The organism is Streptomyces sp. NPDC088762, from assembly GCF_044750905.1.
Taxonomy (GTDB): Bacteria; Actinomycetota; Actinomycetes; order Streptomycetales; family Streptomycetaceae; genus Streptomyces.
Window position 1 is genome coordinate 380024 of sequence record NZ_JBIVKT010000003.1, and the last position, 53468, is coordinate 433491.

Sequence of the window (53468 nt, forward strand, 5' to 3'; positions counted from 1 at the left end):
GGGTGACCAGCAGGAAGACCGCCGACTGCGCGGCCACGGCCCCGGCCAGGAACGCCGCCTCCCGCAGCCACCGGCCCCGCGAGAACCCCAGCATCGCGGCGACGGCGAGGACGGTGAGGGCGATGATGCTCTGGGTGCCGGCCAGCAGGGACAGCCACTGCGTGAACGGGATGACGGGGCCGCCGCGGTGGGCGGCCAGGGCGCGGTTCACGCCGTCTTCCGCCGCCGTCGGCCACCGGTCCGCGAGGGGACCGGTGACCATCAGCCCCATGCCGGCCATCAGGACCGCTTGTACCGGGAGCAGCAGCAGGACGGGGAAGCCGCCGGGTGCCGTGGCGGCGCCTCGTTCAGGTCTCATTGACGCCGTGTAACCCGCCAACGCCCGCTCATGCGTGCCTGGCGGTGATCGGTGGGCGTGCCCGCGTCGCCGGCCGGGCGGCCACGGCGGGCCCGGTCGCGTCAGGCGGTTCGGGGGCGGGCCGTTCGGCGCGACGACACCCTGGGCCGGCGTCCAGCGGGCCCGGGGGCGCCGCCGACAGTAGCGTGACCGCATGCGCACATGGACGGGCAAACCGTATCCCCTGGGAGCGACGTACGACGGCTCCGGGACCAACTTCGCACTGTTCTCCGAGGTCGCCGAGGGCGTGGACCTGGTTCTGCTCGACGACGCCGGGCACGAGACCCGCGTACCGATGACCGAGATCGACCGGTCCGCGTGGCACATCTACCTCCCGGACGTGGGCCCCGGTCAGCGGTACGGCTACCGCGTCAGCGGCCCCTTCGACCCGGCCGCCGGGCACCGCTGCAATCCGGCCAAGCTGCTGCTGGACCCGTACGCGACCGCCATCGACGGGCAGCTCGACCACCACGAGTCGCTCTACGGCCACCGCTTCGCGGGCGGCGCGGAGCCCAACTCCCTGGACAGCGCGGGCCACACCATGCTGTCCGTGGTCACCGACCGCAGCTTCGACTGGGGCGACGACAGGCCGCCGGGTTACGCGTACGGCGAGAGCGTCATCTACGAGGGCCACGTACGCGGCCTCACGCGCACCCATCCCGCCCTGCCCGAGGAGCTGCGCGGCACCTACGCGGGCATCGCCCACCCCGCCATCCTCGACCACCTCACGGGGCTCGGGGTGACCGCGCTGGAACTGATGCCGGTGCACCAGTTCGTCCAGGACGGCCACTTGGCCGAGAAGGGCCTGTCCAACTACTGGGGCTACAACACCATCGGCTTCTTCGCCCCGCACAACGCCTACGCGGCCACCGGCGGCCGCGGAGCCCAGGTCACCGAGTTCAAGCAGATGGTGAAGGCGCTGCACGCGGCGGGCATCGAGGTCATCCTGGACGTCGTCTACAACCACACCGCCGAGGGAAACGACAAGGGACCGGTCCTGGCGTTCAAGGGGATCGACAACGCCGCCTACTACCGGCTGGTGGACGAGGACCGCTCCCAGTACTACGACACCACGGGGACCGGCAACAGCCTGCTGATGCGCCACCCCAACGTACTGCAGCTCATCATGGACTCCCTGCGCTACTGGGTCCAGGAGATGCACGTCGACGGCTTCCGCTTCGACCTCGCCGCCACTTTGGCCCGCCAGTTCCACGAGGTCGACCGGCTCTCCGCCTTCTTCGACGTCATCCAGCAGGACCCGGTGATCAGCCGTGTCAAACTCATCGCCGAACCCTGGGACCTCGGTGAAGGCGGCTACCAGGTCGGCAACTTCCCACCCCTGTGGTCGGAGTGGAACGGGCGCTACCGCGACGCGGTCCGCGACTACTGGCGCGGCACCGACGGCACGCTCGGCGAATTCGCCTCCCGCATCACCGGCTCCGCCGACCTGTACGAACACGACCGGCGCCGGCCCCTCGCCAGCGTCAACTTCGTCACCGCCCACGACGGTTTCACCCTGCGGGACCTGGTCAGTTACGACCACAAGCACAACGAGGAGAACGGCGAGGACGGGCGGGACGGCGAGGACCACAACCGGTCCTGGAACTGCGGGGCGGAAGGCGAGACGGAGGACCCCGCGGTCCTGGCCCTGCGGGAGAGGCAGCAGCGCAATCTGATGACCACCCTGATCCTCTCCCAGGGCATCCCGATGATCAGCCACGGGGACGAGCTGGGCCGCACCCAGGGCGGCAACAACAACGCGTACTGCCAGGACAACCCGACGGCCTGGATCGACTGGGACCTCGACGAACGCGGCCGCCGGCTCCTCGAATTCACCTCCGGGCTCATCCGGCTGCGCCGCCGCCACCCCGTGCTGCGGCGCCGGCGCTTCTTCTCCGGGCGGGCCGCCGGACACTCGGGCCCGCTGCCCGCGGACGTCGAATGGCTGCGTCCGGACGCCTCGCCGATGGAGGACGAGGACTGGACGTGGCCGCAGGCCGGCGCGCTGACCATGTTCCTCAACGGCGAGGCGATCACCGAGCCGGACCGCTACGGCAACCGGGTCACCGACGACTCCTTCCTGCTGATGTTCAACAGCTCGGACACGGCCGTCGACTTCCGTCTGCCCGGCGACCGGTTCGCCGCCCGCTGGACGCTGCTGATCGACACCGCGGCCACCGACGACGACGCCCCGGACGAACGGGAAGTGAAGGCGGGCTGCAGGCTGCGGCTGGAGTCGCACAGCGCGGTGGTCCTGCGCAGCGCATAGGCGGCCCGGGAAGCGTACCGACGCCGGCAGGGTGACGATGGGAGGGTGGAAGAGGCCCACCGCGGTGATCTTGCGCGGTGGCTTCGGCCGGCCGGCGGTGGTCGTCATCGGCGGCGGGCCGGGTGGTGGACCGGGTGGTGGCAGGCCGGGTGGTGGTATGGCTGAGCAGACGCCGATCGAGGAGCTGATCAGCGGCGCCGCCCAGGATGCGGGTGGATGGCTCGGCGCGTTGCCGGTGGCCCAGCTGGCCACGGGCGCCGACGGCAAGATCGTTCGCTGGAACCACGCCGCCCAGGAGCTGCTGGGCTACCTGCCGCCGCAGGTGCTGGGGCGGCACATCGCGGACCTGCTGCACCCGGGAGCCGACCGCAGCCTGGGACGGGCCCTGTGGGAGAAGGCCGCCACCGGGCGCGGGGTCATGGGCACGGTGACGGCCTGGCACCGCGAGGGGCACCCCCTGGAGCTGGAGATCTGGGCCTGTCCGGTGCCCGACCGGCGGGGGGAAGGGGCGTCGGCGGTCCTCGTCTTCGCGGCCGACGCGCACTCCACGCGCCGCATCCGTGGGTCGTCGGCGGTGTGGGACGGGCTGTTCGCCCGCTCGCCGGTCGGGATTGCCGTCCTCGACACCCAGCTGCGCTTCCTGCGGGTCAACCCCGCCCTGGAGGCGATGAACGGTCTCGCGGAGTCCTCACACCTGGGCCGGCGCCTGTCCGAGCTGCTGCCGGAGGTGAACGCGAGCGACATGGAGGAGGCGATGCGGCAGGTCCTGGCGACGGGCGAGCCGATCCTCGATCGCCAGCGCAGGGGCCGCACTCCGGCGGACCTGGACCACGACCGGGCGTGGTCCTGCTCGTACGTGCGGATGGAAGACCCGGCGGGCCGGCCCATCGGTGTGATCGCCTCCCTGGTCGACGTCACCGAGCAGCAGCGTGACCACACCGAGGCGGAGGCGGGCAGGCGCCGGCTCGCCCTGCTGAGCGAGGCCAGTGCGCGCGTGGGAGCCAGTCTGGATCTGGAGCGCACCGCGCAGGAGCTGGCCGACCTCGCCGTGCCGACCCTTGCCGACGTGGTCACCGTCGACGTCCTGGAATCCCTGGCCCGCGGGGAGGAGCCGGGGCCGGGCCTGGCCGGCGGTGTCGAGCTCCGCCGTCTGGGCAAGTCTCCGCTGACCGGTGCGGCGCTGATCGACGTCCTCGCGCCCCTCGGCAGGACCCTCTCCTTCCCTAGGACCGCCCCGTACGCGCAGGCGCTGGCCTTTCGCCAGCCGTACCTCCTCGCCCACTTCGACAACCAGGCCGTCGGCCCCGGGGCCCGCAGGACGGACAGCCCGGAGCAGCTCCTGGAGGCGGGCGTGCACTCGTTCATGATGGTTCCGCTCATCGCCAGGGGCCTGGTCCTGGGGGCCGCCACCTTCTACCGCACCCACACGGTCGGCTCCTTCGGCTCCGACGACGTCGTCCTGGCCGGCGAACTCGCCGCCCGCGCCGCCGTGAGCATCGACAACGCCCGCCTCTACCAGCACGAGCACGAAACGGCGGTCCTGCTGCAGCGCAGCATGCTGCCCCAGCACATCACCCCGCCACCCGGCGTCGAGGTGGCCCACCGCTACCTGCCGGCCAGCGACATCAACGAAGTCGGGGGCGACTGGTACGACGTGCTCCAGCTGCCCGGCGGCCGGGCCGCGCTCCTCATGGGCGACGTCATGGGGCACGGCATCGCGGCTGCCGCGATCATGGGCCGCCTGTCCGCGAGCGTCCGGGTCCTGGCCCGCCTCGACCTGCCGCCCACCGACATGCTGCACCTCCTGGAAGCCGTCCTCGCCGACCTCACCGAGCCGATGCTCACCAGCTTCCTCTACATCGTCTGCGACCCCGTCACGGGAGAGTGCACGGTCACCCGAGCCGGGCACCCGCCGCCGGCCACGGTGGCCCCGGACGGCACCGTCCGTCTGCTGCACAGCCCGCCCGGCGTCCCGCTGGGCGTGGGCGGCATCGACTTCACCACCACGCGGATGACCCTGCCCCCCGGTTCTCTGCTGGTCCTGTACACCGACGGGCTGATCGAAGCCCGCGGTCGCGACATCGACGAACGGCTGACCGAACTGACCCGCCTGCTCACCGACCCCGGCCGCCCCCTGAGTCACCTCTGCGACACCCTGATCACCGGCCTGGTCCCCCAGTCCGCCGACGACGACGTCGCCCTTCTCATCGCCCGCATCGGCCCACCGCCGTAACGTGCCGGGGCGCGCCGTCAGCCTATTCTTCCGCCATGAACATGCTCGGTTTGCGGCTGCTGTTGGTGACCGTGCTCCTCGGGGGCGCACTGAGCGGGTGCTCCCTGCTCTCCCCCTTCACGACCTGCGAGGGCACGGCTTCCGCCGTGGCGAAGCTGAACGAGCTGCCGGCGCTGGCACTGCGCCCGGCGGGGGCCGTGCCCATCGACGAGGAGGCGGAGGCCCAGGCGTACTGCACCGAGGACAGCGGGGACGCCGGGCTGACCGCGCGTCGGCTGTACGCGTACGACGGGAGCCGTACGGAGGTACAGGAGTACTACGCGCGGGCAGCGCCGGCGGCGGGGTGGCATCCGGTGCACAGCCTCACCACGCAACCGGAGGCCGGGTTCTCCGTCTTCTGCTTCGAATCGGACCGGCACCCAAGCGTCACGCTCGCCTTCGAGTCCCCGGAAGAGCTCCGCGAGGTCTACGGAGTCGACCCGGGCCCGGAACCCGCCGGACCCGGCTCCCGGATATGGTTCCAGCTGTTCGCCGAGGCGGCGACCGACGGTTCGCGGATGGGCTGTTAGGGGTCGCGCTCGTGTGCCCCGGTCCGGGTCAGGCGGCGCGCTGTGGCTGGAGGAGCTGGGCCTGGCCGAAGAGGAGGGCCCAGCCGTCGGGCAGTCGGTCGAGGATGCGGGTGAGGAGTTCGGGGCCCGCGAGACGGGCGACGACGGTGAGGACGGCTCCGGTCTCCCAGCGGACGGTGGCGGGGGTGGCGCCGGTGCGGGTGGCGAGGTCCTTGACGAAGCCCCAGCCGGTGAGTTGCCTGGTGTCCGGGATCTGGCCGGTGAAGGTGAGCGCGGCCTCCAGGGGGAGGCGGGCCGCCAGGTCCACGCGTTCATCGCCGGTGAGCTGGCGGCCGAGGGCGGCCAGGATCTTGCGTACGGCTTCGTCGGCCCGCTCCCGGGTGGGGTAGGCGCCTTCGTACCTCACGGTCTCCAGCATCTGGTCGTATGTCATGTCCGGGGCCTGCTGCGGCAGTTCAGGCTTCTGGAGCACGGACACGGTGAGCCTTTCTTCTCGGGGGCGGATGGTCCGCCGTTCAGACGGGCTGGGGGCGGCCGAAGAGGAGGTCGTAGCCGGGCGGGAGCTGCAACAGGAGCCGGTGCGTGAGCTCTTCGCCCGCCGCGTCGGCGACCACGCTGAGTACGGCGCCGACGTCCCACGTCGCCGTGGCGTGGGAGCTGCCCTCGATCCAGGCCGCGGTGGCCCGCACGAACCGTTCCGCGGACAGCGGTTCAGCGGCCTGGAGGGGGTTGAGGAGGATCAGGGCGTAGGTCTCGGGCAGGAGCGCGGCGAGCTCGGCCCGCTCCGCGCCGACCAGGTGGGCGCCGAGCAGGGCGAGGACCACGCGCGCCGCACGGTCCGCTTCCTGCCTCGTGTCGTATTCACCGCGCTCCTGGACGTGTTCGAGGAACGCTTCCCATCGCATGGGCATCGTGCTACCCCCAGGATGTGGGGCGGAGGACGGGCGGCCGGAGGGAGAGCGAGCGGGCTGCCGTCCTCCGCCGGACGGCGTGGGTGCGGGCCGGGTCAGCCGGAGATCTGCTTGCGGTCGCCCGCGCCGCTGATGGCGATCTTGCGGGGCTTGGCGCGCTCGGCGATCGGGATGCGCAGGGTCAGGACACCTGCGTCGTAGTCGGCCTGGATGTTCTCGGTGTCGAGGGTGTCGGCCAGCACGATCTGGCGGGAGAAGACACCCAGGGGCCGCTCGGAGAGGTCCATCTGCACGCCGCCGGCCTCCGCGGACGGCCGGCGTTCGGCCTTGACGGTGAGCATGTGCCGCTCGACGTCGATGTCGATCGCGTCCACGGTGACGCCCGGGAGGTCGAAGGCGATCACGTAGTCGTCGCCGTCGCGGTAGGCGTCCATCGGCATCACGGACGGCTTCGACCACGTGCCGGTGGTCCCCATGAGCTGCTGGGCGACGCGGTCGAGCTCGCGGAACGGGTCAGTGCGCATCAACATCGCGAAACACCTCCGGTTGAGTGGGGCAGAAACTGCCAATGCGCTTCAACGTGCATCCGTTGTAACATGTCATCGAAACGATGACAAGCAACGGTGTCATCCTCAGGGTGACGTGAGTTGGAGGAGATCCGTGACTGCCGCAGAGAAGCCCGCCCCTCCCCCGCCCCCAGGCACCCCCACGGCCTACGGACCCGCTTCCTTCCTCGCCGCAGCGGCGGCGCTGGAGGCCATCGACAACGCCGTGCGCGAGGCCCAGAGCGCCGGGCCCGCGACGCCCCCGCCGGGCGAAGGCCCGGAGCAGGCCCTGGCCTCGCTGCTTCTGCTGCGCGAGGTACGGGAACAGCTCGCCGGGTGGGAGTCCGGCCTGATCGAAACCGCACGGCAAGCGGGGGCGAGCTGGGCCGATCTCGCCGGCCCTCTCGGGGTGGCCAGCCGCCAGGCCGCCGAACGTCGCTATCTGCGCCTGCGCCCCGGCCCGGCCGACACCACCGGGGAACAGCGGGTGCAGGCCGTCCGCGACCGGCGCGCCGCCGACCGCACCGTCACCGTCTGGGCTCGCGGCAACGCCGCCGACCTGCGCCGGCTGGCCGGTCAGATCACCGCTCTCACCGACCTCCCCGCCGCCGCCGAGACGAGCGTCCGTGAGCTGAACAGTGCCCTCGGCCGCGACGACGCGGCCCAGCTCGTCGGCCCGCTCACCGCCGCCCGGGACCATCTGGGCCCGGGGCACACCGAGCTCGCCGACCGCATCGACACCCTCGCCCGGCACACCCGCCGGCTGCGCCGCGACAGCGACCAGCAGCGCGGCGGCAGCTGACGGCCCGCACCGAGCCGGCCGCACCGCTGCGGACCGCCCCGGGCTCGCGCAGGGCGGTCCGGCGGGCGGTGCGCAGGCGCGTGCGGCAGGCGGGGGCCGGGTCAGGGTCCCGCCGGGTCAGGGTCCCGCCGGGGCGGGGCGCGTCAGCGGACCCAGGGCCGCCACACGTCCTCGTTCCGCTCGACCCACTTCTTCGCCGCCTGCTGCGGTGACAGCTTCTCCTCGGCGATCATCAGGGCGACCTCGTTCTGCTCCTCGACGTTCCAGCGGAACTTCTTCAGGAACGACGCGGCCTTCCCTCCCCCGTCGGCGAAGCGCGCGTTGAGGTACTTCCGGAGCGGGGTGTGGGGGTACGCGCAGGCCACCTTCTCGGGGTCGGCGTCGCACCCCTCCGTGTACTCGGGCAGCTTCACCTCCGTCATCGGAACCCGCTCGAAGAGCCACTGGGGCTTGTACCAGTAGGTCAGGAAGGGCTTCTTCTCCTTGGCGAACTGCTTGATCTGGGTGATCTGCGCCGCCTCGGAGCCGGCGAAGACGACCTCGAGGTCCAGGCCGAGGTTCTTCACGAGCGCCTTGTCGTTCGTGACGTACGAGGGTGAGCCGTCCATCAGCTGGCCCTTGCCGCGGCTCTCGGCCGTCCTCAGCTGGTCGGTGTACTTGCCGAGGTTCTTCCAGTCGGTGACGTCCGGGTGCGCCTCGGCGAAGTAGGACGGTACGAACCAGCCGATGTGGCCGGTCACCCCCAGTTCACCGCCGTCGACGATGGTCTTCTTGTCCTCCACGTAGCGCTTCTGCTGCTCCGGGTGGCCCCAGTCCTCCAGGATCGCGTCGACCCGGCCCTGGCTGAGCGCGTCCCACGCCGGCACCTCGTCGACCTGGACGGTGTCCACCCGGTAGCCGAGTTCGTGTTCCAGCAGGTAGCCCGCGACGGCGGTGTTCGCCTGCGCGCCCACCCAGGACTGCACGGAGAGCGTGACGGTCTCGGCGCCCTGCGCCGCCGCGTACGGGGAGGCCTGGCGGGTCATGTCGGCGGCTCCGCAGCCGGTGACGACGGCCAGGGCGGTCGCCACGGCGAACCCGGTGACGGCGGCGCGGCGCACCGCTCTCCCGGGCCGGGTGCGCTTGGTCGGTTCCATCGGCATCTCAGGCCTCCTTCGCGGGCTGGGTGATGCGGTCGAGCAGCAGGCCGAGGCAGACGATCGCCGCACCGGCCACGAGGCCGGTGGCCAGGTCGCCCTGGGCGAGGCCGAGGACCACGTCGTAGCCGAGGGCGCCGCCGCCGACCAGGCCGCCGATGATGACGACGGCGAGAACCAGCACCACGGCCTGGTTGACGGCCAGCAGCAGGGCGGGCCGGGCGAGCGGCAGTTGGACCTGGCGCAGCTGCTGTCCCCCGGTCGCCCCGAGCGAGCGGGCGGACTCCAGTGCGGCCGGATTCACCTCGCGCAGCCCCTGCGTGGTGATCCGTACGACGGCGGGCAGCGCGTACACGACGGCAGCGGCCGCCGCCGGGGCGCGGCCGACGCCGAACAGGGCGACGACCGGGATGAGGTAGACGAACTGCGGCATCGTCTGGCAGATGTCGAGCACCGGGCGCAGCAGCCGCTCGGCGCGGGCGCTGCGGGCGGCGCCGACGGAGATCGCGAAGCCGAGCACCAGGGTCACGGCGACGGCGGCGAGCACCTGCGAGAGCGTGTCCAGCGCGGGCTCCCACACCCCGAGCACGCCGATCGCGGCCAGCGCGAGCACGGCCGTCAGGGCGGTGCGCCAGGTGCCGACGAGCACGCCGATGGCGCCGACGAGCATCAGAAGGAGCCACCAGGGCGCCGCCTGGAGGCCCGTGCGCATCGGGTCCAGGACCCAGCCGGTGAAACGGGCGGCCCAGTCGGCGGTGCCGCCGATGACGGGAACGCCGGAGTAGAGGTGCTCGGTCATCCAGTCGACGGCCCGGTTGACGGGGTCGGCGAGGGACACCGTCCAGGAGCCGGGCCACTGGGTGGTGCCCGCCATCCGGCCGGCGACCGCCACGGCGACGGCCGCGAGGAGGCAGAGCAGGCGCCCGTACCAGCCCGCGAACACCCGCCGCAGGAAGGGCCGTTCGGACACGGGCGGCGGGGTGGCCCCGAGCCGGATGCCCGCCGCGCCCGCCATCCGGTCGAGGACGACCGCGAGCAGCACGATCGGGATGCCCGCGGCCAGCGCCGCCCCGACGTCGACGGAGGCCAGCGCCTGGTAGACGCGGTCGCCGAGACCGGCCGCGCCGATCACGGAGGCGATGACGGCCATGGAGAGGCCCATCATGATGGCCTGGTTGACGCCCAGCAGGATCTGCCGGCGGGCCAGCGGGAGCCGTGCGCTCAGCAGCCGCTGCCGCCCGGTCGCGCCGAGCGAGGCGGCGGCCTCCAGCACTCCGGCATCGGCCTCGCGCAGGCCCAGCGCGGTCAGGCGGGCCATGGGCGGGGCGGCGTAGACCACCGTGGCGAGGACGGCGGCGGGCACGCCGATCCCGAAGACCAGCACCATCGGCAGCAGGTACGCGAAGGCGGGCAGGATCTGCATCGTGTCCAGTACGGGGCGCAGCGCGCGCTCGGTCCGCGGCGACAGCCCGGCGGCGAGGCCGAGCAGCCCACCGACGACGACGGAGGCGGCGACGGCCACGACCATCAGGGCGAGCGTCTGCATGGTCGGCACCCACATGCCCAGCAGCCCGCAGACGGCGAAGGCGGCCATCGAGGTCAGCGCGAGCCGGACGCCCGCGAGCCGCCAGGCGACGAGCCCGGCCAGGGCGGTGACCCCGGCCCAGCCGGCGGCGAGGAGGAGCACGTACACGGCGCGCACCGACACGACGACGAGGTTGCTGACGTGCCCGAAGAAGTACAGGAACAGCGGGTGGCTGTCGCGGTGGTCGACGACCCAGTCACCGGCCCGGCCGAGCGGGTCCGACAGGTCGACGGCCAGGGCGCCCGGCCAGCTGCCCGCGCCGGGGAAGAGGAAGCCGAGCGTGCCGAGCACGACCGCGGCGACGGCGAGGGGCAGGACCCTGCGGCCGGCGTGGTGGGTCAACAGGGCTCTGCGGGGGCGCTCCGGCGGTCCGGCGGGGGGCGCGTCGGCGGGGCGGCGCGGCTGTCGGCCGGATTCGGGCGGGGCGGACAGACGCCCGGGGGCGGTGGCGAAGGTCATCGCGACCACCGCCGAGCACCGGCGGCCGGGCGGGCGGTCGACGCGCTCATGCGGCCACCTCCCCGGCCCTGGGGGCGGGTATCCCGGCCACGACGGCGAGCAGTGCCGCGTCGTCGACCACGCCCAGGCAGCGCCCCTGGTCGACGACCCGGGCGGGGCCGCCGCTGCGGGCGACCGCCTCGATGGCCTCGACGACGGTGGTGGCGGGGGCCAGGGCGGGGCCCTGCTCGGCTTCCGCGGGAGAGGCGGGGCGCATGGCGCTGCGTACGGTGAGGACCTGTTCGCGCGGCACGTCGCGCACGAAGTCCCGTACATACGCGTCGGCCGGGGAGCCGACGATCTCCTCGGGGGTGCCGAGCTGCACGATCCGGCCGTCGCGCATGAGGGCGATCCGGTCGCCGAGGCGAAGGGCCTCGGCCAGGTCGTGCGTGATGAAGACCATGGTGCGGCCCTCGTCGTGGTGCAGGCGGGCCACTTCCTCCTGCATCTCCCGGCGGATCAGCGGGTCGAGGGCGCTGAACGGTTCGTCGAACAGCAGGACCTCGGGGTCGGCCGCGAGGGCGCGGGCGAGCCCGACCCGCTGCTGCTGACCGCCCGAGAGCTGGCCGGGGCGGCGCTCCTCCAGGCCGTCGAGGCCTACCTTGGCGATCATCTCGGTGGCCTTGGCACGCCGTTCGGCGCGGCCCACGCCCTGGATCTCCAGGCCGTAGGCAACGTTGTCCAGGACGGTGCGGTGCGGCAGCAGGCCGAAGTGCTGGAAGACCATGGCGGCACGGTGGCGGCGCAGTTCCCGCAGCCGGCTCTGGTCCATGGCCAGGACGTCCTCGCTGTCGATGGCGAGGGAGCCCGCGGTCGGCTCGATGAGCCGGGTCAGGCAGCGTACGAGGGTGGACTTGCCGGAGCCGGACAGGCCCATCACCACGAAGACCTCGCCCTTGCGGACGTCGAAGCTGACGTCGCGGACGGCCGCGGTGCAGCCGGTGCGCTCGCGCAGCTCGGCGGCGGACAGGTCGGCGTCCGCGGAGCCGGGCACCTTGGCGGCCGCGGCGCGCGGGCCGAAGACCTTCCACAGGCCGTTCACCGAGAAGACCGGCGGCCGGGTGTCGGGCTCGCGGGCGGCGGCCGGCCCGTCGAGCGCGGCCGCGTTCTCGTGCGGGGACGGGGTGTCGTTCGTGGCCGGCGTGTTGCTCGTGGCCGGGGTGTTGTTCGTGTTCATCAGGCAGCGCCTCCCAGCAGCTCGGCGGCTTTCTCGCCGACCATGAGCACTCCGATCATCGGATTGACCGCGGGCATCGTCGGGAACACCGAGGCGTCCGCGATCCGGATCCCGTCCAGGCCCCGGACCTTCAGGTCCGGCCCGACGACGGCCCCGCTGTCGTCGGCGGCGCCCATCCGGCAGGTGCCCGCCGGGTGGTAGACGGTGTGCGCGACGGACCGGGCGTACGCGCTGAGTTCCTCGTCACTCGTGACGGCCGGGCCGGGACACACCTCGCGCTTGAGCCAGCCGGCCAGCGGCTGCGTCGCGGCGATCTCGCGGGCGAGGCGGATGCCGTCGACCAGGGTGCGGGCGTCGTAGTCCTCCTCGTCCGTGAAGTACCGGAAGTCGAGGGCGGGCTTCACCTCGGGGTCCGCACTGGTGAGGTACAGCCGGCCGCGGCTGCGGGGCTTGGGGATGTTCGGGGTCAACGACACCCCGTGGGCCGGACGTTCGTAGCCGAGGCGCTCCGGGTTGTCGGTGAAGGGGACCTGGTAGAAGTGGAACATCAGGTCCGGCCCCTGGGACCGGGGGTCGCGGCGGACGAACAGGCCGGCATCGCTGTCCATCGCCGAGTTCTCCGGGATGGGGCCGTCCGTCTCCCACACGATCACCGATTCCGGGTGGTCGAGGAGGTTCTCACCGACGCCGGGCAGGTCGTGCACCGGGGGTATGCCGAGGGCTTCCAGATCCGCGCGCGGGCCGATCCCGGAATGCAGCAGCAGACGCGGGGTGTCGACCGCCCCCGCGCACACGATCACTTCGCGGCGGGCGCCGATCAGCGACCGGGTGCCGTCCTCGGCCTTCACGTGCACCCCGCGCGCCCGCGTCCCGTCCAGCTCCAGGCGGTAGGCCCAGGTCTCCAGCAGCAGGGTGAGGTTCGGCCGCTCGTCCATGACCGGGTGGAGGTACGCCACCGAGGCGGAGGAGCGCTTGTTGGTCTCCGGGTGATAGGCCAGGTCGAAGAAGCCGACGCCCTCGTGGAAGGGCTTCTGGTTGAAGCCCTCGATCTCGGGGACGCCGAGCGCCCGCCCGGCCGCGTCCACGAAGTCGCGGGCGATGGCGTTCCGGTCTGCCTCGTCGACGGGGACGATGTTGTTCAGCAGCTTGTCGAAGTACGGGTCCATGGCCGCGGCGTGCCAGCCCTCGGCGCCCGCGGCCTCCCACTCGTCCCAGTCGGAGGGCAGCGGCTTGAAGGAGATGAGCGTGTTGTGCGAGGAGCAGCCGCCCAGGACGCGGGCGCGGCTGTGCCGGATGTGCGAGTTGCCGCGCGGCTGCTCGGTGGTGGGGTAGTCGTAGTCGAGTTCGCCGCCGAGCAGGCCCATCCAGCGCCGCAGGGTCAGCACGTCGGGCCGGTCGACATCGCTCGGGCCGCCCTCGATGACGGCCACCGTGACCTCGGGGTCCTCGGTCAGCCGGGAAGCGATCACCGATCCGGCGGTGCCGCCGCCCACGATCACGTAGTCGTATTCCCGCGCGAACCCCTCGGCGGCGCGCGCGTCGCGGTGCGTATTCGTCGTCATGACGATGTTTCCTTTCAGCCCGCGAACCAGCGCACGGGGCGCGGAGCGAGGTTCTGGTAGACGTGCTTGGCCTCGCGGTATTCGGCGAGACCCGACGGCCCGAGCTCGCGCCCGGTACCGGACTTCCCGAAACCACCCCACTCCGCCTGCGGCAGGTAGGTGTGGAAGTCGTTGATCCAGACGGTGCCGTGGCGGAGCCGGCCGGCCACGCGGCGGGCGCGGCCCTGGTCGGCCGTCCACACCGCGCCCGCGAGCCCGTACTCGGTGTCGTTGGCGAGCGCCACGGCCTCGTCCTCGGTACGGAACGTCTCGACGGTCAGGACCGGGCCGAAGACCTCCTCCCGCACGACGCGCATCCGGCGGTCGCAGCGGTCGAGGACCGTGGGCTGGTAGAAGAAGCCGGGGCCCTCGGGGCGTTCACCGCCGGCGCGCAGTACGGCGCCGTCGGAGAGGGCGGAGGCGACGTACGACTCGGTGCGCTCCCGCTGGGCGGCGGAGACCAGGGGGCCGCACTCGACGCCGGGGTCGGTGCCGCGGCCGAGGCGGATCCGCTCGGCGCGGCGGGCGAGCTCGGTGACGAACCGGCCGCGCACCGACTCTTCGATGATCAGCCGGGAGCCGGCGGAGCAGACCTGGCCGCTGTGCATGAAGGCCGCGTTGAGGGCCTGGTCGACGGCGGTGTCGAAGCCCGCCTGGGTGGCACAGGCATCCGCGAAGACGACGTTGGGGTTCTTGCCGCCGAGTTCGAGGGCCACCTTCTTGACGGTGTCGGCCGCCGCGTGCGCCACCTTCGTGCCGCTGGCGAGGCCGCCCGTGAAGGAGACGAGGTCCACGTCGGGATGGGCGGCCAGACGCGCGCCGACGGGATCGCCCGCGCCGGTCACCAGGTTCGCGACGCCGGACGGCAGCCCGGCCTCCACCAGCAGCTCGACGAGGACGACCGTGGACAGCGGGGTGATCTCACTCGGCTTGATCACGAAGGTGTTGCCCGCGGCCACCGCCGGGGCGACCTTCCAGCTCGCCTGCAGCAGCGGGTAGTTCCACGGGGTGATCAGGGCGCAGACCCCGACCGGCTCGTGGACGACCACGCTGTGGATGTCGGGGGAACCGGTGTCGACGACCCGGCCGGCGCTCTCGGCGCTGATGAGGTCGGCGAAGTAGTGGAAGGCGTCGCTGACGCAGTCCACGTCGATCCGGCCCTCTTGCAGCGTCTTGCCCGCGTCCAGGCTCTCCAGGAGGGCGATCCGCTCGCGGTCGCGCTGGAGCAGGGCGGCCGTACGGCGCAGCAGCGCGGCACGCTCGGCCACGGGCGTGCGCGGCCACGGCCCGCCGTCGAAGGCGGCACGGGCCGCGGCCACCGCAGCGTCCGCGTCGGCGGCGCCGCCCTCCGCGACCACCGCGAGCACGGTGCCGTCGGCGGGGTCCAGGATCTCCCTGGTGGCCCCCGTGGCGGCGGACCGCCACCTGCCGGCTGTGTGAATGCTCTGCTGCTCGGACACGACGCGCTGTACCTCCGGTTTCCGCACCGCGGCGGGCCCGCGGTTTGGCGCAATGAGGCGCCCTTGCCCGGACCACCGGAGGTCATGTCCCCAGCGTCACTCAAAGTGACCGGTGTCACTCGTGGCTCAGCCTCTGCCGATCTCCGGAGGGCGAAGGGGAATTGACTACAAATATGCACAATTTGGACATCTTCCCAATGGGCGGCCCCCGCGAGCCGTCACCCACGGTCCGGCGGGGGCGCCATGGGACGCGCCACGGAGGCCGGCGCCGACACCACGAACCCCAACTGCCCTCACCCCAAAGCGGAATGGCCCGTTTTTGACCGTTGAGCGGACATTGGAGTCCTCTCTCCGGACAACAGATGGTCAAATTCTTGTTGCATACCTGTCAATCACCCTCTCCTTCCTGGCAATCTCACAGCCGCCCCCACGGCATCGAAGGAGAACGAGTGACCCACCACATGTCCTCATCCCCCACCTCCAGCAGCCGGACCCGCGTGCTGCGCACGGCCGCCCTCGTCGCGTCCGCGGCGATGGTCGCGCTGGCCGTCCAGAGCGGTTCCGCGAACGCGGCGGCCGAGCGCGAGGACGGCGCCACCGCCGTCCAGCTGTCGACCGCCGCGCGCGCCCAGGCGATCGCCGGCGCGCAGGCCGAAGCGGCCGGCACCGCGCGCGCCATCGGCCTCGGTGGCGATGAGCGCCTCGTCGCCCGCGACGTGATCAAGGACGCCGACGGCACGGTCCACACGCGCTACGAGCGCACTTACCAGGGCCTGCCGGTCCTCGGCGGCGACCTGGTCGTCCACCAGAAGAAGGACGGCAGCCGCAAGACCACCAAGGGCACCGAGGCCCGCATAGCCCCGGGCGCCGCCCGCTCCCTGAAGGCCGCGCCCGCCGGCGCCCGCCAGGTGGTCTGGGCGGCGACCGGCAAGCCGGTCTTCGCCTACGAGGCCGTCGTCACCGGCACCCAGCACGACGGCACCCCCAGCGAGCGGCACGTCATCACCGACGCCGCCACCGGCGCCGAGCTGTACGCGTACGAGGCCATCGACACGGGCACCGGCACCAGCGGCTACTCCGGCACCGTCACGCTCGGCACCACCCTGAGCGGGTCGACGTACAGCCTGACCGACGCGGGCCGCGGCAGCCACAAGACGTACGACCTGAACGGCGGCACGACCGGCACCGGCAGCCTCTTCACCGACGCCGACGACAAGTGGGGCGACGGGACGGCCGCGAACCGGCAGACCGCCGCCGTGGACGCCCACTACGGCGCCGCCGTCACCTGGGACTTCTACCAGGCCGAGCTCGGCCGCAACGGCATCGCCGGCGACGGCAAGGCCGCGTACTCCCGCGTCCACTACGGCAACGCGTACGTCAACGCCTTCTGGTCCGACAGCTGCTTCTGCATGACCTACGGCGACGGCGCGAACAACCTCAAGCCGCTGACCTCCCTGGACGTCGCCGGCCACGAGATGAGCCACGGCCTGACCGCCTCCACGGCCAAGCTGAACTACAGCCGCGAGTCCGGCGGCCTCAACGAGGCCACCAGCGACATCCTGGGCACGTCGGTGGAGTTCTTCGCGAACAACTCCTCCGACATCGGCGACTACCTCATCGGCGAGAAGATCGACATCCGCGGCAACGGCACCCCGCTGCGCTACATGGACAAGCCGAGCAAGGACGGGGCCTCCGCCGACTACTGGTCGAAGACCGTGGGCCGGCTCGACGTCCACAACTCCTCGGGCGTCGCGAACCACTTCTTCTACCTGCTGTCCGAGGGCAGCGGCGCGAAGACGATCAACGGCGTCTCCTACAACTCCCCGACCTACGACGGCTCCACCGTCACGGGCATCGGGCGGGTCAAGGCCTACAAGATCTGGTACAAGGCGCTGTCCACCTACATGACCTCCACCACCAACTACGCGGGCGCACGCACCGCGACCCTCCAGGCGACGGCCGACCTGTACGGCACGTCGGGCACGGAGTACCAGCAGGTGGCGGCGGCCTGGAAGGCCGTCAACGTCAACTGACGCCCTCTCACCGACCTCCGAAACCGCGCCTCCCGGAACTCCGGGGGGCGCGGTTTCGCCGTGTCGGCATCCGGCACGGAAGCCAAGATCGATTGTCAGTGGTGGGTGAGAAGCTAGAAGCATCACGTCGGAACGAGGGGGAGCGGTCATGTCCGGAAACCAGAACTACATCAATCACGTTGCTCTTGTGCTGGATGCCAGTTCATCCATGTCGCACCTCAGTCGAAAGGTCGTCGAAGTCGCCGACCAGCAGATTGCATATCTGGCCCGCCGGTCGAAGGAACTGGACCAGGAAACCCGCGTCACGGTGTACGTCTTCGCCGACAAGGTGGAATGCGTCGTGTACGACAAGGACGTGCTGCGGATGCCGTCCCTGAAGCAGCTGTACCGGACCGGTGGAATGACGGCCCTGCTGGCGGCCACGCTGAAGTCGCAGCGGGAGCTGGCGCAGACGGCGCAACTCTACGGCGACCACAGCTTCCTGACGTTCGTCCTGACCGACGGGCAGGAGAACGCGAGTCATCGCTGCCCGGACGCCCCGGCCAGGGACCCGCGCGCGCTGGTCCAGGCGGTGGCCGAGATGATCGAGACGCAGCAGGACAACTGGACGCTGGCCGTCCTCGTGCCGGACCAGATGGGCAAGCGCGAGGCCATGCAGTGCGGTTTTCCGAAGGACAACATCGCCGTCTGGGACGCCACGAGCACACAGGGTCTGGAGGAGGCCGGACAGGTCATCCGGCAGGCGACGGAGAAATTCATGGCGGGCCGAGCCCAGGGAATCCGGGGTTCGCGGGCGGTGTTCTCCACGGGTGCGGACGCGGTCAACAAGGACACCATCAAGGCCGCCGGCCTCACCTCGGTTGATCCGTCTCAGTACCACCTGATTCCGGTGGCCCGGGAAGCGGCGATCCGGGAATGGGTCGTCGAATGCGGGCACACTTACCGCACCGGTGGTGCTTTCTATCAGCTGAGCAAGCCGGAGAAGATCCAGGCACGGAAGAAGATCGCCGTGCTGGAGAAGAAGACGGACCGGGTGTACACGGGGCCGGAGGCCCGAACCCTGCTCGGCCTGTCGGACGTGGAGGTGCGCGTCAAGCCGGACCACAACGACGACTTCACGATCTTCGTGCAGAGCACCAGCGTAAACCGGAAGCTGGTGGCGAACACGCGGCTCCTGCTGATGACCTGACACCTGGGAAGCCCCCGCCGGTCGGACCGGCGGGGGCTTCCTCGGGTCACACCGCGAGCTGAAGGGTGGAGCTGCCCGTAGGGCTCTGCACGACCGGCTTCTGCCGCGCCGCGCACTGCTCGGGGGTGTCCACACCGAGGCAGAGCTGCGATCCCTGCGGAACCGTGACCGAGTCGTCGCCCTTCGGCAGCGGCTTGCCGTCGACGCACACGATCGCACCGGTGGGCAGCAGTACGCCCCCCACCACCAGCGAGGTCGAGGCGGCGAACAGCACGAGGCGGAGGGAGCGGGACGTGACACGGCCCCGGCGACCATGAACGGGGCGGCCGTCAGCCCTGGGACCCTCCGTACCCGATCACTCACACCGCACGGCGCCGGCGTCCGATCACACCAGGACGGGGCAGCGGCGGTGACCTTGCGCGCGCCGGACGCCGGAACGACCGGTTGCCGCGATGCTGGACGGATGAGCGCGCTTCCCTCCGCACCTCGCCCCGCATCCGCCGACCAGGCGCCGACCATCGGCGTGGAGGAGGAGTACTTCCTCGTCGACGCGCACACGCGCTCTGTCGTGTACGCCGGGCCCCGGGTCGCCGCTCGCGCCGCGGGCGAAGTGGGCGATCTCGTGACCAAGGAATTCGACGAGTGCCAGGTCGAAGGGCGTACGCCCCCGTGCCGGTCGGCCGGCGAGCTGCGCGGGGAACTCGAGCGCGTCCGCGGGGCGCTGGTCACCGCGGCCCGCGCTGAGGGGCTGCGGCTGTGCGCCTCCGGCACGCCGGTGCTCCAGGATGCCGGTCCGGCCCATGTGGCCGACCATCCGCGCTACCGGGCCGGCCGTCGGCAGTACCGCACCATGATGGACGACTTCGCCATCAGCGCCCTGCACGTACACGTTCACCTGCCCGACCGTGAGCTGGCCGTGCTGACGGGCAACCACGTGCGGCCCTGGCTGCCCCTTCTCGTCGCGCTGAGCGCCAATTCGCCGTTCCACCGCGGGAGGGACACCGGCTACGCCAGCTGGCGCTCGGTCATCAGGAGCCGTTTTCCGTGCCTGGGACCGCCGCCGTACGCGGCGTCGTTGGAGGAACACGAGCGCCTGGCCGTCGTCATCGCCGATACCGAGGCCATGCTGGATCCGGGCATGCCGTACTGGGACCTGCGCCCCAATCCCCGGCTGCCCACGCTGGAGGTCCGTGCGATGGATGTGCTGCAGGACCTGGACGACACCGTCGCGGTGGCGACGCTCCTGCGCGCCCTGGTGGTCACCTGCGCCGACAAGGCACAGCGCGGTGATCCCGGCCCCCGCTGGGAGGGCGAGGTGCTGCGCGCCGCCTGCTGGCGGGCCGCCCGGGACGGCTGGAGCGGCAGCGGCTTCGACGCGCTGACCGGCCGGGCCAAACCGGTGGCGGCGGTCGCCGACGATCTGGTGGGTCTGGTGCGTCCGGCGCTGGAGGAGTTCGGAGACCTGGACGAGGTCACCGCGCTGTTCCAACGGCTGGCGACCCGCGGTGACGGGGCGGCGCGGCAGCGGGCCTGGGCCGAGGAGGCGGCGGGTCCGGCGGGAGCGGTGGACCGTCTCGTGCGCGCCACCGCCGACGGGGTGGGCCCGGAAGGCTGAGGTCAGCGCGCGGGGAGGGCGAAAGTGCCGGGCTCGCTGACGGTCTGCGCCTCGTCCAGACGGGCCGGCCGCGCCCCCGCAGGGCCGGGCGGGCCTGCTCCGAACGGGGCGACTGCACGGACGGCGGCGCCGCGCTGCGCCCGCTCCGGTGGCCTGTCCTGGTATCCACAGGTCCGAGACCCCATCGGTCCACGTCAAGATCCGTCCACGTCAAGGGGAGCACATGTACGCGAGCCGCCTCGTCACCGTCATCACCTCGACAGCCGTCGCAGCAGTGCTCGGCATCGCCGGCGCCCACGCGCAGGACGGACCGGTCCCGGGCACCAATCCCCCCACACCCGCCGCGGACACCGCACTCGCCGACAAGGGCAAGGCGGGCATCGCCGGCTACGAGGTCGTTTCCCGGCAGGGACCCGTGGTCCAGCCGAACCAGTTCGAGCAGGTCGCTGCCGAATGCCCCGCGGGGAAGAAGGTGATCGGGGGCGGGTTCTTCGGCAACGGTGCCAAGCTCCTCACGATCCGATCGTTCCCCGGCGCCGGAAACACTTCATGGATCGTCACTGTCCAGAACACCGACACGGTGCCCCTCGGCTTCAGCGCCTACGCCATCTGCGCGACGGTCCGGGAGTAGGACGCGTCCGGGCCATCTTCGATGGCCCGTGCGTGACGGAGGCTCCCTCCGCGGAGCAGACACCGCTCGGTTCAGCTGCCCGGCTTCAGGAGCGTCTTGATCATTCCGTCGTCCTTGGCCTGGAACATCCTGTAGGCGCGGGGAGCGTCCTCCAGCGGCATGACATGCGTGGCGAAGCCCTCCACCCCGAGCGGGTCCTCGTCGTTCAGCAGCGGGAGGAGCGTGTCGACCCACGCCCAGACGTTCGCCTGGCCCATGCGTATCCGCAGCTGTTTGTCGAACATGGTCAGCATCGGCAGCGGGTCGGCCGCACCGCCGTACACGCCCGAGATGGAGAGCGTGCCGCCGCGCCGCACCAGGTCGATCGCCGTGTACAGGGCCTGGAGCCGGTCGACGCCCGCCTTCTCCATGAGGGGTTTGGCCACGGCGTCGGGCAGCAGGGCGGTGAGACGCTGCGCGGCCGCGGCGACCGGCGCACCGTGCGCCTCCATGCCCACCGCCTCGATGACGGAGTCGGTGCCCCGCCCGTCGGTCAGGTCCCGTACGGCGTCCGCCACGCCGTCACCGAGCTCCTTCAGGTCCAGCGTGTGGACTCCGGCGGCGCGGGCGCGCTCCAGCCGGGCCGCCACCAGGTCGACGCCCACGACCAGGCCGGCGCCGCGGTGCAGGGCGATCCGTGCGGCCATCTGTCCGATGGGGCCGAGGCCCAGTACGGTGACCGATCCGCCCGGCGGGATGTGCGCGTACTCCACGGCCTGCCAAGCGGTGGGCAGGACGTCCGACAGGTAGACGAAGCGCTCGTCGGCCGGCCCTTCGGGCACTTTGATCGGCAAGGTGTCGCCGAACGGCACGCGCAGGTACTCCGCCTGCCCGCCCGGCATCTGCCCGTACAGCTTGGTGTAGCCGAAGAGCGAGGCACCCTTGCCGTGCTCGCGCACCTGCGTGGTCTCGCACTGTGAGTGCAGGCCCCGCTCGCACATGAAGCAGGTTCCGCAGGACACGTTGAACGGAACCACCACCCGGTCCCCCGGCCGCAGCGTGCGCACGTCCGGTCCGGCTTCCTCGACCACGCCCATGGGTTCGTGCCCCAGGATGTCACCGGGCTCGAGGAAAGGCCCCAGGACCTCGTACAAGTGCAGGTCGGATCCGCAGAGCCCGGTCGACGTCACCCGGATGACGACATCGGTGGGGTCCACCAGCTTGGGGTCCGGGACCGTCTCCACCCGCACGTCCCGCCTGCCCTGCCACGTCAAAGCTCGCATCGGCTTACCTCCTCTGCCCCCGTTCCCCGCGCCTTTCCTTCTTCGCCGGTCTCACACCCCCGATCGGCTGTCACGGGGTTCGTGCCCCGCAAAATAGTAGCCATGTACATAGTAGCCATGTACTCTATCTGCCATGAGCAAGGGTTCACCGGGTCCCACTCCCGGCTTCCTGGTATGGCGACTCGCCAACAAGTGGCGCGTCGCGGTCGATCGCGCGGTGGCTCCGCTGGGCCTCACCCACGCGCAGTACTCCCTGGTGGCGTCGCTGCACGGCATGCAGCGCGCCGGCGAACGGCCGAGTCAGCGCCGCCTCGCCGACCACACCGGCCTGGAGGCGTTGTACGTCTCGAAGCTGGCGCGCGCCCTGGAGTCAGCCGGGCTGATCGAGCGCACGCGCGATCCCCGCGACCCGCGCGCCGTACAGCTCGCCCTCACCGAGCAGGGCCAAGCCGTCACGCGGCAGGCCATCGCGGTGGTCCAGGACCTGCTCCAGCAGCTGCTGGAGCCGCTCGGAGGCCTCGACGCCGCGCGGACGCGCGCGTTCACCGACGAACTGACGGCCCTGCTCGACGCACCTCTCACTCCCTTCCCACCGAACGACGAGAAGACTCAGGGGACCACACCATGACCACCACCACTGCACCCCTCGCCGACGCCCGCGCCCTCGGCCTGGCCCACTACGCCGCCCGCGGCGTCCTGGAGCACGTCCTGGCCCGGCACGGCAGCACCTTCCAGCAGCAGATCGTCCTGCGCGCCGCCGTCACCGCCGACACCCCGCAGACCCCGGACCAGCTCGTCACGCAGGTCCGGGGCTCCCTCAAGGCCGATCCGGCCGACATCCACGCCACCCTCGACGAACTCCTGGCCAAGCAGCTCCTCGTCGTGGACGGCGCGCACCTGCGCCCCACGCATGCGGGGCGCGAGCTGCTCGCTGCCATCGGAGCGGAGACCGCCCCCCTCACCGCCCGCGTCTGGGGCGGGATACCCGCCGAGGACCTGGCCGCCGCCGGCCGCGTCCTCGCGCTGGTCACCGAGCGCGCGAACGCGGAGCTCGCGGCGCTGACCGCCTGACCGCTGCGCCCGACCGCCGGGGCATACCGCCCCGGGCGCCCAACCCGTCCTCGTGCAGGTGCGACCGCCGTGTGGGCGCTCGTAGCATGAAGGGAGGCCGTCCCGCATACCGGTGGCGTGAAGGAGAAGGCCATGGGCCTGATACCTCGCAAGGACGCATCCCGCGGCCGAAATCGGCACACCCTCCGGATGGTGACGGTGGCCGTCGTCGCTTCGAGTGCGTTGCTGGTCGCGAACGATGCCGCGCTGGGCGTGACGGCACCGGCGCGCGCCTCCGCGGAGGTCGCGGCACCCCTCGCAGCGACGGTACCTGCCCAGCCCCCGTACGAGCAGCTCGCTCTGGACACCCTCACCGAGGTGGTGCAAGGCGACTTCACGGCCGTCTCAGCCCGCTTCGACGAGGCGATGCGGCAACAGGCGACCCCGGACGTTCTGGCGCAGTCCTGGAAGAGCTACCAGGCGGAATTCGGGCGCTACCGGTCGCATGGGGATCCCCGGCAGGTGGCGTCCGGCGATACGACGGTGGTCAATGTGCCGCTGCGCATGGCGAAGCAGCCGGGCGAATTCCGGGTCGCCTTCAACGGAGACGGGCGGATCGTGGGTCTGTACTTCCTGCGCACGGGCGTGCCGGTCCCTTGATCACCGCGCACATCCGGGGGCGCGTCGGTTCACCGCTGTGTGCCAGGGGCCCGGTACCGGACCTGTCCGGCTTGGCGTAGGGCGTCCAGCGTTTCGTCCACGCTCAGGAGAACGGTCGTCTCGAACGAGCTGAGCGCGCCGCCTCCGCTGATCGCCAGCGCGACCGCGGCCATGGACACGTTGTCCGGCGCCTCCCACAGATTGAAGCCGTCGTGCGTGCCGAAGGCGTACCAGAAACCGTGGAGCTTCCCCCCGACGGACTCGATGTACGACTGAGCGGCCTTGGCGCGGTCCTCCGGGTGCGCGATCAGCCTCGCCCATGTCTCCGGCGTGTAGCTGAACCTCGATAGATAGAGCGGCATCGTGTCCCTCTCTTCCGTTTCCCCCAGGGATGCCCGCGCTGAGGGAAGAACCGCCGGAGACCGCCCACGGGTCCCCCGAACAGCCGGGGGCGATGACCGGCACGGCCCACAGTCAGCGGGTGAGCGGCAGCCCGGGAGCACGGCAGCCGGGTCGGCTGGGCAAAGAGATGGAGCAACGAGGGGTCTGCGAGCCCGGGGAGGCGGTAATGTTTCGAACATGTTCAGAATCTCTGGGGACCATGGTCATCGGCCTTTGGCCATGGCACCTGTCGGAGCGAGGGGGCCGTCGTGAGTACGGCGAGGTGGCTGCGCATCAGCCTGCAGCGCTACGTCCTGACCGCCCTCATCGGCTGGGCAGTTGCCGCGGCGGTGCCGCACGGAATGGGCGACCAGCCCTTGAGTGAGACGTTTGCCGTGGGCATGGGAGTGGGGCTGATAGGGGTTCCCCTCCTCACGTTCGCCACCCTGTTCGTGATCACCCTGCGGCTCGGCCGGCAGCCCGAATCGGTGACCGGAGACCCGCAACGGCTCCAGGGTGCCTGGATGATCGTCCTTCCGCTGGCCCCCCTGCTACCGGTGGGACTGCTCGTGCCACTGCAGTACCTGATCATCGTGAGCACGCAGTTCGTCTACGCGGGCTTGGTACTGCCTCCGCTGTCGCCCACGACGCAGCAGACGCCCAGCGCCCCCTCCGCGACCTGAGACTCGGCTCGTGCCCGGCCGCACCTACCACTGAACGTCTCCGTCGGATCGCCCGACGACCGGATGAGGCGGGCGGCGCGGTGGGAGCCGGTCCGGTGACGGCACCGCCGTCAGACACGGGCGAGCTGCGGGGAGTCGAAGCTCAGCGTCGGCAACAGGAGCCATTGCCGGGGGTTGCGACGGATCAGCCCCTCCAGGAGCTGCGCGATCAGCCGGCGCATGGCCTCTCGAGCAAACCGCACGTCCTGGGGCGTGCCCTGCACGAGGATGGGTTCGTCGAACTCCATCGCGATCTGCTCGTCGCCGGACAGCCTCATGACCGTGGGCAGGAGCATGGTGCCGGGCCGCGACGCCACCGCGACGAATCCCGACGAGATGGGCCGTGCTCGCCCGAACAGTGCGGTCGGCTCGGCGTCACGATCGGCGTACACGAAGTCGGCGTAGGTACCGAGCACCCCACCGGCTGCAAGATGCCTCAGCACATGCCGGATCGAGCCGACATCGCCGCTCACCACGGATACCTCCGCGTCGTACTGCGGGATGGCGCCCTCGCCCAAGGCGACCACATGCCGGTCCGCGAACACCGCCGAGACCGTGTGCAGCGCGTCCGCCGTGCTCATCGTCATGGGTGTGACCAGGACGGTGGGGTGGCCACGGGTCTCGTCCAGCCACTGCCGGCCGGCTGCCACCACGGCCGGCAGTGGCCGGCCGGTGCCCGCTGTCCACGCTGCCTGGCGCCACGCGCACCAGAGCTGATGACGGACATGTCCGCGGAGGTCGTCGTCACGCGGATCCACCCGACCCAGTGCGGCGCGGAGTCTCGGCAGTTCGCCGTAGGGATCACGCTCGCACACCCAGTCGGCGAGGCGGTCGAGTTCCGCGAGCGGCCGCCGGCAGAACACTCGGCTCGCGCAGGGATCGTAAGAGAGCAGGTGCAGTGCCTCAGCCATGCCGGGCATCGTCTAGCCCAGCGTTCGCTGGTAGTCGAGGAGACGCGGGGAGTTCGCCAGCGAGTACGAGATCTTGTCGAAGGCGCACAGTGCCACCGCGCAGGACTCCGGCCAGATGCCGTTGAGCTCGGGAGCGTGGGCGAGGCACGTACCTCCGCAGACGCCGTACCAGATGCACTCGGAACACCGGGTGACGGTGAGGTCCCGGCTTCGGATGAGGGCGGCGACCTCGCTGTCGCGGGCGGCTACCAGGCCCTCGTCGACCGAACCGAGGCCGGAGAGCGGGCCGGCGGGATCGATGCAGTCGCACGCCTCGACCGAGCCGTCGGAGGAGACGGACAGCAGATCGCGGCCGGCGCCGCACTGCGGGCGCATGCACATGTTGCCGCCGGGTCCGGCGATGAAGTTGTCCAGGTACTTCGTGACAGGAAGCACGGGGAAGCCGTCGAACTCACCACCCTCGACGGCGTCGAACAGCTCGCTCCAGGCGGAGACGAGAACGTCGGCGTCGAGGGCGAAGGTGGCCTGTTGGTCTCTTCCCCGACCGATCGGCTGGAACAAGCTCCAGTCCCAGGACGCCATGGAGAGATCCCGGAAGTGCCGGGCCAACTCAAGGAGCCGGCCTTGGTTGGCAGCGGTGATGGTGCTCATGACGCCGCAGCCGCGCACGAAGGACGGATACCGATCCAAGGCCTTGGCGAAGTGGGCGTAGGTGCCACGCCCCTTGTGGTCGACTCTGAAGTGGTCGTGAAGACCGGGGCCGCCGTCGATCGACACCCCCCAGACGATGTCATGGCGCAGGGAGAACTCCACGACTTCGTCGTTGAGTCGGGACAGGTTCGTCTGGCCCACGAAGCGGATCCGCTTGCCCCGCTCGGCGGCGAGCAGCCGACCGGCCGTGACGAGTTCCTCCACCAGTTGCCACACGAGCATGGGCTCACCCCCGTGGAGGATCACCCACAATTCGCGTTCGGCGAGGTCGAGAGCCTGCTTCAGTGCACTGACGGCCACGTCCCGCGACAGCACGACGGCCCGCTCGAAGGTCTCGTAGTCGTAGCAGTAGGAGCAGGCGTAATTGCAAGCGTTGGTCAGCTTGAGGATGACGGTGTTGAGCTGCTCGAACCGCCGCTCGGCGCCGATGACCCCGATACCCCGGTCCAGCAGCATGCCCCGGAGTTGCCCGACCGCGCCGCGGACCTGGTCGGGCAACTGCTCGCGTGGCGACGCAACGAGCGGCAGCAGTTGCCCCGTCGGCGTATCGACCGTCACCCAACGGCCCGAAACCCTGTCCATCACGAGCAGGTAGTCACCGCGCGGCAGGGCTCTCACCCGACTGGCGTCGAAGCGATCGCGATGCAAGGTGAGGGGAATGGCGGCCATGGGGGGCGTGGTCCTTACTCTCCGCTGGATTCTCCATGCATGTCCGGATATTCGAGGGCCGCGGTACGAAGCAGCGACTCGACGTGGGTCCTGCCGGCGTCCCGGTGCACGGTGCTACCGGGGGCGGTGAACTCTTCGAGCACCGGAGGTTCGAAGTCCTCGATGTCGGCCCGCTGCGCGCAGCAGGCACGGGTCCACTGAGCCCACAACCCCCCTCTCTCCGGATCGGGCTCCGCAAGCGCTTCGATCTCGACCGCATTGACACCGACGGGCTTGATGCCCTCGGGAAGGCTTTCCAACGCGCCGGTGGCCACGTCGTTGACGTACGCCTCGATCTCCTGTTGGGACATGTTGTGCAGGCCGATCGACTCCGGCGCCCGCAAGCTGATGATTCTGGTCATATCCGCTCCGCATGCACGTAGGGATCGGGCTGCCGAATTTATCGCGAGCGTGCACGCTCTGCAACCATTTGGATGCGGTGCGTAGCGAGTCCGGGAGTGCACCTCGATGTCATCCAGTGGATGACATCCCGCTTGTCATCGAAACGATGACATGTTACAAAGGAAGCACGTTGAAGCGCATTGGCAGTCACTGCCGTAGCCAACTGGAGGTGTTTCGCGATGTTGATGCGCACTGACCCGTTCCGCGAGCTCGACCGGCTCACCCAGCAGCTCATGGGCACGACCGGGACCTGGTCGAAGCCGTCCGTGATGCCGATGGACGCCTACCGGGAGGGCGATACCTATGTGATCGCCTTCGACCTCCCCGGTGTCTCGTCGGACGCGATCGACATCGACGTCGAGCGGAACCAGCTCACGGTCAAGGCCGAACGGCGCCCCACGGCCAAGGGCGAGAACGTCCAGATGGAACTCTCCGAGCGGCCCCTGGGAGTCTTCTCCCGCCAGATCGTGCTGGCCGACACCCTCGACACCGAGAACATCGAGGCCGACTACGACGCGGGTGTCCTCACCCTGCGCATCCCGATCGCCGAGCGTGCCAAGCCCCGCAAGATCACCATCGGCGGCGCGAGCGAGCGGCAGCAGATCACCGGCTGAATCGAGCGGCCCGGCCGGCCCGAGCGGCGGAGGACGGGAGCCCCCTCTCCCTCCGGTCCCGTCCTCCGCGTAGTCCGCGGTCGTGAAAACCCCGGCGCCGAGGCCACCGCTCCTGCCGCATCCTCGGCGGTGGCGGTTCGTTGATCCATGGGCCCTGGTCACGCCACGATCGAAATGAGGCGCTGTGAGCAGCCCTATCGCCGTCTCGGACGACTGTCTCCATGCCCTGCACCGTTTGCGGGAGAGGCGGGACGTCAACACCGTCATCCTCCGCCACGATGACGCCGAGGACACGCTGGTGCTCGAGCTGGAGGGCAATCTGACGCATGACGAGGTGCTCCAGGCCCTGCCCCCCGACGAACCGCGTCTCCTCGCCCACGAGCTGTCCTTCGCAACGTCGGAGGGCATGCGCAGAAACGAACGGCTGCTGATCTTCTGGTGCCCCGCCGCCGCCGGGGAGCAGGGGCAGCCCTACTCGGCCGGCCGGGCCGTCCTGGAGGAGCTCCTGGAAGGCACCCATCTCCGGCTCCAGGCCTCGCAACGGGAAGAGTTGGAGTACGGCCGGCTCGTCGGGCAGGTCGGCTGACAGGCGTTCGGCGTTCGGTACCTTCGCCCGCCGCCGGGCGCGCACACGTGACAGGACCCGGCCGGGTGATGGTGACTGTGGGCCCGGCCGGGTCCTGCGTGCGTGGGCGTAACGGTTCGCCCGGGATCAGATCTCGTCGTCGAGCATCTCGTCCCGGTCGCGCTCGAGCCGCATCTCGTCCTCACCGCGCCGCTTGAGCTCCTCGGGGCTCTTGCCGCGGGCTCCCTCCTGGCCGGTGGGGGATTGCGCCGGGTTCTGGCCGGGGCGCCGCATGCGCTCCTGCTCCTCGCGGCCCTTGCCCGGTTCCTGGCGCTTGTCCTTCATACCGCCCATGACGGCGACTCCTTCGTGACGCGTGGCTGAGGGGGATCCTCAGGTCCCTTCACACTGGCACGGGCGGTGACGATCTGCACCCGGAGCATCACTGGACGTGGTGGGCGAGTGACGGTGGGGGCCGGCTGGTGGCGTCGACATGCGGCAACGGGGACCGCCGCCCACGATGGGCTGTATCCCACCCACCACCCCACGGCCAGGAGCCCGCCCATGCTGGAACGCACCCCGCGCGAGGACCGCACCCAGGTCACCTTCGTCCTCCCCACCGACACCCCGCCTGGGCCGGTCTCCGTGGTCGGCGACTTCAACGACTGGCGTCCCGGCATCCACACCCTGACCCCCCGCAACGACGGCAACCGCGCCGTCACCGTCGAGCTCCCGAGCAACAGCACCCACTCGTTCCGCTACCTCGCCGCCGGCGACTACTGGTTCAACGACGAAACCGCCGGGGACCACGAGGGCCCCAACAGCCGCCTCCACACCTGACGTCCCGCCGCCGCGGACACGGTCCTGCCGCCGCACCCGGCCGCAGGACCCACTCCTGGGCCGCTCTCGGCCCTCACTCCTTGCCCTTGCCCGGCAGGAACTCCTGGATCTTCGCCTTGAGGCCCTGCCGGACCATCGAGGCCCGGTCGCTGTCCCCGTGCAGCACCGACGAGGCGGCCGCCTTGGCCTGGTCGAACGTGGCGTGCGGCGGAATCGGCGGCACCGCCGGGTCCGTGCGGAAGTCGATCACGAAGGGCCGGTCGGCGGACAGGGCCTGGCGCCATGCCGGTTCCACGTCGCCCGGGTCCTCCACGCGGACGCCGGACAGGCCGAGGCCGACGGCGAAGTCCGCGTAGCGCACGTCGGGCAGGCTCTGCGACTCCTCGAACTGCGGAACGCCCTCCATGGCCCGCATTTCCCAGGTCACCTGGTTGAGGTCGTGGTTGTTCAGCACCGCGACGATCAGCCGCGGGTCGGCCCACTCCGGGTAGTACTTGGCGATGGTGATCAGTTCCGCCATGCCGTTCATCTGCATCGCGCCGTCACCGACGAGCGCGATCGCCGGCCGCTCGGGGAAGGCGAACTTCGCCCCGATGACGTACGGGACGCCCGGCCCCATCGTCGCCAGCGTCCCCGAGAGGGAACCGCGCATCGAGCCGCGCATCCGCAGGTGCCGTGCGTACCAGTTCGCGGCCGAACCCGAGTCCGCTGCCAGGATGGCGTCGTCCGGCAGCAAGGAGTCCAGCGCGTGCACCACCAGCTCGGGATTGACCGGATCGGCGGCGACCTTGGCCCTGCGCTCCATGACCTCCCACCAGCGCTCGTTGGACTGTTCGACGGAGTCGCGCCATGCCCGGTCCGTCTTGCGCTCCAGCAGCGGCAGCAGCCGCTTCAGGGTCTCCGCCGCGTCACCGACGACGTTGACCTCGAACGGGTACCGCAGACCGACCAGCGAGGGGTCCACGTCGATCTGCACGGCGCGCGCCTGACCGAAGTCGGGCAGGAACTGGCTGTACGGGAAGCTCGAGCCGATGACGAGAAGCGTGTCGCAGTCGCGCATCATCTCGTACGACGGCCGGGTGCCGAGCAGACCGATCGACCCGGTGACGTAGGGCAGCGTGTCGGGCAGTACGTCCTTGCCCAGCAGGGCCTTGGCCACGCCCGCGCCGAGTACCTCGGCGACCTCCTCGACCTCGGCGCGCGCGTGCCGTGCACCCTGCCCGACCAGCATGGCGACGCGTTCGCCCGCGTTGAGGACCTCGGCGCACCGGGCCAGCTCCTCGTCGGCCGGGACCGGCGCGAAGCGGCCCAGTCCCTGGCTGGAGGGCACCATCTTGAACTCGTGCGTCGGCGCCTCGTACGGCAGGTCCTGGACGTCCGCCGGGATGATCACCGCGGTGACGGTGCGCCGGGCCGTGGCCACGCGCATCGCCCGGTCCAGTACTCCGGGCAGCTGCTGGGGGACGGTGACCATCTCGCAGAAGTCGGAGGCCACGTCCTTGTACAGGGAGAGGAGGTCGACCTCCTGCTGGTAGGCGCCGCCCATCGCGGACCGGTCGGTCTGCCCCACGATCGCGACGACCGGCACGTGGTCGAGCTTGGCGTCGTAGAGACCGTTGAGCAGGTGGATCGCACCGGGCCCGGAGGTCGCCGCGCACACACCGGTCCGGTGGGAGAACTTCGCGTACCCGACGGCCTGGAAGGCGGACATCTCCTCGTGCCGGGACTGGATGAACCGCGGCTTGTCGCCCGCCCTGCTCCAGGCAGCGAGCAGCCCGTTGATGCCGTCTCCGGGGTAGCCGAAGACGTACTCGACGTCCCACTCCCGCAGCCTGCTCAGCAGATGGTCCGAGACCTTCATCGCGCGAACTCCATTCGCAGCCGGGCCGGCCCGCCACAGCACAACGGGCCAGGAGGGCGGCGGGCACCCTCGTTGCGCGGCTAACCGGACTCGGGCCCTGCAAACCCCGGGCGCGGAACCGGGCCGTGCCCGGCCCGGCCGCTGCGGCGGTCCCCGTGGACGCTGTTTGGCGGCCCACCGCGCGGGCAGTCGCAGGCCAGGCGATGCGAGAGGACCGACATGAGTGCCAGCGAGAAGATGAAGGCTCAGATCGAGCAAGTTGCCGGGAAGGCCGTGCGGAAGGCCGCCCATGCGATGGGCAAAGACGGCCTGGCGGCCAAGGGCGCGGCGCTGGAAACTCGCGGCAAGGCCCGGCACGCCAAGGAGAAGGGCAAGGACAAGTTCCGTTGAGACCGGCCCCCAACGATCACAGGATCCGAGGTTTAGGCAATTCCGAACGGTAAAGGAGTGTTGTTGACACTGGCTTTTACCTGACTGACGCGGGAAGGAATCATGGGCATATTGGCTTGGATCCTCCTAGGGCTGCTCGCAGGCATCATCGCCAAGTTCCTGATGCCGGGCAAGGACCCGGGCGGCATCATCGTCACCATTCTCATCGGTATTGCCGGCGGTCTTCTGGGCGGATGGCTGGGCAAGGTGATTTTCGGCGTCGACTCCATCGACGGATTCTTCGAACTCTCCACTTGGATCGCCGCCATCGTCGGCTCTCTGATCCTTCTGGGTGTTTACCGTTTGTTCGCGCGCAACAGGTAGTACCGCCCGCGCAGGGCGTCGGCTGCCACCTTTCGAAACGGCTCCCCCATGAGGGTGGAGCCGTTTCCCGTGGTCCGGCCTGACGATCACCGCCAGGCACGGCAGCAGGAGATCATCGTGAAATTCATTGCGGGGCGGCGCGGACACAGACGGCGCATGCGCCGGGCGCTCGCCCGGTGGACCCCTCGGGCGGTCTTCCGCCGGATGTGCGTTCACCTGGTGGGGTGGGGCGTGCGGATAGCGGTGTGGGTGGGGCGACGGATGCTCCGGCGCGTGCTGCGTTCCGTGTTCCTTTTGCGGTGCCGGTACGTGGGCCTTTGATGGTCCGGGAGTGCGGGGCGGCACCGGCGCCGTCGCTCCGCTGGTCAGGAGGCGGGTGGCAGCAGGGGACCGAGGGGGCCGAGATCGAGGTTGAGGTCCTGGAGGGTGTAGCCGTGCTGGGCGCACAGCTCGGTCATGCGGTCGTGCAGGGCGAGGAGCGTGGCGCCGAGTTCCTCCTCCTGCTCGTCGGTGAGGTCGCCCGCGTCGACCCGGCGAAGGGCTTGGCGTTCGATCAGCTGCCGCAGGAGTTCCACGAGCGTGAGGACCAGTTTGAGGAGGTCTTCGCCGACGCGGTCGGGGTCGGTGTGGATCCGGCGAGCCGGAGGCTCGGGTTCGCCCGGTGTGCCGGGGGGTGCCTGGAGGAGCCGGAATGCGGTGGCCATGGTGTCGCTGAGCGGGCCGAGATCGGGGGTGGGGGAAGGCCGCGCCGGGGGGTCGGAGTTCATCATGGCTGCTCGCCGCCCCGGGTGGAGGGATCGGCCGGGGTGGCGACGGACGTGATGAGGGCGCGGAGCGAGATGCGGACGAGGTCGATGTCGGCGATCGACAGGATGAGGTCGCCGGTGATCACGACGCCACCGGCCAGGAGCCGGTCGAGGAGGTCGACGAGGGCGACTTGCCGGCCGGGCAGTGGTTCGTCTCGTTCGCTGAGCGTCATGATCGTGCGCCGGGCTCGTCGGCCGGCTCGGAGGGCGGGGGCGGAGGCGGCATGGCGAAGGAGTACGGTGCCCAGGGGCCGGTGATTTCGACGCGGATGCCGGGGAGGTCCTCGCCCGCCAGCCGGATGGCGGCGCGGAACGTCTCGGCTTCGTCCTCCGGTACGAGGTACGCGTCGTTGAGGACGTTCTCCCCCGCTTCGCCGCGGGTGAGGGGTCCGGTCTGGGTGGGATGCCGCACGACGTGGGTGGCGTGCCGGGCGGCTGTGGCGGCGATGCGTTCGGCTGCTTGGGCGGCTTGCCGGTAGCGGTCCTCGCGGGCGTGGTGCTGCGCTTTGCGGGCCCTGAGGTAGGCCTTGCCGGGCCCGGCGGCGGGGGCAGGGGTAGTGGCGGGGGCCGGACTCTCGTCGGCGGCGGCAGTGTCGGTCTCCGGGCGGATGTAGGCCTTGACGCCGTACTCGGTGTGGTGGGCCAGGAGCGCGAGCCGGTCGGCGAAGGTGCGGTGTTGCTCCCGCAAGGCCGCCAGGGCCCGGTCGCCGTCCTGGTAGAGGGTGGCCATCCGCAGGGGCAGGACGGTGGTGTGGTCGGCGAGGGCCTGGATGACGTGGTGGTGGGACCGCGCGGTGACCTCGAGCCAGTCGAGGTCTTCGAAACGGGCCTTGAGGGCCTGCTCGCGCCAGTCGGCGTCCGGGACCTGGCTGGTGACGAACGCCAGGGCGGCCGGACCGGCACCCTCCTGCGCATCTGGGGTCAGCAGGGTGACCGGTGCGTCGGCGACCCCGCGGAGGTCCGCGAGGAGGGCACCGAGCTCGCGGGTCGTGGCGACGACGGCGTAGACGTAGGTGAGGGTCGGCTCCGGATTCATGGGCCGGACCTCTTCCTGCCGGCGCCGGGCCGGCGCACCTCCTCCTCCCCCGCCGGGCCCTCGTCCGGGCGTCGGGCCGGGGCGCCCTCGAGGCGTTCGCGCCGCAGTGCCTCCACTTCGGCGCGCAGGCGACGGTTCTCTTCCGCGAGCGGGTCGCCGCTGTGGCGGGAGGAGAGCGAGGGGTCGTACTCCCACCAGTCGATGCCCATCTCCTTGGCCTTGTCGACGGAGGCGATGAGGATCCGCAGTTTGATGGTCAACAGCTCGATGTCGAGAAGGTTGATGCGGATGTCCCCGGCGATGACGATGCCCTTGTCCAGGACGCGTTCGAGGATGTCGGCCAGGCTGGCCGAGGAGGTCTGCGGATAGGACATCGGGGTCGCCCGGGACGGCAGCGGGCCGAGCCGGTTGGCGAGCGGGTCAGTCACGGTCCCCGACCTCCCTGGTCACGGCAGGCCCTGCCGGTAGCGCGCGATCTCGTCGAGGCGGTCGAGGAGTTCGTCCTCACGGCGGTCGAAGGTGGCCTCGTCGATCTCCCCGAGCTGGAGACGGCGCTCGAGGTCGGCCAGAGCGGCGTAGACCGGGGCGGGGTCGTAGTAGTCCTCGTTCGCCTTGTCCACGACGCGCTGCGCCACCCACACCACGGCCCGTACGGGTGCCATCGGCGCGGTCAGCAAACTGGTCAGCAGCCCCATGGCTGGCTCCTCCTGACGCTTTCCGGGGCGGGCCGCCTGCGGTGGCGGGTGCGGGGCGGCGGGCCGGGCACTACACGAAGCTGTACGGGGGCAGCGGTCCGGCGAAGCGGAAGGCGACGCCGTCGATCTGCTGGGCGAGGCTGGCCTCCGCCTGGAGGAAGGTGTCCTTCTGATCGTCGTGGACCAGCAGGGAGAGGTTCACGATGTCGCCCTCGGCCGGGGGGCGGACGCTGTGGTCGCGGGCGAAGGGGATCAGGGCCTGGACGAGCCCGGCGGCCAGGGCCTCCTGCCGGTCGCGCACCTCGGCCGCGACGATCTCTCCCAGCTGCAGCGGCAGCCGGGGATCGGTGTCGCCGGCGCGGATCCGCTCGTTGAGCAGCCTCGCCTGGGCAGAGTCGCCCAGGATCTCCCGCAGGAGGTCCTCTTCGTCCTGCGAGGCTTTGATGTGGTACTCGGCGCAGCCCTGGAGGCGCTCCAGAGCGTCCAGGTAGTGCTCCGCGCGCTGCTCGAGGGCCTCGGCGACCGCCTCGTCGTCGGGTGCGACGTACCCGAACTGCAGGGGCAGGATCGTACCGTCGGCCATCAGACGGTCCTGGACCTCCTGGTGGGCGGCCAGGTCCCGCCGCTTCGCCCGGATCTCCTCGTCGACGTCGGAGACGACCGCGCGCAGCCGGCCGGCGGTGACGGTGCGCAGCGGCGTGGGTTCGGACCCCACGCCGGTCAGCCCGTCCAGGCGGCACGGGTGGCCGTCACCGGTGATCGAGTACACGTAGAGAGCCATCGCCTACTCCCTTTCGCGGCGTACGGGGCGGCGGGCGGGCCGGCGCCGACGGGGGGTCTCTTCCTCTTCCTCCTCTTCCGGCTCTTCCTCCTTGGAGGAACCACCGGTCAGGGACTGCGTCACGGCCTCCACGGCGCCGGTGAGGGCACCCTTGGACTTCCCGTGCGCCCCGCTCTCGACCGCGTTGTCGACGATGTCGGTCAGCTGCGCGGGGGCCTTGCGGCCTGCTTCCAGGTCAAGGCGGTTGCACGCCTCGGCGAAGCGGAGGTAGGTGTCGACGCTGGCCACGACGATCCGCGCGTCGATCTTCAGGATCTCGATCCCGACGAGGGAGACGCGGACGAACACGTCGATGACGAGACCGCGATCAAGGATCAGTTCGAGCACGTCATAGAGGCTGGCCGTGCCTCCGCCGCTTCCCGTTCTGCTGATGTTGCTTCCGCCCTGCGGCAGCACAGTCATGGCCGCTTCCCTTCACGGGGCCGGCTTGTCAGGTCGGCCGGTCGATCATGCCCCGGCTGTATCGCCGGGTTCGCTCGTAGGAGATCAACTCGCCTTCCTCGTCCATCGTGACCTTGTAGCTTCCGATGACGCTGGTGGTGTCGGGGATGCGCTCCAGCTCGACGACCTCGACCTGCGCCTCCCACCCGTCCTCGGTGGGGCGCAGGGAGGACACCGATTCGGGGCTGCGTCCCAGCAGCTGCGTGAGCTGTTCGGCCGCCGAGCGCATGGCAGAGGCGGCGCCGGTGACGCGGTGGCGCGCAGGTGGCTTCCGGGCCGGTGCCCTGGGGGCGGTCCGGCTGCGGGGGGCGTCCCGTGCGTCCTGCTCGTCGCCGTCGTCTGCGGCGGCGCGTCGACGGCGCGCGGGCTCTGGTGCGGCCATGCCACTCTCCTCGCGAAACTCCTCGCGAACCGACCCGGGGCCTGCCCGCTCTTGCCAGGCGCAAACATGCCCAAATTTCCTCGATCCAGATTTTCATCGTATAGGAGGCATATCTGACGCAAGGCCGAGCAGCCCCTCTGTAACCGTGCGAGCAGTAACCGTGTGAGCGGTGCGTCCCGGCACTCAAGCGTGCGTCCGCGGCGGCACTTGGACCTGCAAGGGCGACGCTGGCCCGCACGCACCCGGTGAAGGGAAAGGGCTCATGCAGGACACGACCAAGATCGCCCTGGCGGCCGCCGTCGCCGGAGGCTACGTACTGGGACGGGCGAAAAAGGGACGCCTGGCCTTCACCCTCGTGACGTACGCCGCCGGTCGGCGGCTCGGGCTCGAACCGAAGGAGCTGGCGGCGCAGGGACTGAAGAAGCTCAGCGAGATGCCGCAGGTCGCCGAGCTCGGCGATCAGCTCCGGGGCGAGGCACTGGACGCCGGCCGCAAGGCACTGATGGCGACCGCGAACCGCCGGCTGACCCAGCTCGCCGACTCGGTTCACGAGCGCACTCTCGCCCTTGGCCGGAGCGACGAGGAGGCGGACGAAGAAGACTACGACGAGGCGGAAGAAGCCGGCTACGAGGACGAAGAGGAGCCCTACGAGGAGGCTGAGGGCGCGGCGGAGGAGGAAGAGGAAGAGGAAGAGGAGCCGGAGGAAGAGGCCCTCGCGGACGAAGAGGAACCCGAGGAAGAAGAGCAGGAGGAGGAACCGGAGGAGGAAGAGGAGCCCGAGGAGGAAGAGGAACCCGAGGAGGAACCGCCTGCTCCCCGGCGGCCGGCGCGTCGATCCGCCACGCGCACGAGCAAGGCGGCACCGCGCAGGGAACCGGCGCGCAAGACACCACCCAAGAAGGCCCAGGCACCCGCCAAGAAGGCGGCCCCGGCCAAGAAGGCAGCTCCCGCGAAGAAGGCGGCCCCCGCCAAGAAGGCAGCCCCGGCGAAGAAGGCCCCGCCGGCGCGCGCTGCGAAGAGGACTCCGGCGAAGAAGGCGGCCGCGGGGACGAAGACGAAGGCAGGTTCCTCCTCGGCCACGCGTCGGGCACCGGCCACGAAGGCGGCAGCCCCCAAGCCCGCCGCGAAGAAGACGGCCGCCAAGAAGAGCGCGGCGCGTCCGGCTTCCAAGACCGCTGCGAAGAAGACCGCGGCCGCGAAGAAGACGGCCGGCCGCAAGCCGACCGCGCGGAGGTGAACCGTGGCCACCACACAGCACGGCGCCAAGGGCGCACAGTCCGGGTCCGGCCTCGACCGGCTCCTGGGTGAGGTCACCTCGTATCTCTCCGCCCAGGCGGAACAACTGGCGGACAAGGCCGTGGACAAGGTCGGCGACCTCACCGACAACCTCTACGACGTGGCGGAGAACGGAGGCGCGCTTCCCGGCATCGGCGGCCGGCTCCTCAAGGGCGACTCCCCCATGAAGGCCGTTCTCGGCCAGACGTTCACCGGTCTCAAGGACAAGGTCATGGACGCGGGCTCCGGTCTGCTGGGCGGCAAGGGCAAGGGCAAGGGCCGCAAGGGCAGCGCCAAAGCCGTAAACATCATCGAGAGCATCGATGTCGGCGTACCGCTGCGCACCGCCTACGACCACTGGACCCAGTACGAGAACTTCAGCAGCTTCGCCAAGGGCGTGCGCAGCGTCTCACAGGGCGACGACACCACCACCGACTGGAAGGTGAAGGTCGGCCCCTCGACGCGCAGCTGGAAGGCGACCGTCCAAGAGCAGATTCCCGACGACCGGATCGTGTGGACCTCCGACGGACCCAAGGGAACCACGCGCGGTTGCGTGAGCTTCCACGAACTCGCGCCGTCGCTCACCCGGATCATCCTGGTCGTGGAGTACTACCCGGCCGGATTCTTCGAGAAGACGGGCAACCTCTGGCGGGCGCAGGGCCGGCGCATGCGCCTGGACCTGAAGAACTTCAACCGGTTCGTCACCCTCTCCAACGAGGAGCCGGAAGGCTGGCGCGGAGAGATCGAAGACGGCGAGGTCGTCGTCACCCACGAGGAAGCCCTCGAGGAGGAGGAGCAGGAAGGCGAAGAGGAGCCGGAGGAGGAAGAGCCGGAGCCGGAGGCGGCAGAAGAGGAAGAAGAGGACGAGGAGGAGTACCCGGAGGACGAGGACGAGGGATATCCGGCGGAGGAAGAAGCGGACGAGTACGAAGAAGACGAAGACTCCGGCGAGGACGAGGACCAGGAAGGCGAGGAAGAAGACGAGGAAGAGGAAGAGGACGAGGAGCCGCGCCGCCGGGGGCGCCGACGCTGAGGCTCCCGGGGCCGCGCCACGGCGACGGCCACGGCAGGCGAGCGCCCGCCACACCCCGTAGGGTCGGCGGGCGCAAGGAGGCCGACGGCGGTGCCGTCGGCCTCCTGATCGGCACGGCGGGTCAGTGCTTGAGGGTGTCCTTCGCCTTCTGGGCCGCCTGCTTCGCGTCGCCTGCGACCTGCTCGGCGCGGCCCTTCGTCTCCAGGCTCTCGTTGCCTACCGCCTTGCCGGTGACCTCCTTGGTCTTGCCCTTGATGTTCTTGCCGACGTTCTTGGCCTTCTTCCCTGCGGCCATCTCAGCCACCTCCACATCACGGGGGGAGAACTCAATGGTGGCTCGATCAGCCGATACCCGCATATTCACGGGCGAAGCATGTCGCAGCCGTACCGGATGCCGGGTTTCGGGCTGGTGGGACCGAACCGTGATCCACCGGGCTTTCGTTCACCCGTACGAGGCCGGGCATGATCGCCACGTCCGACCCGTTCTGGCGCTCGCCGTCGACCCCGCCCGGCGGTGACCGGGCCCAGACCCTCCGCGAGGAGAGGAAGCGGCTCCGGCTCATCGTCGGCGTGACCGTGCTGATCGTGGCGGGCGCGTGCGTACAGGCCACTGCCTCGTACAACCCGGAGCCGCGCGCCTCCGAGACCCCGGCGCCCGCGGCGGCGGGCGCAGCCCCGAGCGCGCCGGGGCCGCCGTGCCGCTGCGGGAGACCCGCCTCGCCGACGCCGCGCGGACCACCCGCGCGCTCCGCGGCGCGGCCATGCGCTGACGGCCTGATCCGTAGGACAGCCCTAGGGTGACAGCCATGAGTGATCTCGAGGCGAACAAGGCCGCGGCCAAGGCGTTCTACGACCTGATGTTCAACCGGTGCCGACCCTCCGAGGCGATGGAAAAGTACGCCGGTGACACCTACATCCAGCACAACCCGGAGGTGGCCGACGGCAAGCAGGCGTTCATCGACTACTTCGAGCGGATGGCCGTCGAATACCCGGGGAAGCGCGTGGAATTCAAGCGCGTCTTCGCCGAGGGCGACCACGTCGTGCTGCACTGCCATCAGGTGTGGCCGGAGGAGGAATACGCCGGCATCGACATCTTCCGCTTCGATGACAACGGGAAGATCGTCGAGCACTGGGACGTCCTCCAAGTCGTCCCGCCCACGTCCAAGAACGACAACACCATGTTCTGAGCGGACACGCTGCCCTCGCCCGCTGCAAGGACGTCCGTCGCGTGAGCCGCACGAGCCGTGGACCTCGCGTCGACCCCTGAGGGGAAGGGCGACCACGCCTGTCACCCGTCGCCCGGATATTCCGTACCGCGTCGTCGGCGACCGGTGCAGACTCGCTCCATGACGGACATGCAGGCGTTCCGGGACGCGGTCAGTGGCTGGGCGAACGGCAGGCCCGGCGGGGCGGCGAGGGATCTGGCCGTACGACTCGGGGTGCGGACGGCGGTACTGCTCGAAGGGGCCAGTGACCGCGCCGCCGTTGAAGCGCTGGCCGCACGGCGGGGCCGGGACCTCGCCGCCGAAGGGGTGTGCGTCGTACCGATGGGCGGGGCGATGAGCATCGCCCGTTACGCAGGCCTGCTCGGGCCGCCCGGCCTCGGCCTGCGCCTGGCGGGCCTGTGTGACGAGCGGGAGCAGGGCTTCTACGAGCGCGGTCTGGAGCGGGCACGGGCGCCGTACCAGGGCTTCTTCGTGTGCGTGTCGGACCTGGAGGACGAGCTGATCCGCGCGCTGGGCGCGGACAGGGTCGAGGAGATCCTCGACGCGGAAGGTGACCTCCGCGCCTGGCAGACGTTCCTGCGGCAGCCCGCACAGCACGGCCGGCTCCGGCAGCAGCAATTGCGGCGCTTCCTCGGCACGAAGAAGGGCCGCAAGATCCGCTACGGCGGCCTCCTGGTCGAGGCCCTGGGCCCCGATCAGGTGCCGGCCCCGCTCGACGGTCTCCTCACGAGCCTGTGACCTGCGCACGAAGGCGCCGTCAGGGGCGCTCCAGCATCCGCCGCCGCAGGCTGTCGTAGACGGGCTCGCTCTCCAGCCGGTCCGCGGTCAGTGTCGCGGCGAAGCAGGCGACCAGCAGCGGCACGAGGAGCGGGGTGGCGCCGGTCATCTCCACGACCAGGACGACGCCCGTGACCGGCGCCCGTACGACCCCGGCGAACAGGGCGGCCATCCCTGCGGCCGCGAACACGCCCGGACCGGCCGAGTCCGCCGGCAGCAGCGGGTCCGCGACCGCGTGCGCGAGGGTCCCCCACAGGGCACCGAGGGCCAGCAGCGGAGCGAACAGACCGCCGGGGGTCGCGGCCGCGTAGCTGAGCGGTCCCGCCACGAACCGGACGGCGAGATAGAGCGCCAGCGTCGCCACGGCGGGGCTGTGGCCCGCCAGCAGCCGCTCGCTCAGCGGGTCGCCGCCCCCGGCCAGCAGCGGGTCGTACGCCATCAGCAGACCGACGACCGCCCCGATGGCGGCCGCCCGGACCACGGGCGGCACCCGCGTGAGCCGGTCGCCCATGGCCAGCATCCCCACGACGAGGCCGCTGTAGGCGGCGCCCAGCGCTCCGGCCGACGCACCGAACAGCAGGAAGACGGGCAGCGTCCACACCGGCGGGACCGGCACGCCGGAGACCGCAAAGACCGGCGTGTCGCCCACGATGAACCAGGAGGAGGCGACCGCCGTGGCCGTGCCGATGATGGTCAGCAGCACCAGGCGGGGCCGCACCGTGCGGGTCACCTCCTCGCAGACGAACAGCAGCCCGCCGAGCGGCGCGGTGAACGCCGTGGCCAGGCCCGCGCCGCTGAGCGCGGCGTGCAGGAGCCGGGCGTCCTCGGCGCCGAGCCCGGTGCGGCGGCCTGCCTCGGCTCCGATCGAGGCCCCCATGTGGACGATCGGGCCCTCCCGCCCGAGCACCAGGCCGGAGCCGATGGCGATGAGACCGCCGAAGAACTTCGCCGGCAACAGCCACGGCGAACGGGAGCCGGATTCGGCTCCCGATCCGGTCTCTTGCCGCCACACGGCTTCCACGTGCTGGATCCCGCTGCCCGCCGCGTGCGGAACCCTCCGGGCGATGGTGCACCCCACCGCCGCGCCGAGCGCCGCGAGCGCCATCGGGATCAGCCATCCGGGGCCGCCGAGTCCGGCAGTTGCCTCCAGCATCGAGCCGCGCAGGCTGGCGGCGCGTTCCAGGCACCACCGGAACGCCCCGCCGACCAGCCCCACCAGGCAGCCCGCCGGCACCGCGACGAGGTAGGCGCCGTAGCCCGCCCGGACCCGGCCGGCCGTCACACCGGCCCCGTACGACCGGGACCGGGCCGAGCACCGGGCATGCGCTGCCTCCCCATCGAGCCGTACCGGACGTCGTACGAGCCTGAACCCGCGAGCCGCCCGCCACCACGAAGCTCGCCGAGTCCACCCCCCGAGGCGCCCGACCGGAGGAACGCGGCGGCCGGTCTTCGTGCCGTCCTCCTCCGAGGCGCGGTGCCGGACGCCGCGAGCCCGGCCTGATCCGCAACGCACCCCCTAGTTGTCGTGCACCACCGCCTCGTCCGGGACCGGCGCCGCCGGGCGTGCTGCGAACCGCATGATGACGAAGGCCCCCAGGTACAGCAGGGCGACGACCAGCAGCAGCGCCTGATAACCCGTCACCAGCGCCAGGTACTCGAGCGCGCCCCCGGTCAGTGCGCCCAGCAGGTTGGCGCCGAACGCGGAGGTCGGGTCCGGGGCGAGCGCGAGGCGGTCGGAGAAGATGAGGTTGGCGTAGAAGATGGGGGCGAAGGCCAGGGCGATGGCCGCGACGAGCCGGGCGGCGAAGGGCAGCGACAGGACGGCCTGCGCCGGGACGAGCCAGGCCACCGCCAGGGTGCCGAGGAGCAGCAGCTGCAGCAGGAGCTGGTTGACCCGTGGCAGGCGGCGCCTGACCTCGACGCCCGCGAGGACGGCGAGCAGAACGCCGATGAAGACGAGGGCGTTGACCAGCCAGGTCGTACCGAAGTAGAGCGCGAAGTTGATCACGTTCTTCGTTTCGAGCAGCATGAACGCCGCGCCCAGCAGGAACATGTCGGCGTAGCGGACCGTGCTTCGGAGCCGGACGCCGGTCAGGCGCACCGACAGCAGGGTGACCAGCAGGATCCCGCCCAGCACGCCCAGGTAGAGCGTGGGAATGTCCCGGTGGAACAGGTACGGGAAGGGGTGGTCGTCGCTCGCGGCCTCCGGCACCGGGCCACCGGGCTGCCAGGTCTGCTTGCAGGACTGGTCGGCGGGCGTCATCCCGGACATCAGCACGGCCCCGCTCCAGCCGAACGGCGTCATGCAGGGGGCTTGCCCGTAGATGTCTTCGAGGTTGCCGGCGAAGCGGTCGATCAGCCAGTTCGTCCGGTAGTAGTTGTACATGACGAACGCGCCGTGCGGCGTCAGGTGGTCGCGCGCTGCCTCGAACGCCTGCCGGGTAAACAGGTAGCTCTCCAGGCGCAGATTGCTCGCGCCGGGCACCAGCGTCAGCGAATCCGGCAGCGCCAGGACGACGAGGTCGTACTTGGTGTCCGTCCGCTCCAGGAAGGCGCGCCCGTCGTTGATGTGGACGTGCACCCGGGGGTCGTCGTACGGCTTCGCGGGGTGCAGCTGTGCGCCGATCTGCTGCAGCCGCGGATCGATCTCGACCGCGTCCACGCGCTCCGCTCCCTGCGACAGCGCCACCGCGACGTCATTGCCGTTGCCGGCACCGATGACCAGCACGCGCTTGTGCGGGTTGCCGGGGGTCTGGTCGTAGGCCTGCCGATAGGGCGAGTTCTCCTGCAACAGCGTCGGGAGCGGCGCGATGACCTGGTGCGGGATGCCGTTGACGGAGATCGAGGGGTTGAAGAACTGGACCTTGTAGTAGGGCGACCAGGAGATGCCGGCCGTCGTGGTCTCCAGGAACAACGCGACCACCATCGCCGTGAGGGGGATGCCGTACCGCAGCGTGTTGCGCCGTCCGCCGAGGACCAGCAGGGCCGCGGCGGCGAGGACGCCCCACACCACCGACGGGGCACGGAGCCAGGACAGCAGGGCGAAGGCCACCGAACCGGTGAGGCTGCCGAGCAGGTCGTAGCGGTAGGCGTCGAGCGCGGGAAGCCGGCGGAAGAAGTCGGCGGTGATCTTGCCGATCGCGGTCATGATCACCGCGGTCAGCAGGAAGATCGCCGGCAGCGTCACCCACTCGGGGAAGCCGGTGGTCTGCACGGAGGTGAAGTAGAGGACCTGGCTGCTGCTCTGACGCACCTGCACCGGATACTCGCGCACCAGGACGACGAGGAGGGCGAGCGGGACCGGCGCCCAGCGTTTGAGCCACTGCCCGCGCGCTGCGGGGATCAGGAACCCGAGGCCGATGCCGAGGAACGACCCCAACAGGATGAAGTTCGAAAAGTAACTGAGGTGGACGACGTTGGCGCCCGCCCATCTGATCAGTGCCAGCTCGACGAAGAGCATGGTGGCGCTGGCCAGCAGCAGCCTCCAGCGCACCGAGCTGGCGGTTTGTCCGGTTTCGCTCAGCCTCATGCGTGCTTAGGGTGCCACCTCGGGCAGGGCGAGTCGGTATGCCTTGCCGGTGCTGTGGCACGGATGGCCAAGTCGGCGGAGGTCGCGGGCGCGGCATCCTCCTCGGGCTCGTGCGGCCCCAGGGTGGCACCGAGAAGTCGAGCACCGTGTCCTGGCCCGCCGCCACCGCCCGGCGCATGGCGCGTCAGCGGCTCACCGCCCCGGCTCCGGTCGGCACCGGCCTGGCCGACACCGCGGCCCGCTTGCTCGGGGTGCAGGCCCAGGTGGCCTCCGCGGCGGAGGTCGCCCTCGCGCTGCGGGTCGAGGGCGCCACCCGCTCGGACATCCGTCGCACAGTCGGTCAGGAGCGGACTCTGGTCAGGACCTTCGGACCGCGCGGCACCGTCCACCTCCTGCCCGCCGCCGACCTGCCCTGGTGGACCGGGGCCCTGTCCGCTCTTCCGCCGAGCACCGGTCCCCTGCCTCCCGACGTACGCATGACCCCCGCGCAGCCGGAAGCGGTGCCGGCCACGGTCGGCGACGCGCTCGCCGGCGCCGAACTGACCGTCGACGAACTGACCGAGGCCGTCGTGCGGCGCACCGGGCCCTGGGCCGGGGATCCGGTGATGCCCGCCTTCCAGACGCTGTGGCCGCGCTGGCGCCAGGTCACGCACACCGCCGCGCACCGAGGGGTGCCGGCGTTCGGCGCCGGCCGGGGACGCAAGGTGACCTACACCAACCCCGCCTGCGTCCCGGCCGGCGCCGCCGAGTCACTCGCCCGGCTACCCCGTCCTGCTGGTCGACGGCACGGTCGCCGGGGGGTGCCACCAGCGCCTTACGGACCGCCGCATCGCGATCACGGTGGAGCCGCTCGCCCCGCTGGACGCGGCCCACCGCCGGGCCCTGGAGCACGAGTCGGAGCGTACGGCCGCCATCCTGGAAGGCGTCGGCGACCTCACCATCGGCACGGTCACCGTCGGGCCACACGCCTGATCCGCACACGCCTGATCCGGCAGCGCGGCCGGCACCCCGGGGCACGCCCGCCCGGCGCGACCGCTCACTCCTCGAACGCGCCGTGCCGCCCCGCGCCCGAGGCGAACCGGCCCGCGCCCGCCCGGGTCTCACCCGCGGCCAGGGGCACCAGGCCGTGCCGGTACTCCCAGGCCAGGGCCTCCACCTCGCCCCGACCGTGCTGTTCGAGGACGGACAGCCGGTCGTGGCGCAGGCACAGCTGGGGGAACGCGGCGATCTCGCGGGCCAGCGCCTCCGCGGCCGCACGGGACCGCCCGGTGGGCACCACACGGTTGGCGAGCCCCATCGCGTGCGCTTCGGTGGCGGTGACCGGACGGCCCGTCAGGATCAGATCCATGGCGCGGCTCTCACCGATCAGGCGGGGCAGCCGCACCGTGCCGCCGTCGATCAGCGGCACGCCCCAGCGGCGGCAGAACACGCCGAAGACCGCGTCCTCCTCCGCGACGCGCAGATCGCACCAGAGCGCCAGTTCCAGACCCCCGGCCACCGCGTGCCCGGCGACGGCCGCGATCACCGGCTTGCCCAGCCGCATCCGGGTGGGCCCCATGGGCCCGTCGCCGGAGGCGAGCACCTGATTGCCGCGTTCGGTGCCGATGGCCTTCAGGTCGGCGCCCGCGCAGAAGGTCCCGCCCTCGCCCCACAGCACGGCGACGGCCGCGTCCTCGTCCGCCTCGAACGCCCGGAACGCCTCGGCGAGGCGCGCCGCCGTAGGACCGTCCACGGCGTTGCGGACCTCCGGTCTGCTCAGGATCACGGTGAACACCGGTCCGTCCCGCTCCACCCGCACGGAGGCCTGCTCGTCCGGCATCCCGCACCCCTCCCAGTCGTCGGCCTCCATTGTGCGGGGTGGGCCGGCCGTGACCCGGTGCCGGATTCAGTACACGAGCTTGTACGTCACGTCCTTGAGCACCGGGGACGGCGCGGTGTCTGTGTACAGGATCCGGATCAGGGTGAAACGCTGCAGGTCGGGATGGTCGGGCCAGCGCTGCGGGTCACTCAGGGTCACCGTGACCGGGTAGGGGCGGAAGCGCCCCGCCGCGCAGTACGGACGGCAGTCGTTCACCATGTCGGTTCCGGTGGCCGTCGCGGTCCGCTGCCCCCAGGTGTCCCAGCGGAGCCCGACGAGGCGGTTGTTGCCGTCGCCGCAGGCCAGCAGGTACTCCTCGGGTCGCACCTGCGCCTGTGCGGAACAGTCGACGACCACGACGGGATCCGGCGTCGGGGCCGGTGTGGCCGGGCTCTGTGCCGAGGCCGGGACGACGGCCGCCACGAGCGCCGCCGCCGAGAACAGCAGGGTGGCCACACGCGCCGTACGCGCCGTACGCGCCGCGGGCCGAGACATCCGTACGCGCCGGCCTTCTCCTGAAGCATCCGCGAGTGAAGCATCCACGAGACCACCTCGCCTGCCTGTCCGCCATCGGTACGCGGCCACCCCCAGCTTCTCCCATACCCGCGGACCGCGCATCAGGTGAGGTGGCCAGGGGGCCGTGGGTAAGGGGCTGAACAGGCCCCGGAGCGGCCGGTAAGGTGGCGGCCCCGGTGGATCGCAGAGGGAGCAGCCATGCGAGACGGTACCGTCGCGGTGGTCGGTGGAAGCATTGCGGGCTGCGCGTTCGCCTCGGCGGCGGCGCGCGCGGGTGCGGCCGAGGTGAGGGTGCTGGAGCGCACCCGGGGGCGGCTGGCGGACCGCGGACTGGGGCTGTGCATCCACGACGAACGGGCCGCCGAGCTCACCGCGGTCGGCGCCCTGCCCGCCGGCATCCCGGCGCACCGGCTGACCCGCCGCAGGTGGGTGGTGCGGGACGGGGCCGGGCCGGCCGGGCGGGTGTTCTGGGAGCAGCCGTTCCCCTTCCACTCGTACCACTGGGGCCTGCTCTGGCGGGGGCTGCGGGAGGCGACGCCGGACACCGTGCTCTACCGGCAGGGCGTGACCGTGACCAGCGTGACCGGGGCAGACGGTGAGGACCGCGCCGAGGTGCGGCTGGCGGACGGTGCCGTCGAGCGGTACGACCTGGTCGTCGGCGCGGACGGGTACCGCTCGGTGGTGCGCGAGGCGGTCTGCGCGCAGTCCCGGCCGCACTACGCCGGCTACGTGTGCTGGCGGGGCAACTTCGACGCCCGGCGGCTGGACGCGCTCGGCGACGGCGACTGGCCCGCCGAGGCGGTGACCACCGTCTGCTTCCCCGGCGGGAGCTGCGTCGTCTACCGCATCCCGGGACCGGGCGGCCCCCGGGTGAACTGGGTCCTGTACGCCATGCCGCCGCGGACGGCGCGGCTGCCTTACGACGACCCGACGAGCTTTCCGCCGGGGAAGGTGACCGAGGAACTCACCGCCCATCTGGCCGGTTTGCTCGACCGCGAGTTCCCGCCGTACTGGGCCCGCGTGATCGCGCTGACCGAGCCGGCGGACACCTTCGTCCAGCCCATCTACGACCTGGAAACCGCCCGTACCGCCGCCGGGCGCCTGCTGCTGGCGGGCGACGCCGCGACCGTGGTGCGCCCGCACAACACGAGCGGGGCGGCCAAGGCGCTCCAGGACGCCGCCGCCTTCGAGTCCGCGTGGCGCCGGTCCGGCTCCTGGGCGCAGCTGCTCCACGGCTACCAGGCCGCGCGGGGGGCGGCCGGCCGGGAGCTGGTCGCCCTGGCACGCCGGCTGGGCCGGGCCCAGGTGGAGCGGACCCCCGACTGGGCGGCGATGGACCACGCCGAGGCCGCGTCCTGGTGGCAGGGCCAGCTCGCGGGCGCCCCCGGCATCGGCGGCCAGGCCATGACACGGTAGGCCGCGTCGCCGAAGTACCCCCGGGCCGGAGGGTGCCAGGTCACCTCACGGCACCGCGAGTCACCAGGCCGTGCAGTGCGGGCCCGCCTTGATGGACTCGAAGTTCGCCGCGAACGCGTCGTACACCGCCGCGTTGTCGATCTTCAGCAGGGTCTCGTCGTGCGAGCGCAGGTTCGGGTAGGTGTAGTTGTGGCTGCCCGTGAAGACCAGCTTGCGGTTGGCTCCGCCCAGGTAAGTGCCCTCGATCAGCAGGTACTTGGAGTGGATGCCGATCGTCCGCGCCACTCCGGCGGCGTCGGTGGCGGTGCCCGCGCACCGTGCCGCGTAGTCGAGCCGGCCGGCGATCGTGTCCCGTACGGCGCTGCCGAGGTTTCCGTCCTCCCCGTTGTGCAGGAGCTCCACCCGGCAGCCGGCGCCCTTCAGCTGCACGAGCCTGTCCGCCACCTGGGAACGGGTGAAGGCGTACATGCCGATCCGGATCCTGGTGGTCCCGCCCGCGCAGTCCACGTTGTTCAGCAGCGAGACCACGGTGTCGGTGCCGGGGTCGGTGGAGTACGTCGTCCCGGTCCTCTCCTGCCGCGGGAAGAAGTACGTCTTGTACGGTCCCGAGTCCGTGGTCTTGTAGTACGTGGCCAGGCCGTCTCCGGAGGAGCCGTAGGCGCGCATGTCCTGCCAGTAGGCCAGGTACGCCGCGTAGAGCCCGGAGCCCGCGTCCGGGATGGTCACGGCGTTGTTGAAGAGGTTGCGCCGTTGGCTGGTGGTGAGGTTCGCCGAGGTCTGGAAGACCACCTTGTCGGTGCTGCCCACCTTGGAGAAGAGCAGGAACTTGTTGTGGTTGATGGCGCCGTCGTCGCCACCGCCCAGGTTCCGGTTGCCGATGCAGCCGCGGGTCACCGGGCAGGCCAGCACCCACGAATCGGCGGCGAGGTCCGTTCCCAGGCCGGTCGCCGCGGCGAGCGCCGCGTACTCCGAGCCGGTGGCCTTGCCGTCCGGGCCGGTGGCCGCCACCGCGTCGCCGTCCACGATGAGCTTGACCTTCACGCCGCGCTTCTTCGCCGCGATGAGCGCGTTGCCGACGCCGCCGTCGGTGAACAGGTACATCGACCCGTTGATCTCCGCACCGGCGGGCGTCCGGTCGATCAGGGAGATCAGCTCGTTGCGGATCGCGTCCTGCTGCGCGGTCGTCCCGGCGGGGTCGTTGAAGGTAGCGGTGAGCGCCACGCTGTCGTCCGCGGCGACCGCACCCGGCACCTCCAGCAGCGAGGCCCCCAGAATGAGCGCCCCTACCGCCGCTGCGTTGCGTATGCGCACGCCCTGCTCCTCGATCTGATGTTCCGGCAATCCGATCTCGGAACCTACCGCATGGCGCGAAATCCCTTGATCATCACACCTTCATCGCGTCCGGCGCTGCTGCAGGGCGTATCTGACGCATCGCGGCCGGAGCCGTCGAAGTGCGGCTGGGGGGAAGTAGGTTGGAGGGATGTCCACGCCACCTGTGATCCTTTTGCTGTCCGGTAGCCTGCGGGCCGGTTCCTCCAACGAGTCCGTGCTCCGCACCGCGCAGGCGGTGGCCCCCTCGCAGCTGCGCACCGTGCTGTACGACGGCTTGGCGGCCCTTCCGCACTTCAACCCCGACGAGGACACCGACCCGCTGCCCACCGCGGTCGCCGGGTTGCGTGCGGCGATCGACGAGGCGGCCGCGGTCCTCATCTGCACCCCGGAGTACGCGGGCACCCTGCCGGGTTCGTTCAAGAACCTGCTGGACTGGACGGTCGGCGGCACCGAGATCTGCGACAAGCCCGTCGCCTGGGTCAACGCGGCCGCCGCCGGACGCGGTCAGGGAGCGGAGGCCACGCTGCGGACGGTGCTCGGCTACACCGGCGCCGACATCGTGGAGTCGGCGTGCCTGCGGCTGCCGGTGGACCGTCAGATGGTGGGGCCGGACGGCGTCATCATCGATGAGGGGGTGCGCGAGCAGCTCGGCAAGGTGCTCGCGCTGCTGGCGGCGCCCCGCTGACCTGCCGACTCCACCGGGGTCGGGGGCGGCCGCGTCCGGCGGCCATCGCGGCACGAATCCCAGTTCGTCAGCGTGGGGACGCCGGTAGCGCACGTCCGGGTGATTGTTCCCCACCCCGGCGCCTTTGGGCGTTCAAGGCGCGCGCGGGCCGCGAGAGTTGAGCCATGATCATCGAACCCGGCCCCACGCCCGGCCCCTCGGACGAGGCCGCCCCGGCACCCGCCCGCCGCCCCTCCCGCCGTACCGTCATCGCCGGCGCTGCCGCCGTCGCGGGAGCCGGGGCGCTGACGGTCGCCGCCGCGTCCGCCGAGACCCCGAAGGCGCCGTCCGGCACCGCGCGCCCCGACTGGGAGACCTGCCTCACCATCGCCCGGGCCGTGCTCGTACGGGACGAGGACGACCAGCCCCTGGTGCCCCGTTACGCCGACATCCTCCTGAAGAACGGCCTGCCCCGGTCCCGTACCCGCAAGAAGGTGCTGATCGTCGGCGCCGGGCCGGCCGGGCTCACCGCCGCGCACCTGCTGCGCGAGGCCGGACACCAGGTCACCGTCATCGAGGCCAACGGCAACCGGGTGGGCGGCCGGATCAAGACCTTCCGTACCGGCGGTCACGAGAAGTCCGCGGCCCCCTTCGCCGACCCCAAGCAGTACGCCGAGGCCGGGGCCATGCGCATCCCCGACAGCCACCCGCTGGTCACCGGCCTGATCGACAGCCTCGGCCTGAAGCGCAGGCGCTTCCACCTGGTCGACGTCGACGGCTCCGGCCGCCCCGCCTACCGCACGTGGATCTTCGTCAACGGCATCCGCGTCCGCCGCGCCGACTACGCGCGCAGCCCGCAGGCGCTCAACCGCTCCTTCGGAGTCCCGGCGGCCTACGAGTCCCTCCCTGCTGCGCAGATCGTCCGCAATGCCTTCGCCCCCGTGCGCAAGGAGATCGAGGGCAAGAAGGACAAGGCGCTCGTCGAGGGCTGGGCCCGCGTCATCCAGCGCTACGGCCACATGTCGATGTACCGCTACCTCACCGAGGAGGCGCAGCTCGACGAACGGACCATCGACCTGATCGGCACCGTCGAGAACCTCACCTCCCGGCTCCACCTCGCCTTCGTGCACAGCTTCATCGGCGCCTCGCTGATCAGCCCGGACACCGCCTTCTTCGAACTGCCGGGCGGCACCGCCACCCTGGCCGACGCGCTCTACGCCCGCGTCAAGGACCTCGTGCGGCTCGACCGGCGCGCCACCCGGATCACCCACGGGGAGGGCGAGGTCAGCATCGAGACCGTCTCCGAGGGCCGCGGGGGCGGCGCCGTACAGCGCGAGACCTTCACCGGTGACACGGCGATCGTCACCGTTCCCTTCTCGGGTCTGCGCCACATCCCGGTCACCCCCGCGCTCTCCTACGGCAAGCGGCGCGCGATCACCGAACTGCACTACGACGCGGCCACGAAGGTGCTGCTGGAATTCAGCCGCCGCTGGTGGGAGTTCGACGAAGCCGACTGGAAGCGCGAGCTGGAAGCCGTACAGCCCGGCCTGTACCGCAAGTACCAGCTCGGGCAGACCCCGGAGGACGGCGCGCTGCTGGGCGCCCACTCCTCGGTCTCCCGGCGCGGCATCTCCAGCGCCCAGCGGGCACACTATGCGGCCTGCCGACGGGTCACCCGCGACCAGCCCGAGGCGGCCGGGGTCATCGGCGGCGGCTCGGCCACCGACAACCCCAACCGCTTCATGTTCCAGCCCTCCTACCCGGTGGAAGGCAGCGCGGGCGGGGTCGTGCTCGCCTCCTACAGCTGGTCGGACGACGCCCTGAAGTGGGACTCCCTGGACGACGACGAGCGCTACCCGCGCGCGCTCGCCGGTGTCCAGGAGGTGTTCGGGCAGCGGATCGAGGTGTTCTACACCGGCGTCGGGCGCACCCAGTCCTGGATGCGCGACCCGTACGCCTACGGTGAGGCCTCGGTGCTGCTGCCCGGCCAGCACACAGAGCTCTTCCCGCACGTCCGCACGGCCGAGGGCAGCCTGCACTTCGCCGGATGCCACACCTCCGTCAAGCCGGCGTGGATCGAAGGGGCCGTGGAATCAGCCGTACGGACCGCCCTGGAGGTCCACACGACGCTCTGACCGGGCGGAGTGGGCCTGCCTTCAGCTTTCGGCGAGCACGATCAGCCAGTCGTGCTCGCCGAAGCGGACCCGCTCCCGCTTGTCCGGATTGAGCCGTACGCCGTACGCGGGGCCCGTGGCGGCCTGCGCGCGCAGCCGGTAGCCGACCGCGCATTCGCGGCGGCGGCGCGCCGACTCGACGAGGGTGGCGAAGGCCACCTCGCGGTCGGTCCGTACGTAGTCGGCGACGGGTTTCAGGTGGAGCTCGTTCCCCTCCGCCTCGAACAGTTCCTCGAAGACGTCGGCGAGGTAGGGGCTCTCCGAGATCTGGGTCATGAGCAGACTGATCAGCCGGCCGCTGACGATGAAGTCGGCGCCGTCGCGGGCGGGGGCGAGCAGCCGGTTGCAGTCGTCGGACATCTCGGTGGTGAGCGAGAGCTCGCGGTCCGCGGCTTCCCCGATCGCCCGCAGGTGCAGCAGTGTGACCAGCGTGCGGTCGTCCGTCCCGGTCCCGGTCTCCGGCTCGGTGTCCGCGGCGGCCGGCAGTGCGGCGTCGCGCTCCGCCTCGCCGATGACGATCACACTGTCGTACGACGGCACGTCGAGCTTGGCCAGCACCCGGGGGTCGGTGATGTCCCCGTTGTGGAAGAAGACTTCGAGCCGGCTGTGCGTCCCCGCGACGTCCGAGCCGGTGGGTGTCGTCCCGTCCCCGCCGCCGCCCAGGGACACGACGTCCAGGGTGGATCCGGGGCTCACGAACTGGTCGAGCTGTTCCACGATGAGCGGGGCGCGGCGGTTCCAGCCGAGGAGCAGCAGGCGTTCGGCGACGGGCGTCCGGGGACGGGCCGTGACGATGGCGTCCTCGTCCACGCAGGAGGCGGCGTCTTGCGGTACGGCCGTGTCGTCGTCCCGGGAGACGAGGATGATCCGGTCGCTCGGGCCGATCACCGTAGCGGAGTCCGGATTGAGTACGACGGCGCCGTCGGCGTGCAGCAGACCGACCACCGAGGACGTGGTGAACGCCTGCAGGGCCTCCCCGAAGGTGCGTCCGGTGAGGCCGTGGGGCGCGGCGGTGTAGAACTCGTCGCCCGCGAAGTCGAGCAGCTCCTGGTAGACGAGCGAGAGGCCTGGCTGGCGGGCGGTCTGGACGAGGAGCCGGGCGATGATGTCGTCGACGCACAGGACGTGCCCGCGGCGCCCGGCGGCCAGCCGGGCGGTGAGGTGGTTGCGGGTGTGGCGGACGGCGGCGACCACCACCGCCTGACCGGGCTCGGGGACCGCCGCGTCGAGGGCGAGCAGCGTCTTCACCACGTGGGCGTCGCCCGTGTCGCCGTCGGGGGGCAGGACGAGCACGGCCTTCGCGGTCTGCGGGCTCACCCGGGCCAGCTCCGCCGGGTCGGTGGTGCGGCCGTTGCGGCAGATGATCCTCGTGGTGC

The 53468-nt window shown here is 71.2% G+C and carries 59 protein-coding genes and 1 pseudogene (2 of these 60 running past the window's edge); 27 read left to right on the forward strand and 33 right to left on the reverse strand.

The window, feature by feature from the left end; genetic code table 11:
• Nucleotides 1-358 carry the start of a diacylglycerol kinase family protein gene (locus tag ACIP5M_RS10175; RefSeq protein ID WP_401194425.1) on the reverse strand. It extends 1478 nt beyond the left edge of the window, so only the first 358 of its 1836 coding nucleotides appear in the window; it begins with the start codon at nucleotides 356-358; the stop codon falls past the left edge of the window.
• 193 nt (nucleotides 359-551) lie between these two features.
• On the opposite strand from ACIP5M_RS10175, the gene glgX reads away from it, so the two are divergent.
• The 3 genes from glgX to ACIP5M_RS10190 all read left to right on the forward strand — a co-directional run bounded on the left by glgX (nucleotide 552) and on the right by ACIP5M_RS10190 (nucleotide 5468).
• Nucleotides 552-2666 (forward strand): glycogen debranching protein GlgX, encoded by a 2115-nt coding sequence (glgX, locus tag ACIP5M_RS10180; RefSeq protein ID WP_401194427.1) that lies wholly within the window; start codon nucleotides 552-554, stop codon nucleotides 2664-2666.
• Between the two features lie 157 nt (nucleotides 2667-2823).
• Nucleotides 2824-4899: a SpoIIE family protein phosphatase gene (locus tag ACIP5M_RS10185; RefSeq protein ID WP_401194430.1), complete on the forward strand. Its 2076-nt coding sequence runs from the start codon at nucleotides 2824-2826 to the stop codon at nucleotides 4897-4899.
• Nucleotides 4900-4934: 35 nt separating this feature from the next.
• Nucleotides 4935-5468: a hypothetical protein gene (locus ACIP5M_RS10190; protein WP_401194432.1), complete on the forward strand. Its 534-nt coding sequence runs from the start codon at nucleotides 4935-4937 to the stop codon at nucleotides 5466-5468.
• A gap of 28 nt (nucleotides 5469-5496) precedes the next feature.
• Here the strand turns inward: ACIP5M_RS10190 and ACIP5M_RS10195 are convergent, their stop codons facing one another.
• From ACIP5M_RS10195 to ACIP5M_RS10205, 3 genes are all read right to left on the reverse strand, one after another.
• Nucleotides 5497-5901, reverse strand: a complete 405-nt coding sequence (locus ACIP5M_RS10195) for a DUF2267 domain-containing protein (protein ID WP_401195072.1) — start codon at nucleotides 5899-5901, stop codon at nucleotides 5497-5499.
• Nucleotides 5902-5983: 82 nt separating this feature from the next.
• Entirely contained in the window at nucleotides 5984-6379 is a 396-nt protein-coding gene (locus tag ACIP5M_RS10200; protein ID WP_401194434.1) for a DUF2267 domain-containing protein, read from the reverse strand.
• Between the two features lie 95 nt (nucleotides 6380-6474).
• Nucleotides 6475-6909, reverse strand: a complete 435-nt coding sequence (locus ACIP5M_RS10205; RefSeq protein WP_401194436.1) for an Hsp20/alpha crystallin family protein — start codon at nucleotides 6907-6909, stop codon at nucleotides 6475-6477.
• Between the two features lie 130 nt (nucleotides 6910-7039).
• Between ACIP5M_RS10205 and ACIP5M_RS10210 the strand changes: the two genes are divergently transcribed.
• Nucleotides 7040-7726, forward strand: a complete 687-nt coding sequence (locus ACIP5M_RS10210; protein ID WP_401194438.1) for a type III effector protein — start codon at nucleotides 7040-7042, stop codon at nucleotides 7724-7726.
• A gap of 143 nt (nucleotides 7727-7869) precedes the next feature.
• Here ACIP5M_RS10210 and ACIP5M_RS10215 read toward each other — a convergent pair whose 3' ends face one another.
• The 5 genes from ACIP5M_RS10215 to ACIP5M_RS10235 form a co-directional block, all read right to left on the reverse strand.
• Complete coding sequence (locus ACIP5M_RS10215; protein WP_401195075.1) at nucleotides 7870-8751, reverse strand: ABC transporter substrate-binding protein; 882 nt, start codon at nucleotides 8749-8751, stop codon at nucleotides 7870-7872.
• Nucleotides 8752-8869: 118 nt separating this feature from the next.
• Complete coding sequence (locus tag ACIP5M_RS10220; RefSeq protein ID WP_401194441.1) at nucleotides 8870-10906, reverse strand: ABC transporter permease subunit; 2037 nt, start codon at nucleotides 10904-10906, stop codon at nucleotides 8870-8872.
• Nucleotides 10907-10952: 46 nt separating this feature from the next.
• A complete protein-coding gene (locus tag ACIP5M_RS10225; RefSeq protein ID WP_401194444.1) occupies nucleotides 10953-12122 on the reverse strand; it encodes a glycine betaine/L-proline ABC transporter ATP-binding protein in 1170 nt (389 codons plus the stop codon).
• Nucleotides 12122-13684: a GMC family oxidoreductase gene (locus ACIP5M_RS10230; RefSeq protein ID WP_401194446.1), complete on the reverse strand. Its 1563-nt coding sequence runs from the start codon at nucleotides 13682-13684 to the stop codon at nucleotides 12122-12124. Before ACIP5M_RS10230 ends, ACIP5M_RS10225 begins: the two co-directional genes overlap by 1 nt.
• 14 nt (nucleotides 13685-13698) lie before the next feature.
• Nucleotides 13699-15183, reverse strand: coding sequence for an aldehyde dehydrogenase family protein (locus tag ACIP5M_RS10235; RefSeq protein ID WP_401194448.1), 1485 nt, complete (start codon nucleotides 15181-15183; stop codon nucleotides 13699-13701).
• A gap of 461 nt (nucleotides 15184-15644) precedes the next feature.
• On the opposite strand from ACIP5M_RS10235, the gene ACIP5M_RS10240 reads away from it, so the two are divergent.
• Nucleotides 15645-17216: a M4 family metallopeptidase gene (locus tag ACIP5M_RS10240; protein ID WP_401195077.1), complete on the forward strand. Its 1572-nt coding sequence runs from the start codon at nucleotides 15645-15647 to the stop codon at nucleotides 17214-17216.
• Between the two features lie 148 nt (nucleotides 17217-17364).
• Nucleotides 17365-18405, forward strand: coding sequence for a vWA domain-containing protein (locus tag ACIP5M_RS10245; protein WP_401194451.1), 1041 nt, complete (start codon nucleotides 17365-17367; stop codon nucleotides 18403-18405).
• Nucleotides 18406-18451: 46 nt separating this feature from the next.
• On the opposite strand, the gene ACIP5M_RS10250 is transcribed toward ACIP5M_RS10245, so the two are convergent.
• A complete protein-coding gene (locus ACIP5M_RS10250) occupies nucleotides 18452-18679 on the reverse strand; it encodes a hypothetical protein (protein WP_401194453.1) in 228 nt (75 codons plus the stop codon).
• A 189-nt stretch (nucleotides 18680-18868) separates the two neighbouring features.
• On the opposite strand from ACIP5M_RS10250, the gene ACIP5M_RS10255 reads away from it, so the two are divergent.
• Together ACIP5M_RS10255 and ACIP5M_RS10260 are read left to right on the forward strand one after the other, a co-directional pair.
• Nucleotides 18869-20020: a glutamate--cysteine ligase gene (locus ACIP5M_RS10255; protein ID WP_401194455.1), complete on the forward strand. Its 1152-nt coding sequence runs from the start codon at nucleotides 18869-18871 to the stop codon at nucleotides 20018-20020.
• A gap of 223 nt (nucleotides 20021-20243) precedes the next feature.
• The gene (locus tag ACIP5M_RS10260) at nucleotides 20244-20651 is read left to right on the forward strand and encodes a hypothetical protein (protein WP_401194458.1); all 408 of its coding nucleotides are present in this window, start codon (nucleotides 20244-20246) and stop codon (nucleotides 20649-20651) included.
• 71 nt (nucleotides 20652-20722) lie between these two features.
• On the opposite strand, the gene ACIP5M_RS10265 is transcribed toward ACIP5M_RS10260, so the two are convergent.
• Entirely contained in the window at nucleotides 20723-21913 is a 1191-nt protein-coding gene (locus ACIP5M_RS10265) for an alcohol dehydrogenase catalytic domain-containing protein (protein ID WP_401194460.1), read from the reverse strand.
• A gap of 133 nt (nucleotides 21914-22046) precedes the next feature.
• Here ACIP5M_RS10265 and ACIP5M_RS10270 point away from each other — a divergent pair, with 133 nt between their 5' ends.
• The 3 genes from ACIP5M_RS10270 to ACIP5M_RS10280 all read left to right on the forward strand — a co-directional run bounded on the left by ACIP5M_RS10270 (nucleotide 22047) and on the right by ACIP5M_RS10280 (nucleotide 23623).
• Nucleotides 22047-22541: a MarR family winged helix-turn-helix transcriptional regulator gene (locus tag ACIP5M_RS10270; RefSeq protein ID WP_401194462.1), complete on the forward strand. Its 495-nt coding sequence runs from the start codon at nucleotides 22047-22049 to the stop codon at nucleotides 22539-22541.
• Nucleotides 22538-22984, forward strand: coding sequence for a MarR family transcriptional regulator (locus ACIP5M_RS10275; RefSeq protein ID WP_401194464.1), 447 nt, complete (start codon nucleotides 22538-22540; stop codon nucleotides 22982-22984). The genes ACIP5M_RS10270 and ACIP5M_RS10275 overlap by 4 nt, the downstream gene beginning before the upstream one ends.
• 117 nt (nucleotides 22985-23101) lie before the next feature.
• On the forward strand, nucleotides 23102-23623 hold the full coding sequence (locus tag ACIP5M_RS10280; RefSeq protein WP_401194467.1) for a DUF3887 domain-containing protein: 522 nt from the start codon (nucleotides 23102-23104) through the stop codon (nucleotides 23621-23623).
• Nucleotides 23624-23652: 29 nt separating this feature from the next.
• On the opposite strand, the gene ACIP5M_RS10285 is transcribed toward ACIP5M_RS10280, so the two are convergent.
• Nucleotides 23653-23985, reverse strand: coding sequence for a GYD domain-containing protein (locus ACIP5M_RS10285; RefSeq protein ID WP_401194469.1), 333 nt, complete (start codon nucleotides 23983-23985; stop codon nucleotides 23653-23655).
• A gap of 288 nt (nucleotides 23986-24273) precedes the next feature.
• Between ACIP5M_RS10285 and ACIP5M_RS10290 the strand changes: the two genes are divergently transcribed.
• The gene (locus tag ACIP5M_RS10290; RefSeq protein ID WP_401194472.1) at nucleotides 24274-24687 is read left to right on the forward strand and encodes a hypothetical protein; all 414 of its coding nucleotides are present in this window, start codon (nucleotides 24274-24276) and stop codon (nucleotides 24685-24687) included.
• A 110-nt stretch (nucleotides 24688-24797) separates the two neighbouring features.
• On the opposite strand, the gene ACIP5M_RS10295 is transcribed toward ACIP5M_RS10290, so the two are convergent.
• The 3 genes from ACIP5M_RS10295 to ACIP5M_RS10305 are packed head-to-tail and all read right to left on the reverse strand — an operon-like array spanning nucleotide 24798 to nucleotide 27418.
• Nucleotides 24798-25637 (reverse strand): hypothetical protein, encoded by an 840-nt coding sequence (locus tag ACIP5M_RS10295; protein ID WP_401194474.1) that lies wholly within the window; start codon nucleotides 25635-25637, stop codon nucleotides 24798-24800.
• Between the two features lie 12 nt (nucleotides 25638-25649).
• The gene (locus ACIP5M_RS10300; protein ID WP_401194476.1) at nucleotides 25650-27017 is read right to left on the reverse strand and encodes a radical SAM protein; all 1368 of its coding nucleotides are present in this window, start codon (nucleotides 27015-27017) and stop codon (nucleotides 25650-25652) included.
• Nucleotides 27018-27031: 14 nt separating this feature from the next.
• Nucleotides 27032-27418 (reverse strand): hypothetical protein, encoded by a 387-nt coding sequence (locus tag ACIP5M_RS10305; protein WP_401194479.1) that lies wholly within the window; start codon nucleotides 27416-27418, stop codon nucleotides 27032-27034.
• A 219-nt stretch (nucleotides 27419-27637) separates the two neighbouring features.
• Here ACIP5M_RS10305 and ACIP5M_RS10310 point away from each other — a divergent pair, with 219 nt between their 5' ends.
• The gene (locus ACIP5M_RS10310; RefSeq protein ID WP_401194482.1) at nucleotides 27638-28072 is read left to right on the forward strand and encodes an Hsp20/alpha crystallin family protein; all 435 of its coding nucleotides are present in this window, start codon (nucleotides 27638-27640) and stop codon (nucleotides 28070-28072) included.
• Nucleotides 28073-28256: 184 nt separating this feature from the next.
• Nucleotides 28257-28658, forward strand: coding sequence for a cofilin family protein (locus ACIP5M_RS10315; RefSeq protein WP_401194485.1), 402 nt, complete (start codon nucleotides 28257-28259; stop codon nucleotides 28656-28658).
• A 126-nt stretch (nucleotides 28659-28784) separates the two neighbouring features.
• Here the strand turns inward: ACIP5M_RS10315 and ACIP5M_RS10320 are convergent, their stop codons facing one another.
• On the reverse strand, nucleotides 28785-28991 hold the full coding sequence (locus ACIP5M_RS10320) for a hypothetical protein (protein WP_401194487.1): 207 nt from the start codon (nucleotides 28989-28991) through the stop codon (nucleotides 28785-28787).
• Nucleotides 28992-29201: 210 nt separating this feature from the next.
• Between ACIP5M_RS10320 and ACIP5M_RS10325 the strand changes: the two genes are divergently transcribed.
• Nucleotides 29202-29477: an isoamylase early set domain-containing protein gene (locus tag ACIP5M_RS10325; RefSeq protein ID WP_401194489.1), complete on the forward strand. Its 276-nt coding sequence runs from the start codon at nucleotides 29202-29204 to the stop codon at nucleotides 29475-29477.
• 73 nt (nucleotides 29478-29550) lie between these two features.
• Here ACIP5M_RS10325 and ACIP5M_RS10330 read toward each other — a convergent pair whose 3' ends face one another.
• The gene (locus tag ACIP5M_RS10330; RefSeq protein WP_401194491.1) at nucleotides 29551-31338 is read right to left on the reverse strand and encodes a thiamine pyrophosphate-requiring protein; all 1788 of its coding nucleotides are present in this window, start codon (nucleotides 31336-31338) and stop codon (nucleotides 29551-29553) included.
• 219 nt (nucleotides 31339-31557) lie between these two features.
• On the opposite strand from ACIP5M_RS10330, the gene ACIP5M_RS10335 reads away from it, so the two are divergent.
• A complete protein-coding gene (locus ACIP5M_RS10335) occupies nucleotides 31558-31728 on the forward strand; it encodes a hypothetical protein (protein ID WP_401194494.1) in 171 nt (56 codons plus the stop codon).
• Between the two features lie 102 nt (nucleotides 31729-31830).
• Nucleotides 31831-32091 (forward strand): GlsB/YeaQ/YmgE family stress response membrane protein, encoded by a 261-nt coding sequence (locus tag ACIP5M_RS10340; protein WP_401194497.1) that lies wholly within the window; start codon nucleotides 31831-31833, stop codon nucleotides 32089-32091.
• A 365-nt stretch (nucleotides 32092-32456) separates the two neighbouring features.
• Here the strand turns inward: ACIP5M_RS10340 and ACIP5M_RS10345 are convergent, their stop codons facing one another.
• The 8 genes from ACIP5M_RS10345 to ACIP5M_RS10380 all read right to left on the reverse strand — a co-directional run bounded on the left by ACIP5M_RS10345 (nucleotide 32457) and on the right by ACIP5M_RS10380 (nucleotide 36292).
• Nucleotides 32457-32861 (reverse strand): gas vesicle protein K, encoded by a 405-nt coding sequence (locus tag ACIP5M_RS10345; protein ID WP_401194500.1) that lies wholly within the window; start codon nucleotides 32859-32861, stop codon nucleotides 32457-32459.
• Nucleotides 32858-33070 carry a gas vesicle protein gene (locus ACIP5M_RS10350; protein WP_401194502.1) on the reverse strand — a complete coding sequence of 71 codons (213 nt, stop codon included), beginning with the start codon at nucleotides 33068-33070 and terminating at the stop codon, nucleotides 32858-32860. The genes ACIP5M_RS10345 and ACIP5M_RS10350 overlap by 4 nt, the downstream gene beginning before the upstream one ends.
• Nucleotides 33067-33933 (reverse strand): GvpL/GvpF family gas vesicle protein, encoded by an 867-nt coding sequence (locus tag ACIP5M_RS10355; RefSeq protein ID WP_401194504.1) that lies wholly within the window; start codon nucleotides 33931-33933, stop codon nucleotides 33067-33069. The genes ACIP5M_RS10350 and ACIP5M_RS10355 overlap by 4 nt, the downstream gene beginning before the upstream one ends.
• Nucleotides 33930-34361 (reverse strand): gas vesicle protein, encoded by a 432-nt coding sequence (locus ACIP5M_RS10360; RefSeq protein WP_401194506.1) that lies wholly within the window; start codon nucleotides 34359-34361, stop codon nucleotides 33930-33932. The genes ACIP5M_RS10355 and ACIP5M_RS10360 overlap by 4 nt, the downstream gene beginning before the upstream one ends.
• 18 nt (nucleotides 34362-34379) lie before the next feature.
• Complete coding sequence (locus tag ACIP5M_RS10365) at nucleotides 34380-34628, reverse strand: gas vesicle protein GvpG (protein ID WP_401194509.1); 249 nt, start codon at nucleotides 34626-34628, stop codon at nucleotides 34380-34382.
• A gap of 70 nt (nucleotides 34629-34698) precedes the next feature.
• Nucleotides 34699-35409 (reverse strand): GvpL/GvpF family gas vesicle protein, encoded by a 711-nt coding sequence (locus ACIP5M_RS10370; protein ID WP_401194511.1) that lies wholly within the window; start codon nucleotides 35407-35409, stop codon nucleotides 34699-34701.
• A gap of 3 nt (nucleotides 35410-35412) precedes the next feature.
• Nucleotides 35413-35871, reverse strand: coding sequence for a gas vesicle structural protein GvpA (locus ACIP5M_RS10375; RefSeq protein WP_401194514.1), 459 nt, complete (start codon nucleotides 35869-35871; stop codon nucleotides 35413-35415).
• A 28-nt stretch (nucleotides 35872-35899) separates the two neighbouring features.
• Entirely contained in the window at nucleotides 35900-36292 is a 393-nt protein-coding gene (locus tag ACIP5M_RS10380) for a gas vesicle protein (protein WP_401194515.1), read from the reverse strand.
• A 262-nt stretch (nucleotides 36293-36554) separates the two neighbouring features.
• On the opposite strand from ACIP5M_RS10380, the gene ACIP5M_RS10385 reads away from it, so the two are divergent.
• Together ACIP5M_RS10385 and ACIP5M_RS10390 are read left to right on the forward strand one after the other, a co-directional pair.
• On the forward strand, nucleotides 36555-37529 hold the full coding sequence (locus tag ACIP5M_RS10385; RefSeq protein ID WP_401194518.1) for a histone protein: 975 nt from the start codon (nucleotides 36555-36557) through the stop codon (nucleotides 37527-37529).
• Nucleotides 37530-37532: 3 nt separating this feature from the next.
• Nucleotides 37533-38600, forward strand: coding sequence for an SRPBCC family protein (locus ACIP5M_RS10390; protein WP_401194521.1), 1068 nt, complete (start codon nucleotides 37533-37535; stop codon nucleotides 38598-38600).
• Between the two features lie 121 nt (nucleotides 38601-38721).
• On the opposite strand, the gene ACIP5M_RS10395 is transcribed toward ACIP5M_RS10390, so the two are convergent.
• A complete protein-coding gene (locus ACIP5M_RS10395; RefSeq protein WP_401194523.1) occupies nucleotides 38722-38895 on the reverse strand; it encodes a CsbD family protein in 174 nt (57 codons plus the stop codon).
• A 301-nt stretch (nucleotides 38896-39196) separates the two neighbouring features.
• On the opposite strand from ACIP5M_RS10395, the gene ACIP5M_RS10400 reads away from it, so the two are divergent.
• The 3 genes from ACIP5M_RS10400 to ACIP5M_RS10410 all read left to right on the forward strand — a co-directional run bounded on the left by ACIP5M_RS10400 (nucleotide 39197) and on the right by ACIP5M_RS10410 (nucleotide 40564).
• Complete coding sequence (locus ACIP5M_RS10400; RefSeq protein WP_401194525.1) at nucleotides 39197-39370, forward strand: hypothetical protein; 174 nt, start codon at nucleotides 39197-39199, stop codon at nucleotides 39368-39370.
• Nucleotides 39371-39406: 36 nt separating this feature from the next.
• Nucleotides 39407-39787, forward strand: coding sequence for an ester cyclase (locus tag ACIP5M_RS10405; RefSeq protein ID WP_401194527.1), 381 nt, complete (start codon nucleotides 39407-39409; stop codon nucleotides 39785-39787).
• A gap of 159 nt (nucleotides 39788-39946) precedes the next feature.
• Nucleotides 39947-40564, forward strand: coding sequence for a TOPRIM nucleotidyl transferase/hydrolase domain-containing protein (locus ACIP5M_RS10410; RefSeq protein ID WP_401194530.1), 618 nt, complete (start codon nucleotides 39947-39949; stop codon nucleotides 40562-40564).
• A 19-nt stretch (nucleotides 40565-40583) separates the two neighbouring features.
• Here ACIP5M_RS10410 and ACIP5M_RS10415 read toward each other — a convergent pair whose 3' ends face one another.
• The 3 genes from ACIP5M_RS10415 to ACIP5M_RS10425 all read right to left on the reverse strand — a co-directional run bounded on the left by ACIP5M_RS10415 (nucleotide 40584) and on the right by ACIP5M_RS10425 (nucleotide 44457).
• The gene (locus ACIP5M_RS10415) at nucleotides 40584-41885 is read right to left on the reverse strand and encodes a ClC family H(+)/Cl(-) exchange transporter (RefSeq protein WP_401194533.1); all 1302 of its coding nucleotides are present in this window, start codon (nucleotides 41883-41885) and stop codon (nucleotides 40584-40586) included.
• A gap of 234 nt (nucleotides 41886-42119) precedes the next feature.
• The gene (locus ACIP5M_RS10420) at nucleotides 42120-44132 is read right to left on the reverse strand and encodes a spermidine synthase (protein WP_401194535.1); all 2013 of its coding nucleotides are present in this window, start codon (nucleotides 44130-44132) and stop codon (nucleotides 42120-42122) included.
• 184 nt (nucleotides 44133-44316) lie between these two features.
• On the reverse strand, nucleotides 44317-44457 hold the full coding sequence (locus ACIP5M_RS10425) for a hypothetical protein (RefSeq protein ID WP_401194537.1): 141 nt from the start codon (nucleotides 44455-44457) through the stop codon (nucleotides 44317-44319).
• Between ACIP5M_RS10425 and ACIP5M_RS10430 the strand changes: the two are divergent.
• Both ACIP5M_RS10430 and ACIP5M_RS10435 read left to right on the forward strand, forming a co-directional pair.
• Nucleotides 44396-44819 (forward strand): annotated as a pseudogene (locus tag ACIP5M_RS10430) (DNA glycosylase AlkZ-like family protein); the annotation flags it as partial. The gene ACIP5M_RS10425 and the pseudogene ACIP5M_RS10430 sit on opposite strands and share 62 nt — an antisense overlap.
• An 87-nt stretch (nucleotides 44820-44906) precedes the next feature.
• Nucleotides 44907-45104 carry a hypothetical protein gene (locus ACIP5M_RS10435; RefSeq protein WP_401195080.1) on the forward strand — a complete coding sequence of 66 codons (198 nt, stop codon included), beginning with the start codon at nucleotides 44907-44909 and terminating at the stop codon, nucleotides 45102-45104.
• Between the two features lie 64 nt (nucleotides 45105-45168).
• On the opposite strand, the gene ACIP5M_RS10440 is transcribed toward ACIP5M_RS10435, so the two are convergent.
• Both ACIP5M_RS10440 and ACIP5M_RS10445 read right to left on the reverse strand, forming a co-directional pair.
• Complete coding sequence (locus ACIP5M_RS10440; protein WP_401194540.1) at nucleotides 45169-45951, reverse strand: crotonase/enoyl-CoA hydratase family protein; 783 nt, start codon at nucleotides 45949-45951, stop codon at nucleotides 45169-45171.
• Nucleotides 45952-46017: 66 nt separating this feature from the next.
• Nucleotides 46018-46446, reverse strand: coding sequence for a hypothetical protein (locus ACIP5M_RS10445; protein WP_401194542.1), 429 nt, complete (start codon nucleotides 46444-46446; stop codon nucleotides 46018-46020).
• A 258-nt stretch (nucleotides 46447-46704) separates the two neighbouring features.
• On the opposite strand from ACIP5M_RS10445, the gene ACIP5M_RS10450 reads away from it, so the two are divergent.
• The gene (locus ACIP5M_RS10450) at nucleotides 46705-47922 is read left to right on the forward strand and encodes a monooxygenase (protein ID WP_401194544.1); all 1218 of its coding nucleotides are present in this window, start codon (nucleotides 46705-46707) and stop codon (nucleotides 47920-47922) included.
• A gap of 60 nt (nucleotides 47923-47982) precedes the next feature.
• On the opposite strand, the gene ACIP5M_RS10455 is transcribed toward ACIP5M_RS10450, so the two are convergent.
• Nucleotides 47983-49233 (reverse strand): phosphatidylserine/phosphatidylglycerophosphate/cardiolipin synthase family protein, encoded by a 1251-nt coding sequence (locus ACIP5M_RS10455; RefSeq protein WP_401194546.1) that lies wholly within the window; start codon nucleotides 49231-49233, stop codon nucleotides 47983-47985.
• Between the two features lie 169 nt (nucleotides 49234-49402).
• On the opposite strand from ACIP5M_RS10455, the gene ACIP5M_RS10460 reads away from it, so the two are divergent.
• Both ACIP5M_RS10460 and ACIP5M_RS10465 read left to right on the forward strand, forming a co-directional pair.
• Complete coding sequence (locus ACIP5M_RS10460) at nucleotides 49403-49939, forward strand: NADPH-dependent FMN reductase (protein WP_401194548.1); 537 nt, start codon at nucleotides 49403-49405, stop codon at nucleotides 49937-49939.
• Between the two features lie 164 nt (nucleotides 49940-50103).
• Nucleotides 50104-52053 carry a flavin monoamine oxidase family protein gene (locus ACIP5M_RS10465; protein WP_401194551.1) on the forward strand — a complete coding sequence of 650 codons (1950 nt, stop codon included), beginning with the start codon at nucleotides 50104-50106 and terminating at the stop codon, nucleotides 52051-52053.
• Between the two features lie 21 nt (nucleotides 52054-52074).
• Here ACIP5M_RS10465 and ACIP5M_RS10470 read toward each other — a convergent pair whose 3' ends face one another.
• On the reverse strand, nucleotides 52075-53468 hold the 3' portion of the coding sequence (locus ACIP5M_RS10470; protein WP_401194553.1) for an NAD-binding lipoprotein. 541 nt of this gene lie beyond the right edge of the window; 1394 of the gene's 1935 nt are visible here — the last part of the coding sequence; its start codon lies beyond the right edge, outside the window; it ends in the stop codon at nucleotides 52075-52077.

Bases quoted from the DNA above. Each gene is read 5' to 3' on its own strand.
- glgX (WP_401194427.1), top strand. From the start codon at position 552: ATGCGCACATGGACGGGCAAACCGTATCCCCTGGGAGCGACGTACGAC.
- ACIP5M_RS10185 (WP_401194430.1), top strand. From the start codon at position 2,824: ATGGCTGAGCAGACGCCGATCGAGGAGCTGATCAGCGGCGCCGCCCAG.
- ACIP5M_RS10190 (WP_401194432.1), top strand. From the start codon at position 4,935: ATGAACATGCTCGGTTTGCGGCTGCTGTTGGTGACCGTGCTCCTCGGG.
- ACIP5M_RS10195 (WP_401195072.1), bottom strand. From the start codon at position 5,901: ATGACATACGACCAGATGCTGGAGACCGTGAGGTACGAAGGCGCCTAC.
- ACIP5M_RS10200 (WP_401194434.1), bottom strand. From the start codon at position 6,379: ATGCCCATGCGATGGGAAGCGTTCCTCGAACACGTCCAGGAGCGCGGT.
- ACIP5M_RS10205 (WP_401194436.1), bottom strand. From the start codon at position 6,909: ATGTTGATGCGCACTGACCCGTTCCGCGAGCTCGACCGCGTCGCCCAG.
- ACIP5M_RS10215 (WP_401195075.1), bottom strand. From the start codon at position 8,751: ATGACCCGCCAGGCCTCCCCGTACGCGGCGGCGCAGGGCGCCGAGACC.
- ACIP5M_RS10220 (WP_401194441.1), bottom strand. From the start codon at position 10,906: ATGACCTTCGCCACCGCCCCCGGGCGTCTGTCCGCCCCGCCCGAATCC.
- ACIP5M_RS10225 (WP_401194444.1), bottom strand. From the start codon at position 12,122: ATGAACACGAACAACACCCCGGCCACGAGCAACACGCCGGCCACGAAC.
- ACIP5M_RS10230 (WP_401194446.1), bottom strand. From the start codon at position 13,684: ATGACGACGAATACGCACCGCGACGCGCGCGCCGCCGAGGGGTTCGCG.
- ACIP5M_RS10240 (WP_401195077.1), top strand. From the start codon at position 15,645: ATGTCCTCATCCCCCACCTCCAGCAGCCGGACCCGCGTGCTGCGCACG.
- ACIP5M_RS10245 (WP_401194451.1), top strand. From the start codon at position 17,365: ATGTCCGGAAACCAGAACTACATCAATCACGTTGCTCTTGTGCTGGAT.
- ACIP5M_RS10255 (WP_401194455.1), top strand. From the start codon at position 18,869: ATGAGCGCGCTTCCCTCCGCACCTCGCCCCGCATCCGCCGACCAGGCG.
- ACIP5M_RS10260 (WP_401194458.1), top strand. From the start codon at position 20,244: ATGTACGCGAGCCGCCTCGTCACCGTCATCACCTCGACAGCCGTCGCA.
- ACIP5M_RS10265 (WP_401194460.1), bottom strand. From the start codon at position 21,913: ATGCGAGCTTTGACGTGGCAGGGCAGGCGGGACGTGCGGGTGGAGACG.
- ACIP5M_RS10270 (WP_401194462.1), top strand. From the start codon at position 22,047: ATGAGCAAGGGTTCACCGGGTCCCACTCCCGGCTTCCTGGTATGGCGA.
- ACIP5M_RS10275 (WP_401194464.1), top strand. From the start codon at position 22,538: ATGACCACCACCACTGCACCCCTCGCCGACGCCCGCGCCCTCGGCCTG.
- ACIP5M_RS10285 (WP_401194469.1), bottom strand. From the start codon at position 23,985: ATGCCGCTCTATCTATCGAGGTTCAGCTACACGCCGGAGACATGGGCG.
- ACIP5M_RS10295 (WP_401194474.1), bottom strand. From the start codon at position 25,637: ATGGCTGAGGCACTGCACCTGCTCTCTTACGATCCCTGCGCGAGCCGA.
- ACIP5M_RS10300 (WP_401194476.1), bottom strand. From the start codon at position 27,017: ATGGCCGCCATTCCCCTCACCTTGCATCGCGATCGCTTCGACGCCAGT.
- ACIP5M_RS10305 (WP_401194479.1), bottom strand. From the start codon at position 27,418: ATGACCAGAATCATCAGCTTGCGGGCGCCGGAGTCGATCGGCCTGCAC.
- ACIP5M_RS10310 (WP_401194482.1), top strand. From the start codon at position 27,638: ATGTTGATGCGCACTGACCCGTTCCGCGAGCTCGACCGGCTCACCCAG.
- ACIP5M_RS10320 (WP_401194487.1), bottom strand. From the start codon at position 28,991: ATGGGCGGTATGAAGGACAAGCGCCAGGAACCGGGCAAGGGCCGCGAG.
- ACIP5M_RS10325 (WP_401194489.1), top strand. From the start codon at position 29,202: ATGCTGGAACGCACCCCGCGCGAGGACCGCACCCAGGTCACCTTCGTC.
- ACIP5M_RS10330 (WP_401194491.1), bottom strand. From the start codon at position 31,338: ATGAAGGTCTCGGACCATCTGCTGAGCAGGCTGCGGGAGTGGGACGTC.
- ACIP5M_RS10335 (WP_401194494.1), top strand. From the start codon at position 31,558: ATGAGTGCCAGCGAGAAGATGAAGGCTCAGATCGAGCAAGTTGCCGGG.
- ACIP5M_RS10340 (WP_401194497.1), top strand. From the start codon at position 31,831: ATGGGCATATTGGCTTGGATCCTCCTAGGGCTGCTCGCAGGCATCATC.
- ACIP5M_RS10345 (WP_401194500.1), bottom strand. From the start codon at position 32,861: ATGATGAACTCCGACCCCCCGGCGCGGCCTTCCCCCACCCCCGATCTC.
- ACIP5M_RS10350 (WP_401194502.1), bottom strand. From the start codon at position 33,070: ATGACGCTCAGCGAACGAGACGAACCACTGCCCGGCCGGCAAGTCGCC.
- ACIP5M_RS10355 (WP_401194504.1), bottom strand. From the start codon at position 33,933: ATGAATCCGGAGCCGACCCTCACCTACGTCTACGCCGTCGTCGCCACG.
- ACIP5M_RS10365 (WP_401194509.1), bottom strand. From the start codon at position 34,628: ATGGGGCTGCTGACCAGTTTGCTGACCGCGCCGATGGCACCCGTACGG.
- ACIP5M_RS10370 (WP_401194511.1), bottom strand. From the start codon at position 35,409: ATGGCTCTCTACGTGTACTCGATCACCGGTGACGGCCACCCGTGCCGC.
- ACIP5M_RS10375 (WP_401194514.1), bottom strand. From the start codon at position 35,871: ATGACTGTGCTGCCGCAGGGCGGAAGCAACATCAGCAGAACGGGAAGC.
- ACIP5M_RS10380 (WP_401194515.1), bottom strand. From the start codon at position 36,292: ATGGCCGCACCAGAGCCCGCGCGCCGTCGACGCGCCGCCGCAGACGAC.
- ACIP5M_RS10385 (WP_401194518.1), top strand. From the start codon at position 36,555: ATGCAGGACACGACCAAGATCGCCCTGGCGGCCGCCGTCGCCGGAGGC.
- ACIP5M_RS10395 (WP_401194523.1), bottom strand. From the start codon at position 38,895: ATGGCCGCAGGGAAGAAGGCCAAGAACGTCGGCAAGAACATCAAGGGC.
- ACIP5M_RS10405 (WP_401194527.1), top strand. From the start codon at position 39,407: ATGAGTGATCTCGAGGCGAACAAGGCCGCGGCCAAGGCGTTCTACGAC.
- ACIP5M_RS10410 (WP_401194530.1), top strand. From the start codon at position 39,947: ATGACGGACATGCAGGCGTTCCGGGACGCGGTCAGTGGCTGGGCGAAC.
- ACIP5M_RS10420 (WP_401194535.1), bottom strand. From the start codon at position 44,132: ATGAGGCTGAGCGAAACCGGACAAACCGCCAGCTCGGTGCGCTGGAGG.
- ACIP5M_RS10425 (WP_401194537.1), bottom strand. From the start codon at position 44,457: ATGTCCGAGCGGGTGGCGCCCTCGACCCGCAGCGCGAGGGCGACCTCC.
- ACIP5M_RS10440 (WP_401194540.1), bottom strand. From the start codon at position 45,951: ATGCCGGACGAGCAGGCCTCCGTGCGGGTGGAGCGGGACGGACCGGTG.
- ACIP5M_RS10450 (WP_401194544.1), top strand. From the start codon at position 46,705: ATGCGAGACGGTACCGTCGCGGTGGTCGGTGGAAGCATTGCGGGCTGC.
- ACIP5M_RS10460 (WP_401194548.1), top strand. From the start codon at position 49,403: ATGTCCACGCCACCTGTGATCCTTTTGCTGTCCGGTAGCCTGCGGGCC.
- ACIP5M_RS10465 (WP_401194551.1), top strand. From the start codon at position 50,104: ATGATCATCGAACCCGGCCCCACGCCCGGCCCCTCGGACGAGGCCGCC.